Annotated in this window: 56 protein-coding genes (2 of these 56 cut by a window edge); 27 read left to right on the forward strand and 29 right to left on the reverse strand. The window is 65.9% G+C overall.

All coding sequences use genetic code 11. From position 1 onward, the window contains the following. On the forward strand, positions 1-617 hold the 3' portion of the coding sequence (locus tag HL666_RS25645) for a DNA topoisomerase IB (RefSeq protein WP_172112962.1). It extends 571 nt beyond the left edge of the window; only the last 617 of its 1,188 coding nucleotides appear in the window; its start codon lies off the left edge, out of view; it ends in the stop codon at positions 615-617. A 12-nt stretch (positions 618-629) separates the two neighbouring features. Here the strand turns inward: HL666_RS25645 and HL666_RS25650 are convergent, their stop codons facing one another. Further along, positions 630-998 (reverse strand): hypothetical protein, encoded by a 369-nt coding sequence (locus tag HL666_RS25650; RefSeq protein WP_246739274.1) that lies wholly within the window; start codon positions 996-998, stop codon positions 630-632. A 469-nt stretch (positions 999-1,467) separates the two neighbouring features. Here HL666_RS25650 and HL666_RS25655 point away from each other — a divergent pair, with 469 nt between their 5' ends. The 3 genes from HL666_RS25655 (at position 1,468) to HL666_RS25665 (ending at position 3,651) form a co-directional block, all read left to right on the forward strand. Then, entirely contained in the window at positions 1,468-2,022 is a 555-nt protein-coding gene (locus tag HL666_RS25655) for a fasciclin domain-containing protein (RefSeq protein ID WP_172112961.1), read from the forward strand. Positions 2,023-2,224: 202 nt separating this feature from the next. After that, positions 2,225-2,854 carry a cytochrome b/b6 domain-containing protein gene (locus tag HL666_RS25660; protein ID WP_172112960.1) on the forward strand — a complete coding sequence of 210 codons (630 nt, stop codon included), beginning with the start codon at positions 2,225-2,227 and terminating at the stop codon, positions 2,852-2,854. Positions 2,855-2,868: 14 nt separating this feature from the next. Further along, on the forward strand, positions 2,869-3,651 hold the full coding sequence (locus HL666_RS25665; protein ID WP_172184259.1) for a molybdopterin-binding protein: 783 nt from the start codon (positions 2,869-2,871) through the stop codon (positions 3,649-3,651). 511 nt (positions 3,652-4,162) lie between these two features. On the opposite strand, the gene HL666_RS25670 is transcribed toward HL666_RS25665, so the two are convergent. Continuing rightward, the gene (locus tag HL666_RS25670) at positions 4,163-5,356 is read right to left on the reverse strand and encodes a YbfB/YjiJ family MFS transporter (RefSeq protein WP_172112958.1); all 1,194 of its coding nucleotides are present in this window, start codon (positions 5,354-5,356) and stop codon (positions 4,163-4,165) included. Between the two features lie 277 nt (positions 5,357-5,633). On the opposite strand from HL666_RS25670, the gene leuB reads away from it, so the two are divergent. After that, positions 5,634-6,746 (forward strand): 3-isopropylmalate dehydrogenase, encoded by a 1,113-nt coding sequence (gene leuB / locus HL666_RS25675; RefSeq protein WP_172133665.1) that lies wholly within the window; start codon positions 5,634-5,636, stop codon positions 6,744-6,746. Positions 6,747-7,911: 1,165 nt separating this feature from the next. Here the strand turns inward: leuB and HL666_RS25680 are convergent. Then, positions 7,912-8,292, reverse strand: coding sequence for a hypothetical protein (locus HL666_RS25680; protein WP_172112956.1), 381 nt, complete (start codon positions 8,290-8,292; stop codon positions 7,912-7,914). 228 nt (positions 8,293-8,520) lie between these two features. Next, positions 8,521-9,324 (reverse strand): hypothetical protein, encoded by an 804-nt coding sequence (locus tag HL666_RS25685; protein WP_172113074.1) that lies wholly within the window; start codon positions 9,322-9,324, stop codon positions 8,521-8,523. Between the two features lie 114 nt (positions 9,325-9,438). Here HL666_RS25685 and HL666_RS25690 point away from each other — a divergent pair, with 114 nt between their 5' ends. Together HL666_RS25690 and HL666_RS25695 are read left to right on the forward strand one after the other, a co-directional pair. Next, complete coding sequence (locus tag HL666_RS25690; protein ID WP_172112955.1) at positions 9,439-10,473, forward strand: aspartate-semialdehyde dehydrogenase; 1,035 nt, start codon at positions 9,439-9,441, stop codon at positions 10,471-10,473. 43 nt (positions 10,474-10,516) lie between these two features. Then, positions 10,517-11,083 (forward strand): TIGR00645 family protein, encoded by a 567-nt coding sequence (locus HL666_RS25695; protein WP_172112954.1) that lies wholly within the window; start codon positions 10,517-10,519, stop codon positions 11,081-11,083. A gap of 51 nt (positions 11,084-11,134) precedes the next feature. Here HL666_RS25695 and HL666_RS25700 read toward each other — a convergent pair whose 3' ends face one another. Then, complete coding sequence (locus HL666_RS25700) at positions 11,135-11,779, reverse strand: carbonic anhydrase (protein ID WP_172112953.1); 645 nt, start codon at positions 11,777-11,779, stop codon at positions 11,135-11,137. 101 nt (positions 11,780-11,880) lie between these two features. Here HL666_RS25700 and HL666_RS25705 point away from each other — a divergent pair, with 101 nt between their 5' ends. Beyond that, positions 11,881-12,759 (forward strand): HpcH/HpaI aldolase/citrate lyase family protein, encoded by an 879-nt coding sequence (locus HL666_RS25705; RefSeq protein ID WP_172184262.1) that lies wholly within the window; start codon positions 11,881-11,883, stop codon positions 12,757-12,759. Positions 12,760-12,767: 8 nt separating this feature from the next. Here HL666_RS25705 and HL666_RS25710 read toward each other — a convergent pair whose 3' ends face one another. The 5 genes from HL666_RS25710 to HL666_RS25730 all read right to left on the reverse strand — a co-directional run bounded on the left by HL666_RS25710 (position 12,768) and on the right by HL666_RS25730 (position 15,669). Then, positions 12,768-13,139, reverse strand: a complete 372-nt coding sequence (locus HL666_RS25710; protein ID WP_172184264.1) for a c-type cytochrome — start codon at positions 13,137-13,139, stop codon at positions 12,768-12,770. Positions 13,140-13,176: 37 nt separating this feature from the next. After that, a complete protein-coding gene (locus tag HL666_RS25715) occupies positions 13,177-13,593 on the reverse strand; it encodes a hypothetical protein (RefSeq protein WP_172184267.1) in 417 nt (138 codons plus the stop codon). Positions 13,594-13,692: 99 nt separating this feature from the next. Next, complete coding sequence (locus tag HL666_RS25720) at positions 13,693-14,490, reverse strand: glycosyltransferase family 32 protein (RefSeq protein ID WP_172184270.1); 798 nt, start codon at positions 14,488-14,490, stop codon at positions 13,693-13,695. 83 nt (positions 14,491-14,573) lie between these two features. Next, a complete protein-coding gene (gene leuD, locus HL666_RS25725; protein ID WP_172112948.1) occupies positions 14,574-15,176 on the reverse strand; it encodes a 3-isopropylmalate dehydratase small subunit in 603 nt (200 codons plus the stop codon). A 94-nt stretch (positions 15,177-15,270) separates the two neighbouring features. Beyond that, positions 15,271-15,669, reverse strand: a complete 399-nt coding sequence (locus HL666_RS25730) for a metallopeptidase family protein (protein WP_172184273.1) — start codon at positions 15,667-15,669, stop codon at positions 15,271-15,273. 142 nt (positions 15,670-15,811) lie between these two features. On the opposite strand from HL666_RS25730, the gene HL666_RS25735 reads away from it, so the two are divergent. The 4 genes from HL666_RS25735 (at position 15,812) to HL666_RS25750 (ending at position 18,178) form a co-directional block, all read left to right on the forward strand. Continuing rightward, the gene (locus HL666_RS25735) at positions 15,812-16,123 is read left to right on the forward strand and encodes a hypothetical protein (RefSeq protein WP_172184416.1); all 312 of its coding nucleotides are present in this window, start codon (positions 15,812-15,814) and stop codon (positions 16,121-16,123) included. Positions 16,124-16,375: 252 nt separating this feature from the next. Continuing rightward, complete coding sequence (locus HL666_RS25740) at positions 16,376-16,648, forward strand: hypothetical protein (RefSeq protein WP_172184276.1); 273 nt, start codon at positions 16,376-16,378, stop codon at positions 16,646-16,648. Between the two features lie 103 nt (positions 16,649-16,751). Then, on the forward strand, positions 16,752-17,111 hold the full coding sequence (locus HL666_RS25745; RefSeq protein ID WP_172184279.1) for a hypothetical protein: 360 nt from the start codon (positions 16,752-16,754) through the stop codon (positions 17,109-17,111). 326 nt (positions 17,112-17,437) lie between these two features. After that, positions 17,438-18,178, forward strand: a complete 741-nt coding sequence (locus HL666_RS25750; protein ID WP_172184282.1) for a hypothetical protein — start codon at positions 17,438-17,440, stop codon at positions 18,176-18,178. Positions 18,179-18,259: 81 nt separating this feature from the next. Here HL666_RS25750 and HL666_RS25755 read toward each other — a convergent pair whose 3' ends face one another. From HL666_RS25755 to ffh, 7 genes are all read right to left on the reverse strand, one after another. Continuing rightward, entirely contained in the window at positions 18,260-18,475 is a 216-nt protein-coding gene (locus HL666_RS25755) for a hypothetical protein (RefSeq protein WP_172112943.1), read from the reverse strand. 198 nt (positions 18,476-18,673) lie between these two features. Continuing rightward, positions 18,674-20,080, reverse strand: a complete 1,407-nt coding sequence (leuC, locus tag HL666_RS25760) for a 3-isopropylmalate dehydratase large subunit (protein WP_172184284.1) — start codon at positions 20,078-20,080, stop codon at positions 18,674-18,676. Positions 20,081-20,533: 453 nt separating this feature from the next. Next, complete coding sequence (gene rplS / locus HL666_RS25765; RefSeq protein WP_015663536.1) at positions 20,534-20,917, reverse strand: 50S ribosomal protein L19; 384 nt, start codon at positions 20,915-20,917, stop codon at positions 20,534-20,536. Positions 20,918-21,024: 107 nt separating this feature from the next. Continuing rightward, complete coding sequence (gene trmD, locus HL666_RS25770; RefSeq protein ID WP_172184287.1) at positions 21,025-21,798, reverse strand: tRNA (guanosine(37)-N1)-methyltransferase TrmD; 774 nt, start codon at positions 21,796-21,798, stop codon at positions 21,025-21,027. Positions 21,799-22,000: 202 nt separating this feature from the next. Further along, positions 22,001-22,582 carry a ribosome maturation factor RimM gene (rimM, locus tag HL666_RS25775; RefSeq protein WP_172133660.1) on the reverse strand — a complete coding sequence of 194 codons (582 nt, stop codon included), beginning with the start codon at positions 22,580-22,582 and terminating at the stop codon, positions 22,001-22,003. 127 nt (positions 22,583-22,709) lie between these two features. After that, positions 22,710-23,042, reverse strand: a complete 333-nt coding sequence (rpsP, locus tag HL666_RS25780) for a 30S ribosomal protein S16 (protein ID WP_006611500.1) — start codon at positions 23,040-23,042, stop codon at positions 22,710-22,712. 170 nt (positions 23,043-23,212) lie between these two features. Further along, the gene (ffh, locus tag HL666_RS25785; protein WP_172133659.1) at positions 23,213-24,760 is read right to left on the reverse strand and encodes a signal recognition particle protein; all 1,548 of its coding nucleotides are present in this window, start codon (positions 24,758-24,760) and stop codon (positions 23,213-23,215) included. A 424-nt stretch (positions 24,761-25,184) separates the two neighbouring features. Here ffh and HL666_RS25790 point away from each other — a divergent pair, with 424 nt between their 5' ends. Next, positions 25,185-26,177, forward strand: coding sequence for an MBL fold metallo-hydrolase (locus HL666_RS25790; RefSeq protein WP_172184289.1), 993 nt, complete (start codon positions 25,185-25,187; stop codon positions 26,175-26,177). A 212-nt stretch (positions 26,178-26,389) separates the two neighbouring features. On the opposite strand, the gene HL666_RS25795 is transcribed toward HL666_RS25790, so the two are convergent. Together HL666_RS25795 and HL666_RS25800 are read right to left on the reverse strand one after the other, a co-directional pair. Further along, positions 26,390-27,097 (reverse strand): SIMPL domain-containing protein, encoded by a 708-nt coding sequence (locus HL666_RS25795; RefSeq protein WP_210262146.1) that lies wholly within the window; start codon positions 27,095-27,097, stop codon positions 26,390-26,392. A gap of 8 nt (positions 27,098-27,105) precedes the next feature. Beyond that, positions 27,106-27,873, reverse strand: coding sequence for a GyrI-like domain-containing protein (locus HL666_RS25800; protein ID WP_172184292.1), 768 nt, complete (start codon positions 27,871-27,873; stop codon positions 27,106-27,108). 169 nt (positions 27,874-28,042) lie between these two features. On the opposite strand from HL666_RS25800, the gene dapF reads away from it, so the two are divergent. Together dapF and mtaB are read left to right on the forward strand one after the other, a co-directional pair. Next, positions 28,043-28,912 (forward strand): diaminopimelate epimerase, encoded by an 870-nt coding sequence (gene dapF / locus HL666_RS25805; RefSeq protein ID WP_172184295.1) that lies wholly within the window; start codon positions 28,043-28,045, stop codon positions 28,910-28,912. Then, positions 28,909-30,237 carry a tRNA (N(6)-L-threonylcarbamoyladenosine(37)-C(2))-methylthiotransferase MtaB gene (mtaB, locus tag HL666_RS25810; RefSeq protein WP_172184298.1) on the forward strand — a complete coding sequence of 443 codons (1,329 nt, stop codon included), beginning with the start codon at positions 28,909-28,911 and terminating at the stop codon, positions 30,235-30,237. Before dapF ends, mtaB begins: the two co-directional genes overlap by 4 nt. Positions 30,238-30,357: 120 nt before the next feature. Here the strand turns inward: mtaB and HL666_RS25815 are convergent, their stop codons facing one another. Continuing rightward, positions 30,358-31,254, reverse strand: coding sequence for an RluA family pseudouridine synthase (locus HL666_RS25815; RefSeq protein WP_172184300.1), 897 nt, complete (start codon positions 31,252-31,254; stop codon positions 30,358-30,360). A 59-nt stretch (positions 31,255-31,313) separates the two neighbouring features. Between HL666_RS25815 and ftsY the strand changes: the two genes are divergently transcribed. Together ftsY and HL666_RS25825 are read left to right on the forward strand one after the other, a co-directional pair. Further along, a complete protein-coding gene (ftsY, locus tag HL666_RS25820; protein WP_172112932.1) occupies positions 31,314-32,261 on the forward strand; it encodes a signal recognition particle-docking protein FtsY in 948 nt (315 codons plus the stop codon). Positions 32,262-32,345: 84 nt separating this feature from the next. After that, positions 32,346-32,948 (forward strand): septation protein A, encoded by a 603-nt coding sequence (locus tag HL666_RS25825; RefSeq protein ID WP_172184302.1) that lies wholly within the window; start codon positions 32,346-32,348, stop codon positions 32,946-32,948. Between the two features lie 241 nt (positions 32,949-33,189). Here the strand turns inward: HL666_RS25825 and HL666_RS25830 are convergent, their stop codons facing one another. From HL666_RS25830 to ccmA, 5 genes are all read right to left on the reverse strand, one after another. Continuing rightward, on the reverse strand, positions 33,190-33,786 hold the full coding sequence (locus HL666_RS25830; protein WP_172112930.1) for a DsbE family thiol:disulfide interchange protein: 597 nt from the start codon (positions 33,784-33,786) through the stop codon (positions 33,190-33,192). Beyond that, complete coding sequence (gene ccmD, locus HL666_RS25835) at positions 33,783-33,962, reverse strand: heme exporter protein CcmD (protein ID WP_172112929.1); 180 nt, start codon at positions 33,960-33,962, stop codon at positions 33,783-33,785. Before ccmD ends, HL666_RS25830 begins: the two co-directional genes overlap by 4 nt. Position 33,963: 1 nt before the next feature. After that, positions 33,964-34,740 carry a heme ABC transporter permease gene (locus HL666_RS25840; RefSeq protein ID WP_172184304.1) on the reverse strand — a complete coding sequence of 259 codons (777 nt, stop codon included), beginning with the start codon at positions 34,738-34,740 and terminating at the stop codon, positions 33,964-33,966. Between the two features lie 92 nt (positions 34,741-34,832). Continuing rightward, positions 34,833-35,501: a heme exporter protein CcmB gene (ccmB, locus tag HL666_RS25845; RefSeq protein WP_172184307.1), complete on the reverse strand. Its 669-nt coding sequence runs from the start codon at positions 35,499-35,501 to the stop codon at positions 34,833-34,835. Between the two features lie 325 nt (positions 35,502-35,826). Then, complete coding sequence (ccmA, locus tag HL666_RS25850) at positions 35,827-36,456, reverse strand: heme ABC exporter ATP-binding protein CcmA (protein ID WP_172112926.1); 630 nt, start codon at positions 36,454-36,456, stop codon at positions 35,827-35,829. A gap of 223 nt (positions 36,457-36,679) precedes the next feature. Between ccmA and acnA the strand changes: the two genes are divergently transcribed. The 3 genes from acnA to HL666_RS25865 all read left to right on the forward strand — a co-directional run bounded on the left by acnA (position 36,680) and on the right by HL666_RS25865 (position 41,155). Then, positions 36,680-39,400 carry an aconitate hydratase AcnA gene (gene acnA / locus HL666_RS25855; protein ID WP_172184310.1) on the forward strand — a complete coding sequence of 907 codons (2,721 nt, stop codon included), beginning with the start codon at positions 36,680-36,682 and terminating at the stop codon, positions 39,398-39,400. Between the two features lie 189 nt (positions 39,401-39,589). Further along, the gene (locus HL666_RS25860) at positions 39,590-40,372 is read left to right on the forward strand and encodes a DUF1223 domain-containing protein (protein WP_172113072.1); all 783 of its coding nucleotides are present in this window, start codon (positions 39,590-39,592) and stop codon (positions 40,370-40,372) included. 417 nt (positions 40,373-40,789) lie between these two features. Continuing rightward, a complete protein-coding gene (locus tag HL666_RS25865; RefSeq protein ID WP_172112924.1) occupies positions 40,790-41,155 on the forward strand; it encodes a DUF2794 domain-containing protein in 366 nt (121 codons plus the stop codon). A 27-nt stretch (positions 41,156-41,182) separates the two neighbouring features. Here HL666_RS25865 and HL666_RS25870 read toward each other — a convergent pair whose 3' ends face one another. From HL666_RS25870 to HL666_RS25885, 4 genes are all read right to left on the reverse strand, one after another. After that, positions 41,183-41,710: a GNAT family N-acetyltransferase gene (locus HL666_RS25870; RefSeq protein WP_172112923.1), complete on the reverse strand. Its 528-nt coding sequence runs from the start codon at positions 41,708-41,710 to the stop codon at positions 41,183-41,185. A gap of 156 nt (positions 41,711-41,866) precedes the next feature. Then, on the reverse strand, positions 41,867-42,658 hold the full coding sequence (locus HL666_RS25875) for a Bax inhibitor-1/YccA family protein (RefSeq protein WP_172133649.1): 792 nt from the start codon (positions 42,656-42,658) through the stop codon (positions 41,867-41,869). 292 nt (positions 42,659-42,950) lie between these two features. Then, entirely contained in the window at positions 42,951-45,521 is a 2,571-nt protein-coding gene (locus HL666_RS25880; protein WP_172184313.1) for an ABC transporter permease, read from the reverse strand. After that, positions 45,518-46,255, reverse strand: a complete 738-nt coding sequence (locus HL666_RS25885; protein WP_172112920.1) for an ABC transporter ATP-binding protein — start codon at positions 46,253-46,255, stop codon at positions 45,518-45,520. The genes HL666_RS25880 and HL666_RS25885 overlap by 4 nt, the downstream gene beginning before the upstream one ends. 55 nt (positions 46,256-46,310) lie before the next feature. Between HL666_RS25885 and HL666_RS25890 the strand changes: the two genes are divergently transcribed. The 7 genes from HL666_RS25890 to HL666_RS25920 form a co-directional block, all read left to right on the forward strand. Beyond that, entirely contained in the window at positions 46,311-46,943 is a 633-nt protein-coding gene (locus HL666_RS25890; RefSeq protein ID WP_172113071.1) for an arylesterase, read from the forward strand. A gap of 205 nt (positions 46,944-47,148) precedes the next feature. Further along, on the forward strand, positions 47,149-47,688 hold the full coding sequence (thpR, locus tag HL666_RS25895) for an RNA 2',3'-cyclic phosphodiesterase (RefSeq protein WP_172112919.1): 540 nt from the start codon (positions 47,149-47,151) through the stop codon (positions 47,686-47,688). 164 nt (positions 47,689-47,852) lie between these two features. Further along, positions 47,853-49,034: a cell division protein ZapE gene (gene zapE, locus HL666_RS25900; protein WP_172184316.1), complete on the forward strand. Its 1,182-nt coding sequence runs from the start codon at positions 47,853-47,855 to the stop codon at positions 49,032-49,034. A gap of 228 nt (positions 49,035-49,262) precedes the next feature. Further along, complete coding sequence (mdh, locus tag HL666_RS25905; RefSeq protein ID WP_172112917.1) at positions 49,263-50,231, forward strand: malate dehydrogenase; 969 nt, start codon at positions 49,263-49,265, stop codon at positions 50,229-50,231. 126 nt (positions 50,232-50,357) lie between these two features. Then, complete coding sequence (gene sucC, locus HL666_RS25910; RefSeq protein WP_172112916.1) at positions 50,358-51,554, forward strand: ADP-forming succinate--CoA ligase subunit beta; 1,197 nt, start codon at positions 50,358-50,360, stop codon at positions 51,552-51,554. 55 nt (positions 51,555-51,609) lie between these two features. After that, a complete protein-coding gene (sucD, locus tag HL666_RS25915) occupies positions 51,610-52,494 on the forward strand; it encodes a succinate--CoA ligase subunit alpha (protein WP_172184319.1) in 885 nt (294 codons plus the stop codon). Positions 52,495-52,633: 139 nt separating this feature from the next. Further along, a protein-coding gene (locus HL666_RS25920; protein WP_172184321.1) for a 2-oxoglutarate dehydrogenase E1 component crosses the window boundary here: on the forward strand, positions 52,634-55,567 show its 5' portion. It continues 24 nt past the right edge of the window; only the first 2,934 of its 2,958 coding nucleotides appear in the window; it begins with the start codon at positions 52,634-52,636; its stop codon lies off the right edge, out of view.

Here is a 55,567-nt window from a genome sequence, read left to right on the forward strand (position 1 = left end):
TCGAGCTGATCGCCCGCACCGCGATCCGCCCCGGCAGCGAGTCCTATGCGCGCCTCAACGGCACCCGTGGCGCCGCGACGCTGTTGAAGTCGAACGTTCTCCTCGAGGACGACTGCCTGGTGCTGACCTTCAAGGCCAAGGGCGGCAAGGCGGTGCGCAAGGAATGCGACGCCGCCAAGCTGGTGCGCGCCGCCGGCATTCTGCGCGGCCTGCCCGGCCGGCGCATGTTCCAGTATCGCGACGCGCAGGGCGTGGTGCGCGCGGTCTCGACCACCCAGGTCAACGCCTTCCTGCGCGAGATCGCCGGCATCAAGATCTCGCTGAAGGATTTTCGCACGCTGATGGCGTCGGCCGTCGCGCTGGAAACCTTGTCGCGGATCACGCCGGCGGCGAGCGCGCGCGGCCGCAAGAAGCAGATTCTTGAAGCGATCCGCGCCGCCGCCGACGAGCTCACCAACACGCCGGCGATCTGCCGCAAGAGCTACGTGCACGACACCATCGTGACCGCGTTCGAGGACGGCATCCTCGAACGCTTCGCGGCCACCATGAAGGGCCAGCGCTCGCAGACCAAGCGCGAGCAGCTGCTGGCCCAGGTGGTGACGGCCGTCTCGGCCTGAGGCTCCGGTCCGTCAAGCCTGACAGCGCGGTCCGATCTTGGCCGAGGCCAGGAAACGTGCGATCGGATCGAGCTGCTTGCACGGCGCCGCCGCGCTCTTCAGCGGCTCGGCGTTGCGCTTGGCCGGACGCATCACGGTCTTCTTGCCGGTCACCTTGGCACGGCGGGCGACTGATGCGCCACGGCTCTCCGCGCGCACGGCCTTCGAGATCAGCGGCAGGCGCGCGCCCTCGGTGAGGTCCACCGGCGGCGTCTCGAAGCTGCGATCGCTCTCGCTCAACGTATCAACGCCGGGGATCGGCTCGCGGATCAGCGACGACGTCGTCTCGCCGGCGGTATCGGCCGGCGTCACCGCCGCCAGCACCATCTTCGTTGCAAACAAGCAGCAGATTATCACGAGGCAGAACCCCGCAATCCAGATCGTTCTGTTCACTGTTGGAAACCCCCGCCGATCGCGCCGGAGCGTGCAGGACATCCCCTTCCCACAGCCGGCGCCGTGCCCACCAATCAACCTTAAGAAAGTCTTACTCGCAATGTCTTCGGCAGGTTCGGCCGGTCTCGGCTGGCATTGTAGTTAATGCGAAGCCGCGTCGGCCAATGACCGACCTGCACCGATGAGTTCGCAGCAGCTGCGACATTGCGGCGCGCGACCTCTGGGCCAATGAGTCGGCGAGACGATCTCAGCCGCAGTTGGTTTCATGGATCACGTTAAATTATGACCCGAAACTCCCTTCGCGAAGCCCGCGTAACTTGGCCCGACACGACGCAAGAGCAAGCCGCTCATTCCAGCATCGGTGTCGCAGTCGAACTCATCACGCGGCTCTGCCGCCGTCGTTCATAGGGAGCTATCCATGTCCAAGCGCATTGCCTATCTCGCTGCCGCCGCCTTCAGCGCGCTGTCGCTGACCTCGACCTTCGTCGCGCCCGCCAGCGCCGAGGAGAAGACCGTGATGGTCGGAGGTGCGGCGATGTATCCGTCGAAGAACATCATCCAGAACGCGGTCAATTCGAAGGATCATACGACGCTGGTCGCAGCCGTGAAGGCCGCCGGTCTCGTGCAGACGCTGGAAGGCAAGGGCCCGTTCACGGTGTTCGCGCCCACCAACACCGCCTTCGGCAAGCTGCCGGCCGGCACCGTCGACACGCTCGTCAAGCCGGAGAACAAGGCGACGCTGACCAAGATCCTCACCTATCACGTCGTGCCCGGCAAGCTCGAGGCCGCCGACCTGAAGGACGGCCAGATGCTGAAGACCGTCGAGGGCGAGCAGCTGACCGTCAAGCGCGAGGGCAAGAACGTGATGATCGTCGACGCCAAGGGCGGCACCTCGATGGTCACGGTGCCGAACGTCAATCAGTCGAACGGCGTGATCCACGTGGTCGACACCGTGCTGATGCCGGCGTCGTAAGACCCGGCGAAGCAAGGACGCATCCGTTTCCTCCTCCTCGCGGATGCGATCCCGAGCGAGCCGGGCCCACCCCGGCTCGCTTTTTTGTGAGAGCTATCGCTCCGAAAGCATCGATTTGCCGGTTTGAGCCCGTAACGACGGGCCGCCGTTTCGCGTATATCTGTCGGAACCTCGAAGACCACCCGGAACCACCGAGCCCGTCATGTCCAGCATCGCTGCCACCGAGACGACGATCGCGACCCCGCAGACCAAGGTGATCCAGCCCGCCTGGGTCCGCGTCATGCACTGGATCAACGCCGTGGCGATGATCCTGATGATCATGTCCGGCTGGCAGATCTACAACGCCTCGCCGCTGTTCGACTTCCGCTTCGACCGCAGCATCACGCTCGGCGGCTGGCTCGGCGGCGCGCTGCTGTGGCACTTCGCCGCGATGTGGCTCCTGATGCTGAACGGCCTCGCTTATCTCGTCACGGGTCTCGCCACCGGCCGCTTCCGCCGCAAGCTGTTGCCGGTCTCGCCGGCTGCTGTCATCGCCGACGTCAAGGCCGCGCTGACCTTCAAGCTCTCGCATGGCGATCTCACCGTCTACAACGCGGTGCAGAAGCTGCTCTATCTCGGCATCATCCTGGTCGGCATCGTCGTGGTGCTCTCGGGCCTGTCGATCTGGAAGCCGGTGCAACTGCACTGGCTGGTCATGCTGTTCGGCGACTACCCGGCCGCGCGCTACGTCCATTTCGTCTGCATGGCGCTGATCTGCGCCTTCCTGGTCATCCACATCCTGCTCGCGCTGCTGGTGCCGAAGAGCCTGCGCGCGATGATCATTGGCCGCTGAGGGGAGACTGCATCATGGCCAAGCGTCCGTTCCTCATTCCCGGCGTCGACAAGCGGCTCCTGATCAAGGACTCGATCAAGGCGATGCCGGATCTCACCCGCCGCCGCTTCATCACCGGCGGCGCCAGCCTGGGCGCGCTGACCCTTCTCACCGGCTGCGACGTCGTCGACGGCGACACTGCCGAGGAGCTGCTCAAGAAGGTGTCGAAGTTCAACGACGCCGTGCAGTCCTGGATGTTCAATCCGGACGCGCTGGCGCCGACCTTCCCGGAGAGCGCAATCACAAAACCGTTCCCGTTCAACGCCTACTACACGCTCGACGAGGCGCCGGAGATCGACGCCGCCGACTGGAAGCTCGAGGTCCGCGGCCTCGTCGACAACAAGAAGTCGTGGACGCTCGACGAACTGCACGCGCTGCCGCAAGTCAAGCAGATCACGCGCCACATCTGCGTCGAAGGCTGGAGTGCGATCGGCTCCTGGACCGGCACGCCGCTGCGCGACTTCCTCAAGCTGATCGGCGCCGACACCCGTGCCAAATACGTCTGGTTCAACTGCGCCGACTCTCAGGGCTACAATTCGCCGCTGGACATGCGCACCGCGCTGCATCCGCAGACCCAGATGACCTTCAAGTTCGCCGACCAGATCCTGCCGCGCGCCTACGGCTACCCGATGAAGATCCGCGTCCCCACCAAGCTCGGCTTCAAGAACCCGAAATACGTCGTCGCGATGGAAGTCACCAACGACTACAAGGGCGGCTATTGGGAGGACCAGGGGTACAATTCGTTCAGCGGGAGCTGAGCGCGGGAGCTAATGAAGCCCCGGATCGCCACCACACCCTCCGCCGTCGTCCCGGCCTTGAGCCGGGACCCATACCCACAGGAAGTGGTTCGAGGCAGGGAGGTCATTGGCATTTGGCCCATCACATCCGCCGCGGCGTATGGATCCCGGCGTTCACCGGGATGACACCGGTTGTGAAGCGAGAGATCGCCACGCACTCCGCTGTCGTCCCGGCCTTGAGCCGGGACCCATACCCACAGGGAGTGGTTCGAGGCAGGCAGGTCATTGGCATTTGGCCCATCACATCCGCCGCGGCGTATGGATCCCGGCGTTCGCCGGGATGACACTGGTTGTGAAGCGAGAGATCGCCACGCACTCCGCCGTCGTCCCGGCCTTGAGCCGGGACCCATCCCTACAGGGAGTGGTTTGAGGCAGGCGGGTCATTTGCATTTGGCCCATCACATCCGCCGCGGCGTATGGATCCCGGGTCAAGCCCGGGACGACACCGTGGGTTTGGCGCGGTCTGTGGCTTTCAGCGCTCCGTGGCCTTCAGCTTGTGTTGGAAGGCCGCCATCACGGCTCCCAGCAGCAGCAGCGCGGCCGAGACGTTCAGCGCATAGGTCAGACTGCCCATCGCATCCGTGATCGCGCCGACGGCGAACGGGCCCAAGGTCTGGCCGACGCCGAATGAAATGGTCAGCGCGGCGATCGCGCGCGGCCAGGCGGCTTGCGGCAGGTTGAAGCGGACGAACGCGGTCGTCGCCGTCGTGACCGTCGAGAACGCGATGCCGAACACCGCAGCAGACAGCGTCAGCATGACCGGCGTATGGCTGAGCGCGGGCAGGCCGGCGCCAATGGCGTTGATCGTAAGGATCAGCGCGGTCGGCCAGCCGCCGCGGTCGAGCGCCAGCACGCGGCGCCACACCCACGGCGTGGTGAAACCGGCGAGGCCAATCAGGCACCAGAACCCGGATTGCGCCGCGGCGCCGCCGCCGAGATCGCGGACATAGGCGATCATGAAGGTGAGATAGGCGATATAGCCGGCACCGTAGAGGAAGTATCCGAACAGATAGATCGCCATCGGCCGCAGCGAGACGCGGTCCGCGCGCGTCTCCGGCATGGCGGCGTTCGATGGAAGCTGCATCAGCAGCAACGGCACGATCAGCACCACGCTGACGCCGGCAAGCACCGCCCACACGATCCACCATGAGCCGGGGCCGAATGCCTGCAGGACGAACGGCGCGATCAGGCCGGAGACGACGATGCCGAGCGGCGGTCCGGCATAGAACAGGCTCAGCACGAAGCTCGCCTGCGCCGGCCGAGCCAGAGCGATCCGCGCCGCCAGCGCGCCGCCGGCGACGAGCGCCACGCCGGCGCCGATCCCGGTCACCAGTCGCGCCAGGCTGAGCGTGACGAAGTCGCCCGTCATGGCGCAGACGATGAGAGACGCCAACGCCGCCACCGTGCCGCCGCGCACGGCGGCCAGTCCGCCGAACCGCCGCGCCGTGTGCGAGGCGATCAGCGCGCCGACCAGATAGCCGGCGGCATTGACCGTGTTCATGAAGCCTGCCGCCGAATACGACCAGTGCAGGCTGTCCCGCATGTCCGGCAGCACCAGCGCATAGGCGAAGCGGCCGATGCCGAGACCGATGATGGGCCCGAGCGACAGTGTGAGATTGGTCAGCGCCGGACGGGCCGGAAGCGGGGCGGATGGGGGGATCGGCAAGAAATGCTCCGGCGCCACGAAGGTCGGGCCATTCATGCTGTCCGGCCGCGGATTTCGAGCACATTACAGCCCGGTCTGCCGGTACAGAAGACGTGCTGCGGCAATGGTGGCTTGCCAAGGGCGCAGGAGCGCTTTAGCACTCCGCGCGGATTTTAAAGCCGCTCTTCGTCAGCCCGGACTTGCACCGGGCATCCTCGTCCTGTCCGCTCGCCAGAGCACAGGCGCGGATGGCCGGACGAGACCGGTCATGACAACGACCCACGCGAGGACAACGACCATGGCGACCCAGAAGCTCCTGCTGCTGCCCGGCGACGGCATCGGCCCCGAAGTGATGGCCGAGGTGAAGCGGCTGATCGGCTGGCTGAACGGCAAGGGGCTCGCCTCGTTCGAAACCGAAGAGGGCCTGGTCGGCGGCTCCGCCTACGACGCCCATGGCGCCTCGATCTCGGAAGCCGACATGGACAAGGCCAAGGCGGCCGACGCCATCATCTTCGGCGCCGTCGGTGGCCCGAAGTGGGACGGCGTTCCCTACGAGGTGCGCCCCGAGGCAGGCCTGTTGCGCCTGCGCAAGGATCTCGGCCTGTTCGCCAATCTGCGTCCCGCCGTGTGCTATCCGGCGCTTGCCGATGCCTCCAGCCTGAAGCGCGAGATCGTCGAGGGCCTCGACATCATGATCGTGCGCGAGCTCACCGGCGGCGTGTATTTCGGCGAGCCCAAGACCATCACGGATCTCGGCAACGGCCAGAAGCGCGCCGTCGATACCCAGGTCTACGACACCTATGAGATCGAGCGCATCGCCCGCGTCGCCTTCGACCTCGCGCGCAAGCGCAGGAACAAGGTGACGTCGATGGAGAAGCGCAACGTCATGAAGTCGGGCGTGCTCTGGAACGAGGTCGTCACCGCGGTCCACGCGCGCGAGTACAAAGACGTCACGCTCGAGCACCAGCTTGCCGATTCCGGCGGCATGAACCTCGTGAAATATCCGAAGATGTTCGACGTCATCGTCACCGACAACCTGTTCGGCGACATGCTGTCGGACATCGCGGCCATGCTGACCGGCTCGCTCGGCATGCTGCCCTCGGCCTCGCTCGGCGAGGTCGACGCCAAGACTCACAAACGCCGCGCGCTGTATGAGCCGGTGCACGGCTCGGCGCCCGACATCGCCGGCAAGGGTCTTGCCAACCCGATCGCGATGCTGACGTCGTTCGGCATGGCGCTGCGCTACTCCTTCGACATGGGCGCGCTCGCCGACAAGCTCGACGCCGCGATCGCCGCCGTGCTCGCGAGCGGCCTGCGCACCGCCGACATCAAGGCCGAGGGCTCGACCCCGGCGTCGACCACGCAGATGGGCGAGGCGATCATCAAGGAGCTGGAGAAGCTCACGGCGTAAGAAGCTCACGGTGTGATTGGAGCGATGCTCATTTGAGCCGAGCTGTTACCGCACGGGCGCGCTCGGCTCCCCTCCCCCTTGCGGGGAGGGGTCGGGGGTGGGGGTCCCCACCCAGTGAGCGAGCTTGGGGCAATGGCGTCTTTCCAGATTAGCCATGGTTTATCGCCACCATCGATGCGCTCCTCCTGAAGCGCATCGGCCATTCGTTTGTACGTGGACTCATCGACGGCATCGCCCGGAGACCCCCACCCCCAACCCCTCCCCGCAAGGGGGAGGGGAGCGCACCGTCGCTGGGGATGCAGCTCGATCAACTCATTAGCACGGGCTCGAACGCGCCTTCTTGCGAGACGCAATGTGGGCCGCCCGCCGGGCAAATCAGGTCGTTGTTTTGCGCGATTGGCGTCGGCAAGCGCGCCCGATCGCCCATCTTCCAGCTGAAAATCCGCTGCGCCGAAAAACTCATTTCGCCCGTGCGATCAACCCGATCAGTTGATCCAGCCCGCTGACGCCAAAAATTGCACTTTCGCCTTTCCAGAATCCATGCTTCCCTCCCCTCATCCCGCTTCGCCGGCAAGGGGCGTTTCGCGATCGTCACGAGGCGTGAGGCGGGGATGCGGTGGCCGCGAGGGCTCGCAGCACGTCCTTCAACGGCGTGCGGACGAACGAGGCTCTTGCGGACGTGAAGCTGCGTGGTCCTGGCGCCCCGATGCTGGCGCCAAGTCGGAAGGGCGATGATCCCGAAGACGACGGTGGCTACAAGCCGGACACCGGGGAGAGCGCAGAGTAAGCGTGAAAACCATCGCGCAGGGAAGGCCGGGTCGTGCCGGCTGTACCTGTGGTTCCTGCCCCGTGCATTCTTTCCGCACGGGGGCCACGGGCCTCAGCCGAGGCTCGGCCTTCCCTGCGCCCTTGCTTCCGATGAGGGCGAATGTACCGGATCACTCGGACGCCAGAGCGCCGCGAGAACGAGATTGCATGTCGGCGTCATTACGAGCGAAGCGACGCAATCCAGACCTCCCACAGCGGAGGCCGTCTGGATTGCGTCGCTGCGTTCCTCGCAATGCCGCGAGGCAAGAGCGATGTCGATGGCCTGCTCACAAACGAAAAGCCGGGCGGAGCCCGGCCTTAAATCATCGGATTGGGTGTTCGAATGCTGTCCCAGCCCTCAGTAGGGGATCGGAATCCGGGTCGGGTAGCCGCCGAGGTCGGACGGCGCCATCAGCGGCTGGCGGTCGATCGGGCGGTTCAGGTTCTCGCGGGCAAAGGACGGATAGCCGACGGCCGGCGGGAAGGCATAGTCGCTGAACTTGCGGTCGCCCGGCAGCACCTCGGTGCCGCCGTCCAGCCAGGAGCGCTTGCTCACATAGATGCGGGTGCGCGGGCCGGACTGGTAGGAATAGTTCGGTCCGTTGGAGTAGACCACCGTCGAGCGACGCTTGGCGGGGGCGGCATCGGCGGAGGTGACGGCAAGAGTCGTGATGGCAAGACCGGTCGCGGCGATCACCGCCAAGGTCATGACCCGCGTCGCAGCAGAAAATTCAATCATCACGTCCTCTTCCTGGCGCCAAACGGGGCGGGCGCTCGCCATGCGCATGATTTGGCCCGCACAATATCTGGGTCGGCTGTGGCATCACAAGGTCATTCCCGCGACGCTGCCGAAGATAAATTCCGGCTGTGGCGGGAAAGTTGCATCAAAATCCGTCACTTGCCGGGGACGGACGATGTCCGATCGTGGCCTCGCAGCCTTCGGCAACATGCGGACGCAAATCGTCGCTCAGAAGGTGCCGCGCAGCCGGGGATTGTCGAGGGCCGTGATCCAGTCGTTGAGCGTCTTGGCGACCCCCGTTGCGTCGCAATCGGCGCGCCGCGGCTCGGCCTGGGCGAACAGCTCGGTCAGGGCGGCCTCATGGCCGGACGGCGACAGCAGGGTCAGGCGGTTGAGCATGCAGCCGACGGCGGCGCGCCGGGTCTGCAGGGCGGCGCCCTGGCAGGACCAGCCGGAGATCCGCAGCGCCGGTACGGCGATGGTCTTCAGAAAACCCAGGCAGGCGCCCGGGCCGTCCGGAGCGCCGGCCTGACGCAACAGGCTGATCGGGCCAAACCGGCTGTCAATGATGCCGGCCGCTTCGAGCTCGGGCGCAGGACGCCCCATGCGCGCCGCGAGATCGCCGATCGGGTTGCGCATGCCGTCGCGCTCCGGTCCGATCCGGTAAATCTCGATCTCGGCCGCCGACCGGTCCGCCGGCTCGCCCCAGCGCAGCACGTCCTTGCGGCCGCCGGCGGGGTGGGTCAGCATGGTGTAGGTCGCGGTTCTGTCGGGCTGGTCGGTGAGGCGCAGCGAAAACGCCGGCACCGCGCCGTCGGCAAGCATCCAGCCTGTCCTGGACGACGGCGTGTCGTCGCCGGCGTCGAGCCGGTTCCAGGCGGCCACGCCGAGCATGGCGATCAACGCCAGCGCTCCCACATAGGCAAACAGGCGCGCAAAGGTGCCGCAGACCTCGTCCGCCACGGCCTTGAGGCCGGGCGAGATACGGGGCTTGCGGATCGTCGCGGCTGTCCTGGCCGAATCGGGATGCATCGAATGCGAGACGTCGTGGTAACGTTGTGTCAGGGACGTTTCTCGCATAGAAGCGCTGCCGCTTCCGTTTCCGCTCAGATGCGCGGTCGGCCAAATTTCTTCGGAGAGTGAACGATGGGTTACAAAGTCGCAGTGGTCGGCGCGACCGGCAATGTCGGACGGGAAATGCTCAATATTCTCGACGAGCGCCAATTTCCGGCAGACGAGGTCGTGGCGCTGGCGTCACGCCGCAGCGTGGGCGTCGAGGTGTCCTATGGCGACCGCACCCTGAAGTGCAAGGCGCTCGAGCACTACGATTTTGCCGACGTCGACATCTGCCTGATGTCCGCGGGCGGAACGGTCTCGAAGGAATGGTCGCCGAAGATCGGCGCCGCCGGGTGTGTCGTGATCGACAATTCCTCGGCCTGGCGCATGGATCCGGACGTGCCGCTGATCGTGCCGGAGGTCAATGCCGATGCGGCCGCCGGCTTCAACAAGAAGAACATCATCGCCAACCCGAACTGCTCGACCGCCCAGCTCGTCGTCGCGCTGAAGCCGCTGCACGACAAGGCGAAGATCACGCGCGTCGTGGTGTCGACCTATCAGTCGGTGTCAGGCGCCGGTAAGGACGCGATGGACGAACTGTTCTCGCAGACCAAGGCCGTCTACACCAACGACGAGCTGATCAATAACAAGTTTCCCAAGCGCATCGCCTTCAACGTCATTCCGCAGATCGACGTCTTCATGGAAGACGGCTTTACCAAGGAAGAGTGGAAGATGATGGCGGAGACCAAGAAGATCCTCGATCCGAAGATCAAGCTGACCGCAACCTGCGTACGCGTGCCGGTGTTCGTCGGCCACTCCGAGGCGGTCAATGTCGAGTTCGAGAATCCGATCACCGCTGACGAGGCGCGCAACATCCTGCGCAACGCGCCGGGCTGTCTCGTGATCGACAAGCATGAGCCGGGCGGCTACGTGACGCCCTATGAGGCCGCCGGCGAGGACGCGACCTATATCAGCCGCATCCGCGAGGACGGCACGGTCGAGAACGGCCTCGCCTTCTGGTGCGTGTCGGACAATTTGCGCAAGGGCGCGGCGCTGAACGCCATCCAGATTGCCGAAGTGCTGATCAACCGCAAGCTCATCACCGCCAAGAAGAAGGCGGCCTGAGTCGTAACTATCAGCACGCGGCGCATTCGGGGTGGGATCGAACGTGGCTGAGAGCAGCAAGACCGAGCCGGCAGAGGCGACAGTGCCCGTGCCGGCGAAGCACGCGCCGGGTCCGCTCGAACGCGGGCTCGAGGGCTTCCTGTTCAAGAGCCGCTGGCTGATGGCGCCGTTCTATGTGGGCCTCGTCGTCAGCCTCGTGGTGCTGCTGTTCAAATTCGCGCTGCTGCTGTGGGAGAACGTCGTCCATCTGCCGACCGCCAAGGAGAGCGACATCATCCTCGGCGTGCTCAGCCTGATCGACGTCTGCCTCACCGGCAATCTGGTGCTGATCGTGGTGTTCTCGGGCTATGAGAACTTCGTCTCGCGCATCGATCCCGGCGGCCATCCGGACTGGCCGGAATGGATGACCAAGGTCGACTTCGCCGGGCTGAAGCAGAAGCTGCTGGCCTCGATCGTCGCGATCTCGGCGATCCAGCTGCTCAAGGCGTTCATGAATCTCGACGCCGGCTACGACTCGGTCAAACTCGGCTGGCTGGTCGGCGTGCACATGACCTTCGTGGTCTCGACCGTGATGCTGGCGCTGTCGGACCGCTGGTCGGGCGATCATTGACGGCGAATGGCGAGTAGCGAATTGGGATCTCTGCTCGCACCTCCCGATTCGCTACTCGCCAGTGCGCGCGCTGCGAAATTCCTTGCTCGCCTTGTCGAGCACGAACAGCGAGCCCTCGGACACACCGAAATAGGCGCCGTGCAGCTGCAGATCGCCCGCCTCGACCCGGCTTCGCACGAACGGGAACGTCATCAGGTTCTCCAGGCTGCGGAACACAGCGGCCTTCTCGATTCGGGTGACGAAATCCTGAAAGCTCTCATGGTCGCGTTGCTCGACGACCTCGCCGGGCTTGATGAACATCGACATCCAGCGGCCGATGAAATCGCCCGGCGACAGCGGCGCCGCCTTGTCGACGAAGGCGCGGATGCCGCCGCACTGGGCGTGGCCGAGGATCACGATGTGCTTCACCTTCAGCACCGTGACGGCATATTCCAGCGCCGCCGACACGCCGTGGGCGTTGGCATCGGGTTGATAGATCGGCACGAGATTGGCGATGTTCCGGAGCACGAACAATTCGCCCGGCCCGACATCGAAAATCACCTCGGGCGAGACGCGGGAATCGCAGCAGCCGATCACCATGACTTCGGGCGACTGGCCGCGCTCGGACAGCTCCAGATAGCGGCTCTGTTCGGTCGGAAGGCGCTGGGTGGTGAAGGCGCGATAGCCTTCGAGCAGACGTTGCGGAAACGAGATCATGGGCCTTGCCTAAACACATGCGGCCTGCGGGAACAAGCCTTTCGGCTCGGCGGGCGAAATGGTATCGCGGGCCGCCGCCATAAACCAAGGGAAACGCCGAAATGATCCGCCCGCGCCGCAGTCTTCTGTTCATGCCCGGCTCCAATGCCCGCGCGCTGGAGAAGGGGCGGAACCTGCCGGCCGACGGCCTGATCCTCGATCTCGAGGATTCGGTGGCGCCGGACGCCAAAGCCGCGGCGCGCGAGCAGATCGCCAAGGCGGTGGCCGCCGATGGCTACGGCAAGCGCGAGCTCCTGATCCGCATCAACAGCCTGGACACGTCCTGGTGGAGCGACGACGTCGCGATGGCGGGACGGACGGCGACCGACGGCATCCTGGTTCCCAAGGTCTCGACGGTCGAGGATCTGCGCATGGTGACCAGCCGCCTCGCCGAGGTCGGCGCCGATCCGTCGCTGAAAGTGTGGGCCATGATCGAGACCGCGCGCGCCGTGCTCGATGCGGACCGTCTCGCGGCCACTGTGCATGAGGAAGGCTCCCGGCTTGCCGGCTTCGTGTTCGGGCCGAACGACATTTCGCGCGAGACGCGCATCCGCATGCTGCCGGGCCGCGCGACGATGCTGCCGATGATCAGCCATTGCATCCTGGCGACGCGCGCGCACGGGCTGGAAATTCTCGATGGTCCCTACAGCGATTTCGCCAATGCCGATGGCTTCTCGCAGGAATGCATCCAGGCCCGCGATCTCGGCTTTGACGGCAAGACACTGATCCACCCGGGACAGATCGACGCCTGCAACGCGATCTTCACGCCGCCGGCGGCCGAGGTCGCCGACGCCCGCAAGATCATCGCGGCGTTCGAGTTGCCCGAGAATGCCTCGCGCGGCGCGATCCAGATCGACGGCCGCATGGTCGAGCGGCTGCATGCCGAGATGGCCCGGCGGACGATCGCGATTGCGGACGCCATCGCGGCGGCGGGGAAGTGAAGTGATCGTCAGCTGCGCTTGAGGCTGAGGATGTAGTTGACGAGGTCGCCGCGCTGCTCGACCGTCAGAATGACGTTGGGCATCGTCGGGTGGCTGCTCTGCAGGAAGACCTTGAGCGCCAGCTCGGTGGTCGAGGGCATGTTGGCGACGGCGACGAAATCCGGCGCCGTGGTGGTCTGGCTGCGCGCGCCGTTCGCGTCGATGGCGTGGCAGGGGCTGCACCAGGCCTCGGCCAGCCTGCGACCCGCCTGCACGCTGTCCGCGGCCGGCGTGGCGCCGTTGGCATAGTGCAGCCGGATCAGCAGCATCGCGGCGAGCGCGAGCAGCAGCGCGGCGCCGATGTGGAGCCAAGTGTTGCGGTGCAGATTCGGCAGGCTCATCGCGTCGCTCCGCTGACGTAGGATGGGGAGGAGGCGATCAGTGCTTGACCGCGCCGGCACCCAGGCGGTCGATGGTCGGCGCGTTGAGGCAGTACTCCTCGTAATGCGCGCCGCTGGTGCCCGCCGAGAGATCGCGGTGGCAGCGCGGCTTGTCCTTGCACATGGCGCAGACCCGCTCCATGTCGCGCAACACCAGCGGCTCGGCGCGCCCCAGCGCGGCCTCGTCGATGCCGAGCGCCTTGAGCATCAAGGGCAGCTCATCGGCCGCGTGCTCGCCGTGACGGACCAGCTCGTCGAGATCCGAAGGCGTGACCTGCAGGTCCATTGCGATGCGTTCGAAATCGTCACGGTCGAGCTGCCGCAGCTCCGTCAGCTCGCGCCGGTGCCGCAGCCATTGCGCGAACGTATCGATCAGGAATTGAACGCGGGGATAGGGCTTGGCTTGGGCAGGCATGGCTCGTCTCCGATGATTGACGCCAATCAATCACCGGGTGACGGTGCGGACGTTGCGTTAGATCAAGCAGCGCAACAGCCCTGCCGCGGGCGCGGACCTTCAGGCACCGAACCGTTCCGTCGCCCAGGCATAAAGACTGCCCGGAACGGGCGCCTCGCCGCCGCGGCCCTTGGGCGAGATGTGCAGGCCGATGATGCCGGGATCGCCGATCAAACCGGAGAAATCCGACGGGTCGAAGAACGCCTTGGGCTCAGCATGCACGGCATAGAAGCTGCGCTTCGGCAGCGCATGGCGCAGCGAGCCGTGACGGCGGGCCAGCGCCGTCAGCGCGGCCGGGCCGAAGATGGCGACGCGGATGTCGGACAGGCGGTCGGAGTGGCCGCGCAGACGGCGGAGCGCGAAGGTGATCCGGTGTCGGAGCGAAAGCCAGTTCGGCGTCAGCGCCTGCTGCGCCATCAGCGCGGTGAATTCGCCGACGATCGGGTCATCCGGCGGCAAATACAGCACGGAATTGCCGAGCTGCCGCGGTCGCTCCCAGGCGAAATAGGGCCGTGCGGGATCGATCTCGACCGGCCGCAGCAGCAGAACGTCGGCGTCGAGCCACAGGCCGGCGCGCTGCGCCATCAACCGCATGCGGAAGAAGTCGCTGAACTGCAAGGTGGTCCAGTCGCGCCAGCTGCCATCCGGCTGCGGCGGCCTGAGGCGTTCGGAGAACGCATAAGGCAGGATCGCTTCGGCCTCGGCATTGCCGACACCGTCGGGCAATCCGGGCAGCGGATCGAAGCTGTAGACGGTGACCTTGTGGCCGGCCGCGAGTTGCGAACGCAGGCAGGTCTGCCGCAGCCGGTCGAGCGGTCCGCGCCAGAACGTCACGACCTCGGGCAAGACGCGCGTCAATGGCAGACCTGTGCTGGGGGGACTCGAAACAAGGCCCCGGACGCCTGGTCCGGGGCCCGCGAACTCTGGCGTTGAGCGCGGGATCAGGCCCAGGCGCGCTCGGCGAGCTTGGCCTCGTAGCTGTCGATCGAGGCCTTCTTCTCCAGCGTCAGGCCGATGTCGTCGAGCCCGTTGAGCAGGCAGTGCTTGCGGAACGGGTCGATCTCGAACTTGACCGTACCGCCGTCGGGACCGCGGATTTCCTGGGCGGCGAGGTCGACCGTCAAGGTCGCGTTAGCGCCGCGCTCGGCGTCGTCGAACAGCTTGTCGAGATCGGCTTGGGACACGCGGATCGGCAGAATGCCGTTCTTGAAGCAGTTATTGTAGAAAATGTCGCCGAACGAGGTCGAGATCACGCAGCGGATGCCGAAATCGAGCAGCGCCCAGGGGGCGTGCTCGCGGCTCGAGCCGCAGCCGAAATTGTCGCCGGCGACCAGGATCTTGGAATTGCGGTAGGCCGGCTGGTTGAGCACGAAATCCGGATTCTCGCTGCCGTCGTCCTTGTAGCGCTGCTCCGAGAACAGGCCCTTGCCGAGGCCGGTCCGCTTGATGGTCTTCAGGTACTGCTTGGGGATGATCATGTCGGTGTCGACATTGATGATCTTCAGCGGCGCGGCGACGCCTTCCAGCGTGGTGAACTTGTCCATCGGGGAGCACCTTCGAGAATTCAAGCAGGCCGCTGTTTAGCCCGATTGGCCGGGCGGATAAAGTCAAAATCCCCGGGACGCCCAGCCCGGCAGCTCAGTCGGCGGCCGCCTCGATTGCTTCCATGTCGTCGTCGGACATTCCGAAATGGTGGCCGATCTCGTGAATCAGCACGTGGCGGACGATGTGGCCGAGGCTCTCGTCGTGTTCGGCCCAGTAGTCCAGGATCGGCCGGCGGTAGAGCCAGATCATGTTGGGCAGGCGCGGCAGGTCGTCATTGCTGCGGAACGGCAGCCCGGTGCCCTGGAACAGGCCGAGCAGGTCGAACTCGCTCTCGGCCTCCATCTCGTCGAGCACCTCCTCGGTGGGGAAGTCGTCGATCCGGATGATGACGCCGTCGCACATCCTGCGGAAATGCGCGGGCAGGCGCTCGAACACCTCATGCGCCATGGCTTCCATGTCGGCGAGCGAGGGGGCTTTCAGATCTGTCCACATTGCCGCCTTCTAGCCCGGCTTTGATCATCTTGCACCTTGGTTCTATGACATGTGTGGCGGCAGCCGTTGACGCGAGGGGTGAAAACGGCGCACCGTCGCGGCGCGATTTGGGTTTGGGGGACGTATGAGACAGATGTCGATGATGCTGGCCGGAACGGCGCTGGCCGCGGCGGTCGTGATCTCGATTTCGACCGGAGCGCAAGCCGGGCAGGTAGCCGGCACGCAGTTCCAGGCGGTTCGGAGCGATCAGGTGACGGATCTCTCTGCGCAGCGACGTTCGCGCCGCATCCCCATCTATCCGCGCGACGAGGGGCATTGGCAGCCCGACGTGCTGCCGCGGTACAATCCGGGGCCGAACGCGGTGCGGGTTTGTGACGCGACCTATGTGCAGGAGCGCCGGCCCAGCGGCACGGTGATCGTCCCGCACATGAGCTGCGTCTGGCGGCGTGGGTGAGAGCCGTCGCTTGGTGCATCGGCTCGCACAAGTGGCCTCGCCAGTTCCAGCGTGACGATGCCGACACGGTGCCGATATGTCGCGAGGTGCGGCGGAACCGCGCGCGGCGTTTCGGCATTCTGCTCCGGCGCAGGTCTTCATGTCCCATTCACGTCGCTCGTTCGAGACTGATCTGCGTCGTGCCGCGGCGACCGTCATGAGTAGGCGGAGCTCGGTGCCCGACGTGATGTCAGGCGATCGAAGGAGAAGTTCATGACTGTGATGAAGCTGTTGGGCATCGCGGCGGTTGGCGCCGTGCTGGCGTTCGCCGCGCCCGCGCACCGCGCAGAGGCGCTGTCGCTGATCAATCCGGGCGCCGCGACGGCAGTGCAGCAGGGCACGGCGCAGGAGACGACCCAGGCACACTGGCATGGCCGGCGCCATTGGCATCCCCGACGCCATTACTATCCCCGCTATCACTACTATCCGCGCCACCATTGGCGTGGCCACCACTACGGTCGCCGCCACCACCACCGCCGCTGGTGAACTGCGGTTCCCCGCGGGATCGATGGAATGATCGAAATCAGCAGGCCCGCGATGCGGGCCTGTCTGCTGACAGGGGGCAGGCAAGAGGGTGCCAGGGGGTGCCATGACAGCGTCAGTCAGCAACGCGTCGATCGGGACACGGTCGTCGACCAAGAACGTGTCGACCAAAAAGGTCCCGATCAACAAGGCTTCGGTCAACAAGGCTTGGTTCAGGATCGGCATGGTCAACGCGGCGATATTGCTCGCAAGCTCAGCGGCGACGTCTCCCGTCGCAGCGGCCAGCGACGGACGGGCATCGGTCCGCCGGACGATCGCTGCGCATGTCCTCGCGGAACGGCAATTCGGTGCGCGGAGATCTGCCAAGGCAGCAACGGTCACGCCTCGATATCACGGCCGCCCGACGGACTACGCACCGGCCTATCGGCCGGGGGCGTTCATTCTGGTCACTCCATTCTTCGACTAGAAGCACAAGCTGCGACACACATGTCGTTCGCGGCGCGGCAAGGTCGCGTGACGGAACGCTTCCGAAAGGCGTCGAAGCGAGCCTGATCAGCCAACGTCGCCGGCGCGATCGATCATCCTCGTCGGCGTGATCACGTCGACGCTCATCCGTCATCTCCTTTGCCGCGACGCCACGCCGCAGATGCGCGCGCTGCGTGCATCATTCATGCCGCATTCACGTCGCTATCTCTACGTTCATGTCGGGGGTGCGCCAATCCACCGATCGGACGACCAGCATCGGCGCTGCATGGGTCCATCGTTGCACACAGCATTCAGGGAGAAGGGACCATGATGAGGATGAAGGACCAGCGCGCTGGTCTTGCTCGTCGCCTCAGTCTTGCGGCGGCAGCGTTGTTTGTCTTGGCGGGTGCGTCCGGTCGTCCCGCGTCAGCCATGTCTCCAATAGCGCCAGGCGCCGGACCTGCGACACAGGCGCCGTCTGACGCTCTGACCGTTCAGGTGCGTGGCCCCGGCCCCGGTGGTCATGGCGGCGGTGGCGGACATCATGGCGGTGGCGGCTTCCATGGAGGTGGCGGCTTCCATGGTGGCGGCTTCCATGGTGGCGGCGGTGGCGGCTTCCGCGCAGGCCCGGCCTTTCACGGCGGCGGCGGTGGACCGGCCTTCCACGGTGGCGGCGCCATGTTCAGAGGCGGCGGCGCTCCGGCGTTCCATGGCGGAGGTGGTCACGCGTTCGGAGGCGGTCCACGTCCCGTGTTCCACGGCGGCGGCCCGGCGTTTCACGGCGGAGGCCCGCGACCGGTGTTCCACGGCGGCGGCTATCATCATCGCCCGCATTACGGCTATCGGCCGTACTTCCATCACCACCGCCGGCACTTCTACGGCTATCGCAGCTATTACACTCCGACCTACACGACGGCCTATTACTATCCCTATCGCCGCTGCCGTATCGTCTACACCTATTACGGCCCGCGCCGCATCTGCCACCACAGGCACTGGAACCGTCATCACTGGCGCCCGCATCACCGGTGGCATCATCGTCACCACCGGCATCACTGGCGCTACTACTGACGAACCGAGCGCCTGACGGAGACATCGAAGGACGCCCACCGGCGTCCTTCTCTCGTTTGGGCAACGGCTTCTACGTTGCGGTTAGAGCCAGTCCTTGAGCTGCCAGTTCTTCACCGACAATTTCCACGGCACCAACGTTTCCAGGCGCCATCTGGCGAAGCGGCCCGGAGGCCAGTTCGACAGCCGTCGCTCGTCCTTTGGTGCTTCGGGCTTGGCGATGATCTTGGCGGGCGGAGTCTTGCGGCGCTGGCGCGTTGCGTCGCGGATGAGGTCGACGTATTCCGGCTTATTGGCCATGTCAGGCTCCCTCGGCACGTCCCTGCAGACGCGGTGCGTCCGACGGTAGGATTGTGCGTGAGGACATTTAAGAAGCCCTTGCGGAGCCATTTCGACGTTGAGTCAAAATGAAAAACGCGGCGGCTTCTTTCGAAACCGTCGCGCTTGTTCGGAGATTGGTTGGTGCAGGATGGCTGCATCCACCAACGAGGGGACGGATCAGCGCCAGTCGCGCACGTCGACGAAGTGGCCGGCGATCGCGGCCGCCGCGGCCATCGCGGGCGACACCAGGTGGGTGCGGCCCTTGAAGCCCTGGCGGCCCTCGAAGTTGCGGTTCGAGGTCGAGGCGCAGCGCTCTTCCGGCGCCAGCTTGTCCGGGTTCATGGCGAGGCACATCGAGCAACCCGGCTCGCGCCATTCGAAGCCGGCCTTGATGAAGATCTTGTCCAGACCTTCTGCCTCGGCCTGCTCCTTGACGATGCCCGAGCCCGGCACGACCATCGCGTTGACGTGACCCGACACGGTCTTGCCTTCGGCGATCTTGGCGGCGGCGCGCAGATCCTCGATACGGCCATTGGTGCAGGAGCCGATGAAGACGCGGTCGAGCTTGATGTCGGTGATCTTGGTGCCCGCGGTCAGGCCCATGTACTTCAGCGCGCGATGCTTGGAGATGCGCTTGGCCTCATCCGCGATCTTGTCCGGATCCGGCACCACGCCGGTGATCGAGATCACGTCCTCGGGCGAGGTGCCCCAGGTCACGATCGGCGGCAGCTTGGCGGCGTCGAGCCGCAGCTCGTGGTCGAAATGCGCGCCCTCGTCGGAGCGCAAGGTCTCCCAGTAGCGCATCGCGGCATCCCAGGCCGCGCCCTGCGGCGCCTTGGGACGGCCGCGCAGGAAGTCGTAGGCCTTCTCGTCCGGCGCGACCAGGCCGGCGCGGGCGCCGCCCTCGATCGACATGTTGCAGACGGTCATGCGGCCTTCCATCGACAGCGCGCGGATCGCCTCGCCGGCGTACTCGAGCACGTAGCCGGTTCCGCCCGCGGTGCCGATCTCGCCGATGATGGCGAGGATGATGTCCTTGCCCGTCACGCCGTCCGGCAGCTTGCCGTCGACGGTGACGCGCATGTTCTTCGCCTTCTTCTGGATCAGCGTCTGCGTCGCCAGCACGTGCTCGACCTCGGAGGTGCCGATGCCGTGCGCCAGCGCGCCGAACGCGCCGTGAGTCGAGGTGTGGCTGTCACCGCAGACGATCGTGGTGCCGGGTAGCGTAAAACCCTGCTCCGGGCCGATGACGTGGACGATGCCCTGGCGGCGGTCGAACTCGTTGTAATATTCGATGCCGAAGTCCTTGGCGTTCTCGGCCAGCGTCTTGATCTGCTCGATGCTCTCCGGATCCGGGTTCGGCTTGGTGCGGTCGGTGGTTGGGACGTTGTGGTCGACGACCGCCAGCGTCTTCTCCGGCGCATGCACCTTGCGGCCGGTCATGCGCAGACCCTCGAACGCCTGAGGCGAGGTCACCTCGTGCACCAGGTGACGGTCGATGTAGAGCAGGCAGGTGCCGTCCTCGGCTTCGTGCACCAGATGGTCGTTCCAGATCTTGTCGTACAGGGTGGTCGGCTTCGACATGAGCGAATGCTCCAGGGAATGAAGGTTTGAAACACGGCGCGTGACCGGCACGCGCGAACAATCAGGACGAAGGCGCTGCGGCTTACAGCGCGCGCCTAAGCTCGGAGGTCGCTGACGTCGCGAACCGTCCGAAGAACCGCCCGGGCAGCCGGCTATGATCGTCGATGACGACGCGGCGGCAGGCCATGCTGGTGCGATCTAGAACCATTTCAGGGAGATATATAGCACGCAGGCGTGGGAGTGCGAGATGCGTTTGTCGCGGTGAGGCGTGCGCGAATCTCACCGCCGTCATTCCGGGGCGATGCGCAGCATCGAACCCGGAATCTCGAGCTGATCGTCCCATCTCGAGATTCCGGGTTCAGCCCCTTTGGGGCTGCCCCGGAATGACGGTGGGGCGAAACAAAAAAGCGCGGGCCCGGCCCGCGCTTTTCGTCAATCCCAGTGCTGCAACGATTACTCGTTGACCGCGGTCTGCTGGCGGTCCTGCTTCTCGACGATGCGGGCCGACTTGCCGCGCAGCTGGCGCAGGTAATACAGCTTGGCGCGACGCACCTTGCCGCGGCGCACGACCTTGATCGAGTCGATCATCGGGGACAGGATCGGGAACACGCGCTCCACGCCTTCGCCGTAGGAGATCTTGCGGACGGTGAAGCTCTCGTTGATGCCGCCGCCGGAACGGCCGATGCAGACGCCTTCATAGGCCTGCACGCGGGTGCGCTCGCCTTCGACCACCTTCACGTTGACGATCACGGTGTCGCCCGGGCCGAACTCCGGAATGGTCTTGTTGGCGGACAGCTTGTCGAACTGCTCTTTTTCGAGCTGCTGAATCAGGTTCACGGGTAAATCTCCATCGGCGGCGCGCCCAGCCGGGTCACGCGGGCTGCGCTTGTTCCTGCCGTCACTTGCGGAATTGGGCGCTCCTATAAGGCAAAGCGCGAGGCTTGTCACCCGTCTGTCGTGCTTTTTGGCGCTTTTTGGCTGGTCCTGCTTTGTTCCCGCGGCTGACGCGCCTGCCATTCGGCCCACAAATCCGGCCTGCGCGCCTCAGTGAGAGCCTGGGATTGCGCATGGCGCCATGCGGCGACCTTGGCGTGATCCCCTGACGTCAGCACATCCGGAATGGCGCGGCCCTCGAACAATTGGGGGCGGGTATATTGCGGGTATTCAAGTAGGCCGTCGGAGAAGCTCTCGTCGGTCCCCGATTCGAGCTTGCCCATCACGCCCGGCAGCAGCCGCACACAGGCATCGATCAGCACCAGCGCCGCAATCTCGCCGCCTGACAGCACGTAGTCGCCGATCGAGACCTCGATCAGCTCGCGGGCGTCGATGACGCGCTGGTCGATGCCCTCGAAGCGGCCGCAGACGATCAGCGGCCCCGGACCGTCGGCGAGCTCGCGGACGAAGGCCTGGGTCAATGGCCGACCGCGCGGACTCATCAGCAGTTTCGGCCGCTCCGGCGCGACAGCCGCCGCGTCGATCGCGGCGGCGAGGACGTCGGCGCGCAGCACCATGCCGGGCCCGCCGCCGGCCGGCGTGTCGTCGACGCTGCGGTGCTTGTCGGTGGCCGACGCGCGGATGTCGCGTGCTTCGAGCGACCAAATTCCGCCAGCCAGCGCCCGGCCAGCGAGGCTCACGCCCAGCGGTCCGGGAAACATCTCCGGAAACAGCGTCAAGACAGTCGCGCGCCATGGCGCGGTGGGAGAGGGCGAAGCGGTCATGATGCTCTGTTACGGCACCGGAGCGATGAGATCGAGCCCTGGATCAATGCTGCGTCCACGGCTCGTGCGGCCATACCACCACTGTCGTCCCGGACAAGCCGTGACGCGCAAAGCGCGTCGCGGCGCCGATCCGGGATCCATACCGCGTGATCGTGGAAAGGGGCACGCGGTCAGTCCCGCGCAAGCCAATCAGCTGCGGTGGCTATGGATCGCCGCTTTCGCGGGGATGACGAGCTGAGTTTGGGGCGGCCACCTCGTCCTCATCGGACGCCGCTTCGTCCTCACCGTCGATCTCACTCGGCAGCTCGATGATCACCCGGCCGCCGGCCAGATCCACCGTCGGCACCACGGCATTGGTGAACGGCAGCATCAATGTGCTTCCGGACGGCGGGGCGATCTCGATGATGTCGCCGGCGCCGAAATTATGGATGGCGAGCACACGGCCGAGCGGTGCGCCGGCGGTGGTTTCGGCGGCAAGCCCGATCAGGTCGGCGTGGTAGTATTCGTCGTCATCGGTCTCGGGAAGGCGGTCGCGCGGGACGTAGAGCTCCAGTCCGTTGAGGCGCTCGGCGGCGTTGCGGTCGGTGACGCCCTTGATGCTGGCGACGAGATGATCCTTGGCCTCGCGCGCCTTCGCGACTTCGAAAGATCGACTGCCGTCCTTGGTCGTGAGCGGGCCGTAATGCAGCACGGCCAGCGGATCCTCGGTGAAGGTCCACAGCCGAACCTCGCCGCGAACCCCGTGCGCGGCGCCGATCCTGGCGACGCAGATCAGCTTGGACATCAGGAGGCCTCGTCCTTCGAGACGCGCGCAAGGGCGCGCTCCTCAGGACGAGGAGCCATTTCCTCATGCTGAGGAGCACGGCGACAGCCGTGCGTCTCGAAGCATGAGGCCAGCATCGTCAAGGATCTCAGCCCTTGGCGGCGGCTTCGGCCTGCGCCTTGCGCTCCTTGCGCGGCACGGCCTTGATCGGGTTCTGGCGGGCTTCGCGCTTCTTGACGCCGGCGGTGTCGAGGAAGCGGGCGACGCGGTCGGACGGCTGCGCGCCCTTGGCGAGCCAGGCTTTCACCTTCTCCATGTCGAGCTTGAGGCGCGCCTCGTTGTCCTTCGGCATCAGCGGATTGAAATGACCGAGACGCTCGATGAAGCGGCCGTCGCGGGGAAAGCGCGAGTCGGCGACGACGACGTGATAGACCGGGCGCTTCTTGGTGCCGGCACGGGCGAGACGAATGACGACGGACATGAAAGTTCTCCTGAGTGTCTTCTGATGAGTTGATGTGAGCTAAGCCGTCATTCCGGGGCACCGCGCAGCGGTGAGCCCGGAATCCATAACCACGATCGTGCGTATGGATTCCGGGCTCGCGCTGCGCGCGCCCCGGAATGACGAATGGAGAGAGGAGCGGATGATCCTCATTATTTCTTCTTCCCCGGAGGCAGGCCGAGGCCCGGCAGCGTCGGCTTGCCGCTGAGGCCGGTGAGGCCCGGCAGATTGGGCAAGCCACCACGCAGGCCGGCGGGCAGATCCTTCGGCAGATTCGGCAGACCGCCGGGCATGCCGCCCGGCATCTTCTCGGCCAGCGCCTTGAGCTGATCGGGCGAGGGCATGCCGCCGCCACCGCCGAAACCCATCGCCTGGGCGATGCCGGCGAGCGGCCCGCGCTTGCCGGAGCCCATGGCCTTCATGACGTCGGCCATGTTCCGGTGCATCTTGAGCAGCTTGTTGACGTGCTCGACGCTCTGGCCGGAGCCGGCGGCGATGCGCTTCTTGCGGCTGGCCTTGAGCAGGTCGGGATGCTTGCGCTCCTCGCGGGTCATCGAATCGATGATCGCGACCTGGCGCTTGAGGATCCTGTCGTCGATCCCGGCGGCCGCGATCTGGTTCTTCATCTTGGAGATGCCGGGCATCATGCCCATCAGCCCGCTGATGCCGCCCATCTGCGACATCTGCAACAGCTGCTCGCGCATGTCGTTGAGGTCGAACTGACCCTTGCGCATCTTCTCGGCGGCGCGCGCGGCCTTCTCGGCGTCGATGTTCGCCGCGGCCTTCTCGACCAGCGAGACGATGTCGCCCATGCCGAGGATGCGGCCGGCGATCCGCGACGGATAGAAGTCTTCCAGCGCGTCGGTCTTCTCGCCGGTGCCGAGCAGCTTGATCGGCTTGCCGGTGACCGCGCGCATCGACAGCGCCGCGCCGCCGCGGCCGTCGCCGTCGATCCGGGTCAGCGCGATGCCGGTGAGGCCGACGCGCTGGTCGAACGAGCGGGCGAGATTGACGGCGTCCTGGCCGGTCAGCGAGTCCGCGACCAGCAGCACCTCGTGCGGGTTGGCCACCGCCTTGATCTCGGCGGCCTCCTTCATCATGTCCTCGTCGAGCGTGGTGCGGCCGGCGGTGTCGAGCAGCACCACGTCGTAGCCGCCGAGCTTGGCGGCCTCGATGGCGCGGCGCGCGATCTGCGGCGGCATCTGGCCGGCGACGATCGGCAGGGTCGGGATGTCCAGGTCGCGGCCGAGCACCGCGAGCTGCTCCATGGCGGCCGGACGGTAGACGTCGAGCGAGGCCATCAGCACCTTGCGCTTGTCGCGCTGGACCATGCGGCGCGCGAGCTTGGCGGTCGTGGTCGTCTTGCCGGAGCCCTGCAGGCCGACCATCATGATCGGCACCGGCGGCACGGCGTTGAGATCGATGGTCTGGCCGTCATCGCCGAGCGTCTTGACCAGCTCGTCATGGACGATCTTGACGACCATCTGGCCGGGGGTGACCGATTTGACGACGGTGGCGCCGATTGCCTGCTCGCGCACGCGCTCGGTGAAGCTGCGGACAACCTCCAGCGCGACGTCGGCCTCGAGCAGCGCCCGGCGGACCTCGCGCATCGCGGCGTCGACATCGGCTTCCGAGAGCGAACCGCGCCCCGTCAGCCGATCGAGAATGCCGCCAAGCCTTTCCGACAGATTGTCGAACACTTGCTTCGTCCTTTGTCCTGCGCGCGGCAGGCAGTTGAATTCTTCGCCGTCATCACCCGCGAAGGCGGGTGATCCAGTACTCCGTGGCAGCGCGGCTCGATCCGAGGCGCCGCGGCGTACTGGATGCCCTGCCTGCGCGGGGCATGACGATCATGTATGTTTCGGCCGTCTTGCCGAAACCCGATCGTCCAAACACCTTTGCGCCCGAGGGCGCACAGCGCTGTCGGGCGGTGACCTCCGGCCTCCAGGGCCGGGCGGTGGCTCGAAAAGACGAAACTTTCCGAAATTCGGCCGGGTTAAACCCTCCGCGGGCGGAAAAGTCAAGGAAACTTGCTTCCGGGCGTCCCGTTGCCGGACTCGGCGAGGCCGCTTACCTGTTGTGCCAGTTCAGCTTTCCTTTGTCAGCTTCCCTTGCGAGGCCCCTTTGCTGCGCCGTTCCAGGACCTATTCCGGCCCCGTCACCGACCATTTCGACGGCAAGCGCTTCTACGATCCCGACGGCGTTCCGCCCAAATCCCTCACCGATGTGCTGCGCTGGCAGTTCGACCGCCGCGAGAAACGCGCCCGCTGGCCGGCCTGGGTGCCGAACCCGCATGCCGACACCCCGCCGCACCGGATCGACGGCGAGACGGTGCGGCTGTCGTTCATCGGCCATGCCAGCTGGTTGATCCAGACCGGCGGGCTCAACATCCTCGTCGACCCAGTCTGGTCGGAGCGGGTGTCGCCAGTGTCGTTCGCCGGACCCAAGCGCTGCAACGATCCCGGCATCGCCTTCGAGGCGCTGCCGCATATCGACGTCGTGCTGGTGACGCATGGACACTACGACCATCTGGACATCCGGACGCTCTCGAAACTCACGGCGCGCTTTTCGCCGCGCGTGGTGACGCCGCTCGGCAACGACCTCACCATGACCGATGCGGATTCGAAGATCCGCGCCGAGGCCTATGACTGGCACGATCGGGTGCCGCTGAACGACGAGGTCGCGGTCACCCTGGTGCCGACCCGGCATTGGACGGCGCGCGGGATCCTGGACCGCAACAAGGCGCTGTGGGCGAGCTTCGTGCTGGAGACGCCACGCGGCCGTCTCTACATCGTCGGCGATTCCGGCTATGGCACAGGCTCGCATTTCCGCCGCGTCGCCGAAGCGCACGCGCCGATCAGGCTGGCGATCCTGCCGATCGGCGCCTACGAGCCGCGCTGGTTCATGCGCGACCAGCACATGAATCCCGAGGATGCCGTGCAGGCGCTGCAGGACTGCGGCGCCGAGACTGCGCTGGCGCATCACCACGGCACGTTTCAGCTGACGGACGAGGCGATCGACGCGCCGGTCCATGCCCTGCACGCCGCGCTCGATTCCGCCGGCATCCCGCGCGAGCGGTTTGGTGTGCTGAAGCCGGGGCAGGTGGTGGAGATCTAATCCGGCTGCCGCACCAACAATGGTGTCGTCCCGGCCTTGAGCCGAAACCCATAACCACCGAACGCTGTGTTGCGAAGGCTGGCAGCTCCATCTCGCGCGACAACATCCGCCGCGGAGTATGGGTCCCGGCTCAAGGCCGGGACGACACCGAGTTTGTTGCTGCGGCGTCGGCTCCCACGACGCACAATGCGCCGCGCGGGCGTGAGGCCATACTACTGCGCCGCCTTGATCGCCCAGGTGACGCTGACCGTCACCGACAGCGTCTCCTCGCCCTGCGCGACCGGGGTCGGCGTGGCAGCCATCGGTGCGGCGAATGTCTTGGCGCGGAAAACCGGGGCGGGCGCGCCGTCCTCGGCGATGTTGAGCGGCTGGCCGAGCGTGACGCCGGCGGCCTTGGCGTAGATCTCGGCCTTGCGGCGGGCGTCGGCGACAGCCTTCTCGCGCGCCTGGTCGAGCAGCTTCGATGGCTCGGCCACGGTGAAGTAGATGTTGCCGACATCATTGGCGCCGGCGCCGACCAGCGTGTCGATCACGCCGGCGACCTTGCTGACATCATGCACCTTGATCGTGACGCGGTTGCTGGCGCGATAGCCGGTCACGGCCGGCTGGCCGGGCCGGTTCTGCTGATATTGCGGCTGCAGCGACAGCCGCGAGGTCTGATAGTCCTTGTCGGCGATCCCTGCCGCCTTGAGCGCCTGCAGCACCTTCGCCATGGCGGCATTGTTGGCCTCGGCAGCTTCGCGCGCTGTCTTGGCGTCCGACGCCACACCGGCATCGATCTGCGCCAGATCCGGCGGCGCCGACACGCTGGCCTCGCCGCTGACGGTGATCGCCGGCGTGTCCTGCCGGGCAATGTCTTCCGCCAAGACCGGCATTGCAGTACTGGCCGCGATCGCGGCCGCGAGGATCGGTCTGATCATGATGGCGCTCACTTCAGCGGCACGTAGACGTTGATGACGAGCTTGTCCTCGGCGGTCTTCAGCGGATCGGTCATGTACTCCTCGATGAACGTGTCCTTGGCCTCCAGCCGGCGCTCGTCAAGATGGTTGGTGATCGCCTCGTAGGTGTTGTCCATGTTGTCGTAGGAGCCGCGATGCACGAACTTCAGCGCCTTGCCCTCGGGCGACTGGCCGATGCTCATGCCCTTGCCGAGCGTCTTCGGCTCCTGCTCGACCGGGATCTCGGCGAAGAAGGTGAAGCCGGTGTCGTCGGTCGAGGTGTAGACGATCATGCCGTTGCCGGCCGGCTTGACGCCCTGCTTGTCCAGGGTGGTCGACAGTGCCTTGAACGAGTCGATCAGCGTGTCGAAGGCGTTGTCCCAATTGGCGGTGCCCTTCACGAGCACCACCTTCTTGGCCTCGAGCTTGATCTCGTCGCCGAAGGCGTCGGCCGACTGGGCGGGCGCCGCCGTGGGTGGTGCGGTGGTGGCTGGCGCCTGCGCGGCAGCCGGCGACGATGAGGGCGAAGGGCTGGCGCTGGCAGCCGGCGTCGGGCTGGGCGCGGGCGCCGGACTGGCCGAGGCGGCCGGTGCAGGGGAAGCCGTGGGTGCGGGGGGCGCGCTTGGGGCCGGCGCGGGCGAGGCTGAGGCCGCCGGAGCCGGGGAGGCCGACGGCGCCTGCGCCCGGGCGATCGGACCGCCCAGCGCCAGCGCGACCGAGCTCACGGCCAGAACGAGGCGGAAAGTGCTGAGGTTCATTCGACTATTCTCCAGTGGCCGTGCTGGTTTGCCCGGTTCGTGCCGGCGAATGGCTGGTCCTAACATGCCCGGCGGCGTGGCGTCCCATGACAGATGCGTCATGTCCCCCTGCGGACTGGTCAAGGCCACGCCTGTGGCCATATAAGACGGACACAATTTGGATATTTTGATGAGCGCGCTCGCCAACCACAGCTTCGTCAAGATGAACGGGATCGGCAACGAGATCGTCGTGCTCGATCTGCGCGATGTGAAGCATGCCGTCACGCCGGACGAGGCGCGCGCGGTTGCGTCCCGCGTGCCCTACGACCAGCTGATGGTGCTGCAGCCGCCGCGGCTCGGCGGGACCGAAGCCTTCATCCGCATCTACAACAATGACGGCTCGGAATCCGGCGCCTGCGGCAACGGCATGCGCTGCGTGGTGCGGCAGGTGTTCGGGAAGACGGGACAGACGAGCGCGACGTTCGAAACGCGGGCCGGGCTTCTGAACTGCTGGCAGGGGCCGGCGCCCGATCTCTACACGGTCGACATGGGCGTGCCGAAGTTCGGTTGGCAGGACATTCCGCTGGCCGAGGAATTCCGCGACACCCGCTATATCGAGCTGCAGATCGGGCCGATCGACGCGCCGATCCTGCATTCGCCGTCGGTCGTCAACATGGGCAATCCGCACGCGGTGTTCTGGGTGGACGGCGACGTCAACGGTTATGACCTCGAGCGCTTCGGGCCGCTGTTGGAAAACCACCCGATCTTCCCCGAGCGCGCCAACATCACGATCGCCCGCATCGTCGACCGCGACCACATCACGATGCGCACCTGGGAGCGGGGCGCGGGGCTGACCAGGGCGTGCGGCTCGGCGGCCTGCGCAACGGCCGTTGCGGCCGCCCGGCTGAAGCGCGCCAACCGCATCGTGCAGATGACCTTGCCCGGCGGCGAACTGACGATTGAGTGGCGCGAGCGCGACGATCACGTGCTGATGACGGGCACGGCGACGTTCGAGTTCGAGGGGCGGTTCGAGCCAGAGCTGTTCGCCAGCGTCGCATGAGCGTCGAGGTCGTCACCTTCGGCTGCCGGCTGAACGCGTTCGAATCCGAGCTGATTGCGCGGCATGCCGAGGCGGCGGGCGCGGACGACACCATTATCATCAACAGCTGCGCCGTCACCAACGAGGCCGTCGCGCAGGCACGCCAGTCGATCCGCAAGCTCAAACGCGAGCGCCCCGATGCGCGCATCGTCGTGACCGGCTGTGCGGCGCAGACGCAGGCTGCCATGTTCGCCGCCATGCCCGAGGTCGACCGCGTCATCGGCAATGACGACAAGCTGCAGCCTGCTGCGTGGCGCACCACCGCACAGGCCTTGGCGGCACCCCGGTTCGGCATCGATGCGTCCGAGAAGGTTGCCGTCTCCGACATCATGGCCGTCAAGGAGATGGCGCCGCATCTGGTCGACGGCTTCCAGCACGGCCTGCCGCGCGCGTTCGTCCAGGTGCAGAACGGCTGCGACCATCGCTGCACCTTCTGCATCATTCCCTATGGCCGCGGCAATTCGCGCTCGGTGCCGATGGGCGCCGTTCTCGATCAGGTGCGGACATTGACGGAGCGCGGCCATGCCGAGATCGTGCTGACCGGCGTCGATCTGACAAGCTATGGCGCCGACCTGCCGGGAGCGCCGAAGCTCGGCCGGTTGTTGAAACAGATCCTGCGTCACGTGCCGGAGCTGCAGCGCCTGCGCATCTCCTCGATCGATTCGATCGAGGCCGATGCCGATCTGATCGACGCGCTCGCAGAGGATGCCAGGCTGATGCCGCATCTGCATCTGTCATTGCAGGCCGGCGACGACCTGATCCTGAAGCGGATGAAGCGGCGGCATGCGCGCGCCGATGCCATCGCGTTCTGCGACCAAGTGCGGCGATTGCGGCCCGACATCGCGCTGGGCGCCGATCTGATCGCGGGCTTCCCGACCGAGACCGAAGAGATGTTCGCGCGCTCGCTCGACCTGGTCGAGGAATGCGGCCTGACCTTCCTCCACGTGTTTCCCTATTCGCCGCGTCCCGGCACGCCGGCCGCGCGCATGCCGCAGGTCGATGGCGCCGTGATCCGCGACCGTGCGCGGCGGCTGCGGGCGGCGGGCGAGGCGGCGTTGCGGCGGCGGTTGGATGCTGAGATCGGCTGTGAGCGCGAGGTGTTGATCGAGAGCGCGACGCAGGGCCGGACAGAGCATTATCTGCCGGTGGGAGCCAGCGGCGCGGTGCCTGGCACGGTGCAGCGGCTCGCGATCATCGGACATGATGATACGAAGCTGTTAGTCCCACCCTCGGTGTCATCGCCCGGCTTGACCGGGCGATCCAGTACGCCGCGGCCTCTCGGTTGAAAACGACTGCCTCTGGAATACTGGATCGCCCGGTCAAGCCGGGCGATGACGGCTAAGGGTGTGGCACGAGCGCTAGCTCTCACTTGCGTTGATTGCGTCTCTCTTGGGTCGATGCGGGACTTACTCCCCATTCCACCCACACAACCGCAGCCGCTCATGCATGTGCGCCGGCGCGGGCGCGACGACCTGCACCGGCGGCTTGTTCTTCGACAGCGGGATCGAAATCTCGCGCGCATGCAGATGCAGCCGCGGCTCGCCGAAGCGTGGCCCGTTGCCATAGATGTTGTCGCCGACGATCGGCCAGCCCTGGGACGCTGAATGCACGCGCAGTTGATGCGTGCGGCCGGTAACCGGTTCCATGGCGAGCCAGGTGAGCTTTGTCAGGTTGACTGATGAAGCCCCGCTCTCGCCAGCCGCGCGGTCTGCTCCCTCCCCCCTTGTGGGGGAGGGCTGGGGAGGGGGGTGGCTCCGGGCGAGACTGCCCGTGGGGACCCCCACCCCCGACCCCTCCCCGCAAGGGGGAGGGGAGTCGGGGCCGCAAGCGGGGGAGGAGTGAGTGGCGTGGCTAGCAAGGGCATACGACCGTCCCAGCACGCGCCACTTCGTCACCGCCGGCTGGCCCTGCGGATCCGGCTTCTGCCACCAGCCCCTCTCCGCGTTCAGCTTGCCCAGCGGCAGCTCGATCACACCTTCGTCAGCCTCGGGGCCGCCCTCGACCACCGCCCAATAGGTCTTCGAAATCTTGCCGTGCTTGAACAAAAGCCCGAGCGAGGCCGTTGCCTTGCGATGGCGGCCGAGCACCAGACAGCCCGAGGTTTCCTTGTCCAGCCGATGCGCCAGCACCGGGGGGCGCGGCAGGCCGAAGCGCAGCGCGTCGAACGAGGCTTCGAGGTTCGGTCCGCCCTTCGGCCCCTTGTGCACGGGAATGCCGGCCGGCTTGTCGATCACGAGCATCAGCCCGTCGCGGTGGAGCACGCGGGCCAGCATCTCCTCGTCGGTGGGTTGGTTAATGTCCATGGAAACCGTAACGCGGCTGTGAGCTTTCGTTTGGAGTTGGAAAGGGCTAACACCACGCCATGAACGATACCACCTCCGAAACACCCAAGCGGTCGTGGTGGCGGCGGCTGTCGGACGGCCTGAAGCGCACCTCCGGCGCGCTCGGTACCGCCGTGGCCGATCTCGTCACCAAGCGCAAGCTCGACCGCGCGATGCTTGACGACATCGAGGACGTGCTGCTGCGGGCCGATCTCGGCACCAGCGTGGCGGCGCGGATTGCGGAGGCCGTCGGGACCGGCCGTTACGACAAGGCGATCAGCGCCGACGAGGTCAAGGCTGTCGTCGCGACCGAGGTCGAGAAGGTGCTGTCGCCGGTGGCAAAGCCGCTGGTGGTCGAGGCCGGCCACAAGCCGTTCGTCATCCTCGTGGTCGGCGTCAACGGCTCCGGCAAGACCACGACCATCGGCAAGCTCGCCCAGAAATTCGCTTCCGAAGGCAAGCAGGTGATGCTGGCTGCGGGCGACACCTTCCGTGCCGCCGCAATCGAGCAGCTCAAGGTCTGGGGCGAGCGCACCCGGGCGCCGGTGATCGCCGGCGCGCAGGGCTCTGATTCCGCAAGCCTCGCCTTCAATGCCATCACTGCCGCGAAGGAGCAGGGCCGCGACATCCTGCTGATCGATACCGCCGGCCGGCTGCAGAACAAGGCCGAGCTGATGAATGAGCTTGAGAAGGTGGTGCGTGTCATTCGCAAGGTGGACGAAACGGCGCCGCATGCGGTGCTGCTGGTGCTCGATGCCACCGTGGGACAAAATGCGCTGTCGCAGGTCGAGGCGTTTCATCGTACGGCAGGCGTGACGGGGCTGGTGATGACCAAGCTCGACGGTACGGCGCGCGGCGGCATCCTCGTGGCGCTGTCGGAGAAGTTCAAGCTGCCGGTGCACTTCATCGGCGTCGGCGAGGGTGTCGAGGATCTGCAGCCGTTCGCCGCGAAGGATTTCGCGCGGGCGATTGCCGGCATCGAGGACTGATGCGGCCACGCCGCTTCGGCGCGGCGTGATCGAAGACGACGGGATCAGCTGCGTCGCCGCTGACGACAGCCAACAGGACATGGAATGGACAAGACCCAGCCGCATCCGCTGTTCAAGCTGGCCACCGAGCTCGGCCCGCTCATCGTCTTCTTCGTCGTCAACGCCAAGTTCAATTTGTTCGCGGCCACCGGCGCCTTCATGGTGGCGATCATCGTAGCGCTGATCGCCTCCTATGTCGTGACGCGGCACGTGCCGCTGATGGCGCTGGTCACCGCCGTCGTCGTGATCGTGTTCGGCACGCTGACCCTGGTGCTGCACGACGAGACCTTCATCAAGGTCAAGCCGACAATCATCTATGCCCTGTTCGCAGCGGTGCTCGGCGGCGGACTGCTGTTCAATCGCTCCTTCATCGCGATCATGTTCGATCAGATGTTTAATCTGACATCAGCGGGCTGGCGCATTCTCACCTTCCGCTGGGCGCTGTTCTTCGCCGCCATGGCGGTGCTGAACGAGATCGTCTGGCGGACCCAGACGACCGATTTCTGGGTTGGCTTCAAGGCGTTCGGCGTCGTGCCGTTGACTATGATCTTCGCCATCGCCCAGATGCCGCTGATCAAGCGCTATCACCAGGACCCGGCGTCGCTGGAAGCCAGCGACGCTGCGGAGGGGGATGTGAGCAAGGGGTAGCTTTCTCACAGCCGTCATTCCGGGGCGCGCCGCGTAGTGGCGCGAGCCCGGAATCCATAGCCACGAAATCGCATGTGACGCGAGATGGTCGTGGCGCTGGTCTTCGCCACGTGACCGCTCGTGGTTATGGATTCCGTGCTCGTCGCTTCGCGCCGCCCCGGAATGACGGGAGGCGAGAGCGGGGCCGACATTCCGGTTCGGAGTCCGCTTTCATCGCAGCATCGCTTGCAACGACGGCCGACTAACCGCCCGCCTTCAGCGCCTTCTCGATCTCCGGCTTCAGCACCGCATCGATGTTCTGGGCCGTGATTGGGCCGACCAGCTTGTAGACGATGGTGCCCTCGCGGCCGACGACGAAGGTCTCGGGCACGCCGTAGACGCCCCATTCGATGCCGGCGCGGCCATTGCCGTCGACGCCGACGACGTCATAGGGATTGCCGTAGCGGCCGAGGAAGCGCCGCGCATTGTCGGCGCCGTCCTTGTAGTTGATGCCGATGATCTGGAAGCGCTTGTCGCGGCCGAGATCGACCAGCAGCGGCGCCTCGTCATGGCACGGCACGCACCAGGACGCCCAGACATTGACGATGCTGACCTTGCCCTTCAGCACGGCCGGGTCGAGCCCCGGCACGGCGGCACCATCCTTGGCGAGCTCGGGCAGTGGCGGCAGCGGCGTCGCGGGCGCGGGGCGGCCGATCAGCGCTGATGGAATGCGCGAGGGGTCGCCATTGCCGAGGCGGGACCAGAACAAGGCAGCCAGTCCGAGAAACACCACGAGCGGCAGCAACATCAATAGCGAGCGCCGACGCGGCGCCCCGTCAGGATCTTTCTGGTCGGTCATTGCAAGTCCGTGGCGGCGCGGCCGGAGCGGCGGCTGATTCCGCTCTCCTCGAGCGCGCGCAGCCGCGCCTTCTGGATGCGGTAGTCGATGGCGATCCAGCCGATCAGCAGCACGACGACGAGCGCGGCTGCGAGATAGGAGGTGGCGATAAAGGAGGTGTAGGGGCCGAGGTCCATCTCAGGCGGCTCCGGCGATCTGGCCGGTCGCGCTGCCGGCCGGGGCGCTTCCGCTGTAGGCCCGCGCCTGCAGCATCTGCAGGCTGCGCACGCGGCGGCGCAGGATCTCGTTGCGCATCGCGGCGACATGCAGGGTGATGAACAGGAACGAGAAGCCGACCGCCATCACCAGCAGCGGGATCAGGAATGATTTGTCGAGTGCCGTTCCGCCCATCCGCATCACCGAGGCCGGTTGGTGCAGCGTGTTCCACCAGTCGACGGAGAACTTGATGATCGGCAGATTGATCGCGCCGACCAGCGTCAGCACGGCCGCGGCACGCGCGGCGCGGGTCGGATCGTCGACCGCGCGCCACAGCGCCATCAGGCCGAGATACATCAGGAACAGGATCAGCACTGAAGTCAGCCGCGCATCCCACTCCCAATAGGTGCCCCACATCGGCCGGCCCCATAGCGAGCCGGTCAGCAGCGCCAGAAAGGTGAAGCTGGCGCCGATCGGCGCGGCGGCCTTGGCCGCGACGTCGGCAAGCGGATGCCGCCAGACCAGGGTGCCGAGCGAGGCGATGCTCATCACGCCCCAGACGAACATCGACAACCATGCGTTGGGCACATGGATGAACATGATCTTGACGGTCGCGCCCTGCTGGTAATCGTCGGGCGCCTGAGCCGACAGGTACAGGCCGGCGGCCAGCAGCACGACGGTGACCAGGGCCAGCCACGGCAATAGCCGCGCGGCGAGCGCAAGGAACCGGGTGGGATTGGCGAGGTCGATCAGCGACATGAAAACCTTGTTAAAGGCGGAAGCGGTTGCAGTCCATCAGCACGGCGCGGCTCGGCAAGAGTTGATCATGGTCAAACCCCGCCGGTGTTCCGTTAGTCCAGGCCGTTGCGCAGGCTGGTTGCAGCCGCGAACGGGCCGATCACGAAGCTGACCAGCGAGAGCGCGCAGAGGATCGAGAACGGCGCGCCGAATGGCAGCGGCCCGACGATGGCTGCTTGCGACGCCGCGACGCCGAAGATCAGCACCGGGATCGACAGCGGCAGCACCAGGACGGCGAGAAGCAGGCCGCCGCGGTGCATGGTCACCGCCAGCGCCGCCCCGATCATGCCGATGAAGGTCAGCGCCGGTGTGCCAGCCAATAGTGTCAGCGCAACGGCGCCAGTCGCTGTCGCGTCGAGGTTCAGCAGCAGGCCGAGCACGGGGGTCGCGATCACCAGCGGCAGGCCGGCGGCGAGCCAGTGCGCCAGCGCCTTGGCGGCGCAGGCGAGTTCCAGCGGTGTCCGGCTCATGACGATCAGGTCGAGCGAGCCGTCGTCGTGGTCGGCGGTGAAGAGACGGTCCAGCGTGAGCAGGCTGGAGAGCAGGGCGCCGAGCCACAGGATCGCGGGACCGAGCCGGGTCAGCAGAGCCAAGTCCGGCCCGACCGCGAATGGCATCAGCACGACGACGGTGAGAAAGAACAGCACACCGATCAGCGCGCCGCCGCCGATGCGCAGCGCGATCCGGATGTCGCGGCGGATGAGAGCGCCGAGGGCGGTCATGCGGGGTGGGCCTCGGATGTCGACGTTGCCCTGCCAAGGTGTGAGCCGCGCTCTTTCCCCGCGCACACCGCGTTCCCTCCCCCCTTGTGGGGGAGGGCTAGGGAGGGGGGTGGCTCCGGGTGAGACCGCCCGTGTGGACCCCCGCCCCCGCCCCCGCCCCCTCCCAGCAAGGGGGAGGGGAGCCGAGGGGCCGGTGTTTGTCGCAGTTGGTTCTTTGCGAACAAATCAGAGCGCGTCGTGGGGCACCCCCCTCCCTGACCCTCCCCCACAAGGGGGGAGGGAACGGAGAGGGCGGTGGGTGGGATGGTGACGCAGCGAGGGCGGGTCATTGAGCGCCTCCAATCCGCAGCTCAAGCGTATCGATGCCCAGCGGCCCGTGCGTGGCGGCGACGATCAGCCCGCCCCCTGCGAGATGCTCGCGCATCAGCCCCGCGAACATGGTCTGGCCCGCGACGTCGAGTGCCGCGGTCGGCTCGTCGAGCAGCCACAGCAGGCGGGGCACGGCGAGCAGGCGGGCCAGGGATAGCCGGCGGCGCTGGCCGGCGGAGAGGTAGCCGGCCGGCAGGTCGATCGCGTGCGCGATGCCGACCGCGGCGAGGCAATCCGGGATCGGACGCGTCATTCCGCCGCCGAGGAAGTCGGCCCAGAAGGTCAGGTTCTCAGCCACGCTGAGCGCCGGCTTCAGCGCGTCGCGGTGGCCGAGGTAATGCGCCTGCTCAGGCACGGTCAGCTCAGCCTCGCCGCCCTCGATCGCGATGGTGCCGCCGGCCGGCAGCAGCAGCCCCGCGATCAGCCGCAGCAGCGAGGTCTTGCCCGCGCCATTGTGTCCCGTCACCGCCAGCGCCTCACCCGCGCGCGCCTCGAAGGCCAACCCCGCGAACACCTCGCGGCCGCCGCGCACGCATCTGACGTCGTGTCCGAACAGCCTCGGTGACAGTGGTGGAGTCTGCTGCATGGCCCGTCGTATCAGCCCTTACGAAATTGATGGCTAGCGTGTGAGAATTTGTGGGTGATGCCACGTCGCGGCTTGCTTGTGGCTGTGGCGGCGCAGTTAGAAAGCTTCTATAAGCCCGACCTTGATGCAGCACACAATCGCCCGCTGCAAGCCATCCGGCGCCTCGCGCTGACGGTTCTTAAATACCCCCTCGGGGTATCCAGATCAATTGGGATTTCCACGCATGACCTCGCTCGACAGCTTCAAGTGTCGCAAGACCCTCAAGGTCGGAACGAAGAGCTACATCTATTACAGCTTGCCCACAGCCGAGAAGAACGGTCTCAAGGACATCTCCAAGCTGCCCTACTCGATGAAGGTGCTGCTCGAGAACCTGCTGCGCAACGAGGACGGCCGCACCGTCACCAAGGACGACATCGTCGCAGTGTCGAAATGGCTGCGCAAGAAGTCGCTGGAGCACGAGATCGCCTTCCGTCCGGCGCGCGTGCTGATGCAGGATTTCACCGGCGTCCCCGCCGTGGTCGACCTCGCCGCCATGCGCAACGCGATGCAGGCGCTCGGCGGCGACGCCGAGAAGATCAACCCGCTGGTGCCGGTCGATCTCGTCATCGACCACTCGGTAATCGTGAACTACTTCGGTGACAACAAGGCGTTCGGCAAGAACGTCGCCGAGGAGTACAAGCAGAATCAGGAGCGCTACGAATTCCTGAAGTGGGGCCAGAAGGCGTTCTCCAACTTCTCCGTCGTGCCGCCCGGCACCGGCATCTGCCACCAGGTCAACCTCGAATACCTGGCGCAGACGGTCTGGACCAAGAAGGAGAAGATGACGATCGGCCGCACCAAGGGCACCTTCGAGGTCGCCTATCCGGATTCGCTGGTCGGCACCGATTCGCACACCACCATGGTCAATGGTCTGGCCGTGCTCGGCTGGGGCGTCGGCGGCATCGAGGCCGAGGCCTGCATGCTCGGCCAGCCGCTGTCGATGCTGCTGCCCGACGTCGTCGGCTTCAAGCTGACCGGCGCGCTGAAGGAAGGCGTCACCGCGACCGACCTCGTGCTGACCGTCACCCAGATGCTGCGCAAGCTCGGCGTCGTCGGCAAGTTCGTCGAGTTCTTCGGCCCCGGCCTCGACCATCTCTCGGTCGCCGACAAGTCGACCATCGCCAACATGGCCCCGGAATACGGCGCGACCTGCGGCTTCTTCCCGGTCGACACCGCCACCATCGACTATCTCAAGACGTCCGGGCGCAAGGGCCCGCGCGTCGCCCTGGTCGAAGCCTACGCCAAGGCGCAGGGGCTGTTCCGTACCGCCAAGTCGGCTGACCCGGTGTTCACGCAGACGCTGAATTTGGATCTCGGCGACGTCGTGCCGTCGATGGCCGGTCCGAAGCGTCCCGAGGGTCGCATCGCGCTCCCCGCAGTGGCCGAGGGCTTCGCGACCGCGCTGGCCGGTGAGTACAAGAAGCCGGATGCCGCCGAGCAGCGCTTCCCGGTGGAGGGCAAGGACTTCGACATCGGCCATGGCGACGTCGTCATCGCCGCCATCACCTCCTGCACCAACACCTCGAATCCGAGCGTGCTGATCGGCGCCGGCCTGCTGGCCCGCAACGCCGCCGCCAAGGGCCTCAAGGCCAAGCCGTGGGTGAAGACCTCGCTCGCCCCGGGCAGTCAGGTGGTTGCCGAATACCTCGCGAACTCCGGTCTGCAGAAGGACCTCGACAAGGTCGGCTTCAATTTGGTCGGCTTCGGCTGCACCACCTGCATCGGCAATTCGGGTCCGCTGCCGGAGGAGATCTCGAAGTCGATCAACGACAATGGCGTCGTCGCGGCGGCGGTGCTGTCGGGCAACCGCAACTTCGAAGGCCGCGTCTCGCCGGACGTGCAGGCCAACTACCTGGCCTCGCCGCCGCTGGTCGTCGCCTACGCGCTGGCCGGCACCGTGACCAAGGACCTGGCGGTCGAGCCGATCGGCATCGGCAAGGACAAGAAGCCGGTCTACCTGAAGGACATCTGGCCGACGACCAAGGAGGTCAATGACTACGTCAAGAAGTTCGTCAAGGCGTCGATCTTCAAGAAGCGCTACGCCGACGTGTTCAAGGGCGACACCAACTGGCGCAAGATCAAGACCGTCGAGAGCGAGACCTATCGCTGGAACATGTCGTCGACCTACGTGCAGAACCCGCCGTATTTCGAGGGCATGAAGAAGGAGCCGGAGCCGATCAAGGATATCGTCGAGGCCCGCGTGCTGGCGCTGTTCGGCGACAAGATCACCACCGACCACATCTCCCCGGCCGGTTCGATCAAGCTGACCTCGCCCGCCGGAAAATTCCTCAGCGAGCACCAGGTCCGCCCGGCCGACTTCAACCAGTACGGCACCCGCCGCGGCAATCACGAGATCATGATGCGCGGCACCTTCGCCAACATCCGCATCAAGAACTTCATGCTCAAGGGCGCCGACGGCAACATCCCCGAGGGCGGCCTGACCAAGCACTGGCCCGACGGCGAGCAGATGTCGATCTACGACGCCGCCATGAAGTACCAGGAAGAGGGCGTGCCGCTGGTGGTGTTCGCCGGCGCCGAATACGGCAACGGCTCGTCGCGTGACTGGGCCGCCAAGGGCACCCGTCTGCTCGGCGTCCGCGCCGTGATCTGCCAGAGCTTCGAGCGCATCCACCGCTCGAACCTGGTCGGCATGGGCGTGCTGCCGCTCACCTTCCAGGAGGGCACCTCGTGGTCGTCGCTGGGTCTGAAGGGCGACGAGAAGGTCACCATCAAGGGCCTCCAGGGTGACCTGAAGCCGCGCCAGACCCTGACCGCCGAGATCATCTCGGCCGACGGTGCGGCGCAGCAGGTGCCACTGCTCTGCCGGATCGATACGCTGGACGAGCTGGACTACTACCGGAACGGCGGCATCCTGCACTACGTGCTGCGCAAGCTGGCCGCTTAACCAAAGCGCGATGCGACAGTTTGGCTCACTCTGAAGTGAGTAGCGGGTGATGAAGGAGGCGGCCTATGACAAAGGCCGCCTCCTTTGCATTTTCGGTTTGTTAACTACGAGGACGGCATCGCGGATAGGGTGATGCGCTAGGGCGCAGCGGACGGTGGTCCAGACGGGACAGTGGCGATGAGTGGACAGATGTCGTGGTGGTCGCGCGCGGCGCTGGGTGTCTGTGCGGTCATCGCTTTCGTCCGGCCGGCGGCCGCTGATCCCCGTGCGGTGATCGAACTGTTCACGTCGCAGGGCTGCTCATCCTGCCCGCCGGCCGACAAGTTGCTCGGCGACCTCGCCCGCGACCCCTCCGTCATCGCCCTGTCTCTGCCGATCGATTATTGGGATTATCTGGGCTGGAAGGATACCCTGGCAGACTCGCGGTTTACGGCGCGGCAGCGGGCCTATTCGCGAGCCCGCGGGGATCGTGAGGTCTACACCCCGCAGGCCGTGGTGAATGGCTCCCTGCATGTGATCGGCAGCGATCGCGACGCGATCGAGGGCGCCATCGAGGAGACTGCTCGGGGCGGTGCCGTGATGTCGGTGCCGGTCAGTCTGTCGATCGAAGGCCAGGAGCTGACGGTGTCGGTGGCCGCGGCGGACGAGCATGCGGCGCGCAAGCACGGCGAGGTCTGGGTGTGCTCGATCGCGCGCGTCGTTCCGATCCAGGTCGCGCGCGGCGAGAATGGCGGCCGGGAGCTGACCTATTACAACGTCGTTCGCGGTGTGATGAAGCTGGGCGACTGGAATGGCTCGTCGGCGAGCTGGAGCGTGCCGCTGGAAAAGATCGTCCGTGAGGGCGTCGATGGTGCCGTCGTCTATGTACAGGACGGCAGCCGCGACCGGCCAGGCCTGATGCTCGGCGCGGCCCATTCAGACCTGCCATTGGTCAGCCGAGCCTCGGCAACGGTGCGCGCTCCCGAGCGCTGAGCCCACTCGCCGCTCACCTTTCTCCCGCTGGCCCGCGGCTCGTTGAGGCGTCCCCCTGGGGGCGCGTTGCAAGATCCTTGCGCAAGCTCACGCCCAAAAAGCAAAAGGACCAACTTGCGTTGGCCCTTTGCCTTACTTGTGAATAGACCCGATCCTGACGACCCCGGGGGGCTGGGGGCTGAGGAATCCGGAACCGAAAGGACCGGGCCAACGCACACGAATCTTATGCCTAACGTCGGGGGCAGTCCCTGGGCGGAAACGCGGCGCGATTATGATTCCGCTAACGATCCCGTGACGCTTGCGTGTTCGCGGAACTCGCGTGCGAGCCGGAAGCTGTCAAGTTCGATAATGAAAACCGCCCCTTGCGGCTTCCGCCGGTTGGCGCGATCATGTCACACAGATGACAGGAGGACGCTCATGAACCTCACCCCGGAGGATGCCGATCCCAGCGAGAACCGCGCGGCGGCGCGCAATGTGGCCGCAGCGCCCAACCGGGTGACGTTCGATCGTCTTGAGCTGAACCGCATTCTCAATCTCTACGGCCGGATGGTCGCCGACGGCGAGTGGCGCGACTACTCGATCGACTTCCTGCGCGACCGCGCCGTGTTCTCGGTCTTCCGCCGCGCCTCCGAGGTGCCACTCTACCGAATCGAGAAGGATCCGCGGCTGGCGCGCAAGCAGGGCATGTACAGCGTGATCTCGGCGACCGGTCTGATCCTGCGCCGCGGCCATGAGCTGGAGCGCGTGCTGCTCGCGATCGCGCCGAAGCCGGCGCTGGTCTGAGCCAGCGCCCCATACTATCCGCGCCGTCTAAGCCGGGATGTCGCTGCTGCCCGGTCCAAGTGCTCGTTGCATCATGACGGTATCCAGCCAGCGGCCGAATTTCAGGCCGACGCTCGGATGGGTGCCGATCATCTCGAAGCCGCAGGCGGTATGCAGCCCGACCGAACCGGCATTGGCGGAGTCGCCGATGACGGCGATCATCTGGCGGAAGCCGCGGATCTCGCACGCCTCGATCAGCGCGCGCATCAGCCGCATCCCGATGCCGCGGCGCTGGCTGGCCGGCGCGAGATACACAGAGTTCTCGACCGTGAAGCGATAGGCGGGCCGCGGTCGGTAAGGGCCAGCATAGGCATAACCGACGACCTGCCCATTCAGCAGGGCAGCGAAGTAAGGGAAGCCGCCGTCGCTGAGGGCCCGGAAGCGGCGGGTCATCTCCGCAAGGTCGGGCGGGTCGAGCTCGAAGGTGGCCGTGCCCTCGCGGACGGCCTGGCCATAGATGGCGGTGATGGCGGGAAGGTCGGCCTCCTGGGTGGGCCGGATCTCGATGTCGGACATGGGTGGAACAATACCAGGGCGAAGCGGCCGATCAACATCGTCCCCGCATGGCTGCCGTTCCCGACGCGAGGCATGTTCTCAGCCGATTGCACAAACGAAAAGCCCCGGCGCTGAGGCCGGGGCTCTGATTGGTCGCTCGTCTTGCGAGCGGATGGATCAATCGCGCTGTCCGAGCAGCTGCAGCAGCAGCGTGAACAGGTTGATGAAGTTCAAGTACAGCGACAGGGCGCCGGTGATCGCTGCGCGCTCGGCAACGTCGCCGCCCGCGGAGGCGTAGCCGTAGATGTACTCGTTCTTCAGGCGCTGCGTGTCCCAGGCGGTCAGGCCGGCGAACACGAACACGCCGATCACCGACACGATGAACTGCAGCATCGAGCTCGCCAGGAACAGGTTCACGAGGCTCGCCAGCACGATGCCGATCAGGCCCATGAACAGGAACGAACCCATGCCCGTCATGTCACGCTTGGTCGTGTAGCCGTACAGGCTCAGCGCACCGAACGTCGCCGCGGTGATGAAGAACACCCGCACGATCGAGGTGTGGGTGTACACCAGGAAGATCGACGACAGCGAGATGCCCATCAAGGCCGAGAACACCCAGAACAGGATCTGTGCGGTCGACGGCGCCAGGCGGTTGATGCCAGCCGAGATCGCGAACACCATGACCAAGGGGGCCAGGATGAACAGCCACTTCAGCGGGCTCACGAACATCGCGTAGCCGAACTGCGTCAGATAGGCGTTGCCGATCTTGGATACGCCGGCCGCCGGATCGCCGGTCACCGACGCCATGTAGACGCCGAGCGCAGCGAGGCCGGTGATGGCCAGACCGATGCTCATGTAATTGTAGATGCGCAGCATGTAGGCGCGCAGACCGGCGTCGACGGTCGCGGCATCGGCGCGCCCGGCCACCCGGCCAAAGGGTGAAGCATAGTTGCGGTCTAGGTCCGACATGGTCGAATTCCCGTTGGTTGCCCGGCAGTCCGGTCCTGGCAGGACCTTTAGCCGGTTCTCGAAAAACCCTATCTCATACCCGCTGCCACAGATATTAAATTTGCGTCATCGGCAAATTCGCCATCTTTAGGCGGGTCTCTTTGGCAGCTCTCTGAGCCCAATCCTTAAATGGGAAACTAGCATAATCGCTGCAAGCTTCCACGCGCGGCTGAATGTCGCTCCGCGCGCGTTTGCGCCGTGAAAAACCCGTTAACCGTGCGGCATGAGCGCGCAATTCCCCGCGCGCAATTCCTCAAAGGTTCCTCAGAACCGTTGCCGGCTTCTGGTTGAGCGCCAACAGCGTCCCGGCGAGGCCGAGGCCGACGGTCACCACCAGCGCGGCCAGCACGACCAGCGCGGCGCTGCCGGCCTGCCAGGCGAAGCTCAAGGTCATCAGCCGGGTCACGATCAGCCACGCCGAAACGGAGCCGGCGATCACGCCGAACGCGGCGGTCGCGAAGCCGATCATCAGATATTCGAGCGCGTAGGCGCCGAGCAGCCGCAGCCGGGTGGCGCCCAGCGTCTTCAGGATGACCGCATCGTAGACCCGGTGGCGGTGGCCGGCAGCCAGCGCCCCGCCCAGCACCAGGATGGCCGAGATCAGCGTCACCGCGCTGGCGCCGCGGATCGCGAGCGCCAGGTTGGAGACGACCGAGCCGACGGTCTCCATGACCTCGCGGACGCGCACGCTGGTCACCATCGGGAAGGCGTCGGCGACCTTGCGGATGACGCGGGCGTCCTCCGCGGCATCGGAGTGCGCCTCGGTCAGGGTGGCGACGTGGGTGTGGGGCGCGCCCTTGAAGGCGTTCGGGGAGAACACCAGCACGAAATTGATGCCGAGACCCTGCCAGTCGATCGTGCGCATGTTGCCGATCCGAGCCGCGATGTCGCGCCCAAGCACGTTGACGACGATGTCGTCGCCGAGCTTGAGGCCCAGACCATCGGCGATCCGCTTCTCGATCGAGACCAGCGGCGGGCCGCTGTAATTCTCGCCCCACCATTCGCCCTCGACCACCTTGGAGCCCTTTGGGATCTCGCCGGTGTAGGTCAGGCCGCGGTCGCTCTGCAGCACCCATTCGGTGTCCGCCGTCGCCTTGAGATCCTCGGCGCGGACGCCGCCGGCCGAGACGATCCGTCCGCGCAGCATCGGCACGTTGTCGACCGTGGATTGCGGCGCCAGCTCCTTGAGGAAGCCGCGGAAGCGGTCGGCCTCGCCTGAGGGCACGTCGATGAAGAAGAATGACGGCGCCTGCTCCGGCAGCTGCGCCAGGAATTGCCGCCGCAGATTGCCGTCGATCTGGGTGATCGTGACCAGCACCGCCAGTCCCAATCCCAGCGACAGCACCACTGACGGCGTCAGCGCGCCCGGGCGATAGATGTTGCTGACCGCGAGCCTGAGCATCGGGAAACGGCTGCGCGGCAGCCCGCGCGCCATCGCCATCACCCCGGCGGCAATGCCCCGCAGCAGCACGAACACCAGTGCGGCGGCGACGACGAACACGGCGGCGATGCGCTTGTCGTAGGACAGGCCGATCACGACGGCGATCAGCAGCGCAACCGTGCCGGTGATCAGGGCCAGATAGCTCCAGCGCGGCCGGTGCCATTCGGCAATCACCGCCTCGCGGAACAGCGCGGCCACAGGCACGTCACGCACCCGCCCGAGCGGCCACAGACCGAACGCCAGGGCGGTCAGCAGGCCGTACAGGAAGGATAGGGCCAGTTCGTCCGGATGGACCGCGGGGATCACCGGCAGCGGCAGGATGTTGCCGAACAGGCCGACGATGGCGAAGGGCAAGGCGGCGCCGGCGCAGAGTCCGATGATCGAACCGATCGTGGCGAGCACCATCACCTGCACCAGATAGATGCCGAACACATCGCGGCTGGTGGCGCCGAGCGCCTTGAACGCTGCGATCACCTCGGTGCGGCGGTCGACATGGCTCTTGACCGCGTTGGCGACGCCGACGCCGCCGACCAGGAGAGCGGCGAGGCCGACCAGGGTCAGGAACTGGGAGAAGCGGCCGATCGTCCGCTCCAGCTGCGGCGATGCATTGCTGCGGCTGCGGATCTCCCAGCCGGCCGAGGGCAGCGTCAGGCGCGTATCGGCGATGAAGGAGGCCGCGGCGCGATCGTCGGTGGCATTGTCGGGCAGCCGGACCCGGTAGGTCCAGCGCACCAGGCTGCCGGGCTGCAGCAGCGGCGTGGCTCGCAGGCCCGCTTCGCTGACCAGGAAGCGCGGCCCGAGGCCGATGCCGCCGGACAGCTTGTCCGGCTCGGCAGCAAGCGCGCTGCGGATCTGGAAACGCACGGTGTCGATGCTGACGATGTCGCCGATCTTCAGGTCCAGCCGTGCCAGCAGCGCCGGGTCGGCGGCCGCGCCGAACGCGCCGTCGCGCTCGGCCAGGATGTCGCCGAGCGGCAGGTCGGGCTGGAGCTCGGCCTTGCCGAGCAGCGGATAGGCGTTGTCGACGGCCTTGAGCTCGACCAGCGCCAGCTTGGCGTCGCCGGAGCGCACCATGGCGCGTAAGGTTGCCGCCAGAGAGACTTGGCCGCGCGAGCGGAGGAATGCGACCTCCTCGGGCTTGGCCTCGCGCTGAAACAGCGAGAAGGCGACGTCGCCGCCGAGCAGCGTGCGGCCCTCGCGCACCAATCCATCATTGAGGCTCGCCGCCACCGAGCCGACGCCGGCGATGGCCAGCACGCCGAGCGCGATGCAGGCGATGAAGACGTAGAAGCCGCGCAGTCCGCCGCGCAGCTCGCGCAAGGCGTAGCGCACCGGCAGAGCCGCCATGCGGCGGCCGGAGATCGGTTCCGCGATCGTGCTCATGCGTCGGCAGGCTCGTGCGTGCCGCCGTCGGCTTCGATCCGCCCCGAGCGCAGCCGCACGACGCGGTCGCAACGATGCGCAAGGCCGCTGTCGTGGGTCACCAGCACCAGGGTCATGCCGCGTTCGGCATGCTTGGTGAACAGCAGGTCGACGATCTGCCGCCCGGTGGTCTCGTCGAGATTGCCTGTCGGCTCGTCCGCGACCAGGATCGCCGGATCCGGCGCGAGGGCGCGGGCCAGCGCCACCCGCTGCTGCTCGCCGCCGGACAGCTGGGTCGGATAATGGTGCAGCCGGTGGCCGAGGCCGACCTGCTCGAGCTCGCGGGCGGCGCGCTCGGCGGCGCCGGCATGTCCGGCCAGTTCGAGCGGCACGGCGACGTTCTCCAGCGCGGTCATGGTCGGGATCAGGTGAAAGGACTGGAAGACGATGCCGACCTGACGGCCGCGGAACCGGGCCAGGGCGTCCTCGTCCAGGGCATTGAAAGCGGTGCCGCCGACCACCACCTCACCGCTGTCAGGACGTTCCAACCCCGCCATCACCATCAGCAGCGTGGACTTCCCCGATCCCGAGGGGCCGATCAGGCCGATCGTCTCGCCCTGTCCCACCCGCAGGCTGATGTCCTTGAGGATGTGAACCCGCGCCGCGCCGGTGCCGAGCGAGAGGTTGACGTTGGAGATGGTAATGGTGTCCGGCGCTGTGCCGGCCAAACGCGAGGTTTCGATGAGACTGTCCATGGCTCGGTCATATGGCAACTCCGCAAGCCGGGTCGAGGGGCGCGGACGCATCTTCGTGCACATACTCGTGTTGATGCTCGCCTTGATGACAGTCGGACCCGCCTTCGCCGGCGCTGACCCCGGCAAGCCGATCAAGCTCGTCGTGCTCGGCGACTCCTTGAGCGCCGGGCTCGGCCTGTCCGCCTCGGATGCGTTTCCGGCCAAGTTGCAAAAGGCGTTGAACGACAAGGGGCTGAAGGTCGACATGACCAATGCCGGGGTGTCCGGCGACACCTCCTCAGGCGGCCGCGACCGGCTCGACTGGTCGGTGGCCGACGGCACCGAGGCCGTCATCGTCGAACTCGGCGCCAACGATGCGCTGCGCGGCATCGACCCCGCCGTCACCCGCAAGGCGCTGACCGAGATCGTGACCAAGCTCAAGGCGCGCGGCATCGCCGTGATGTTGTGCGGCATGCTGGCGCCGCCGAATTACGGCAGCGACTACGCCGCGAAGTTCAACACGATCTACCCTGATCTCGCCAAGCAGTTCGACGTGCCGCTGTACCCGTTCTTTCTCGACGGCGTCGCCGCCGACGCCAAGCTGAACCAGGCGGACGGCATCCATCCCACCGCTGCGGGCGTCGACATCATCGTTTCCCGGATGCTGCCTATGGTCGAAGCATTCCTGCGTCCGCTTCGTGGGCAATGAAGGAGCGAAGCCGTCAGCCGGGCATTTGCGATAACCTTAAAGACCGGGTTTTCCGCAGGTTTTCACGGCGTTAACGCTGCTTCCGTCGCGGAGTCATATAAGTTCGGTAGGAATGTTGCATTGGCGATTCGTCGTCGATCATCTCGTCAAGGCATGATCTCGTCACCTTTCGAGATCAGCCTCCAGCATCGGGAGTCCTGAAACGATGCCGCGTCTGTTTACCGGACTGGAGATCCCGGCCGAGGTCGGCCAAACCCTCTCCAATTTGCGGGGTGGCCTTCCCGGCGCCCGCTGGATCGATCCTGAAAATTATCATGTGACGTTGCGCTTCATCGGTGACATCGACGGCGCCTCCGCGAACGAGATCGCCTCGATGCTGTGGCGGGTGAACCGCAAGCCGTTCGAGGTCACGGTACAGGGTCTCTCCAGCTTCGGCGGCCGCAAGCCGCGTGCGGTCGTCGCCAACATCGCGCCAAGCCGGCCGTTGATCGAATTGCAGGCCGAGCTCGAGCGATTGATGCAGCGGATCGGCCTCGATCCGGAGGGGCGCAAGTTCGTGCCCCACGTCACGCTGGCGCGGCTGCACGATGCGTCGAGTCAGGACGTCGCCGATTATCTCTCCGTCCGCGGCTACTTCCCCAGCCGGGTCTTCGTCGCCGAGCGCTTCGTGCTGTTCTCGTCACGCGCGTCGACCGGAGGTGGCCCCTATATCGTCGAGGACGCGTACGACCTCTGCCCGGCGTGAGGGCCGGGATGGCGGCTGGACCCAGGCCAACGTCGTTAGCTCCGGACTAACGATCGTAGCGCCGTTTGCGTGCCATATACCAAGACCTCACGGCTCCGGCGCATGGCGGCTTCCACCATTTGCGGATTGCATTTTCCGTAAGTCTCATGACCTAGAGTGGGCTCATGCTGTCCACTCCCTCAGACGCGTTCCGCGCGCAATATCAGTCCCTCGTCGACACCGGTGCCATCGAGGCCGACCCCGCCCAGGCCGAGGTCGCCGATGCCTTGGCGGCGATGGAGCGTCGGCTTTCGACCTACAAGCCCGCGCGCAAGCAGGGCCTGTTTGGCCGCCTCTTTTCCGACAAGAGCGAGCCGCCTCGCGGCCTCTATGTTCACGGCGAGGTCGGGCGCGGCAAGACCATGCTGATGGATCTTTTCTTCCAGAACTGTCCCGTGGAGCACAAGCGCCGCGCGCATTTCCACGAGTTCATGGCCGAGGTGCATGAGCGCATCTACGGCTATCGCCAGAACATCGCGCGCGGCGAGCTCGCCGACACCGATGTCATCGGGCTGACGGCGCAGGCGATCTTCGATCAAACATGGCTGCTCTGTTTCGACGAATTCCACGTCACCGACATTGCCGACGCGATGATCCTGGGCCGCTTGTTCGCCAAGCTGTTCGAGCTCGGCACGGTGGTGGTGGCGACGTCCAACGTCGCGCCGGAGGACCTCTACAAAGGCGGCCTCAACCGCGCGCTGTTCCTGCCTTTCATCAAGCAGATCGCCGACCACATGGATGTGGTGCGGCTGGATGCGCGCACTGATTTCCGGCTCGAGAAGCTGGCGGGCGTGAAGATGTGGCTGGTACCGGCGGACATCGATGCGCGCACCGCGCTCGACAAGGCCTGGGCGCGACTCACCGGCCATGCCAAGTGCAAGCCGCGGGACATGACGATCAAGGGCCGCATCCTGCACGTTCCGTGCTCGGCCAACGGCGTCGCCCGCTTCGGCTTTGCCGATCTTTGCGAGAGGCCGCTCGCCGCTTCCGATTATCTGCGGCTGGCGCACGACTATCATACGATCCTGATCGACCACGTCCCGGTGATGGATCTCGCCGAGCGCAATGCCGCCAAGCGCTTCATTACCCTGATCGACACGCTGTACGACAATGCCGTGAAGCTGATGGCCTCGGCCGAGGCCGATCCGATCTCGCTCTACGTCGCCAGCGACGGCATCGAGGCGATGGAGTTCAAGCGCACGTCGTCGCGCCTGATCGAGATGGGCTCGGAGTCCTACCTCGCGCTGCCGCACGGCCGGAAGGACTCGGCTGCATCCGGGACTTCTACGGGCCTGGTCGAAACCTGACAAACACCGGATCTTTCGGGCAGCGCCCGCCGCCGGGCACACAGCCGCGAAAAGGCCACGTCAATCATGCTGAAAGGATCATCAGCAGCCGCCGCCCGGTCCTGATCGAAATCAAGGCACGCCCGTCAATTGGCCATAGCGTGACTTGAACGGCCCGGGCGAAAGGGATAACCACCCACTCGACTTTTCAACCTCCCTCACCCCTTCGGGTTCAAAGGAAAATTTGCCATGGCGCGCGACAAGATTGCTTTGATTGGCTCCGGTCAGATCGGCGGAACGCTGGCTCACCTCGTCGGCCTCAAGGAGCTCGGCGACGTCGTGATGTTCGACATTGCCGAAGGCGTTCCGCAGGGCAAGGCTCTCGACATCGCGCAGTCGTCGCCGGTCGACGGCTTCGACGCCCACTACACCGGCGCCAACTCCTACGAGGCGCTCGACAACGCCAAGGTGTGCATCGTCACCGCCGGCGTGCCGCGCAAGCCGGGCATGAGCCGCGACGATCTGCTGTCGATCAACCTCAAGGTCATGGAGCAGGTCGGCGCCGGCATCAAGAAGTACGCCCCCGACGCCTTCGTCATCTGCATCACCAACCCGCTCGACGCGATGGTCTGGGCGCTGCAGAAGGCCTCCGGCCTCCCGGCGAAGAAGGTCGTCGGCATGGCCGGCGTGCTCGACTCCGCCCGCTTCCGCTACTTCCTGGCTGATGAGTTCAACGTCTCGGTCGAGGACGTCACCGCCTTCGTGCTGGGCGGCCACGGCGACACCATGGTGCCGCTGACCAAGTACTCGACCGTCGCCGGCATTCCGCTGCCCGACCTCGTCAAGATGGGCTGGACCTCGCAGGCCCGGATCGACGAGATCGTCGACCGCACCCGCAATGGCGGCGCCGAGATCGTCAACCTGCTCAAGACCGGCTCGGCCTACTACGCCCCGGCCGCCTCGGCGATCGCGATGGCCGAGAGCTATCTGCGCGACAAGAAGCGCGTGCTGCCCTGCGCGGCCTATCTCAACGGCGAGTTCGGCGTGAAGGACATGTATGTCGGCGTTCCCGTCGTCATCGGCTCGAAGGGTGTCGAGCGTATCGTCGAGATCGAGCTGGCGGGCAAGGATCGCGAGGCCTTCGACAAGTCGGTCGGCGCTGTCCAGGGCCTGGTCGACGCCTGCAAGAAGATCGCGCCCGACCTGCTCGGCCGCTGAAGGTAGCAAGGCGGGCGATTAGCCCGTTCCGATGAGTTGCAGGATGCTTGGTATATGGTATACCAAGCATCCGCAAAACACTTATAGACGTCACCACCCCAGCGGGGGTTCGGGGAGCAAGCGCTTATGAACATTCACGAATATCAGGCCAAGGCACTGCTGCACGAGTTCGGCGTGCCGATTTCCAAGGGCGTGCCGGTTCTCCGTCCGGAGGATGCGGATGCGGCGGCGAAGACGCTCGGCGGTCCGGTCTGGGTCGTGAAGAGCCAGATCCACGCCGGTGGCCGTGGCAAGGGCAAGTTCAAGGAGGCCTCGGCCGGCGACAAGGGCGGCGTCCGCCTTGCCAAGTCGATCGACGAGGTCAACACCTTCGCCAAGCAGATGCTCGGCGCGACGCTGGTGACGGTCCAGACCGGTCCGGACGGCAAGCAGGTCAACCGCCTCTACATCGAGGACGGCTCCGACATCGACAAGGAATTCTATCTGTCGCTGCTGGTCGATCGCGAGACCTCGAAGGTCGCGTTCGTGGTGTCGACCGAAGGCGGCGTCAACATCGAGGACGTCGCGCACAGCACGCCTGAGAAGATCATCACCTTCTCGGTCGATCCGGCCACCGGCGTCATGGGCCATCACGGCCGTGCCGTCGCCAAGGCGCTGAAGCTCTCCGGCGATCTCGCCAAGCAGGCCGAGAAGCTGACCACGCAGCTCTACAATGCGTTTGTCGCCAAGGACATGGCGATGCTCGAGATCAACCCGCTGGTCGTGACCAAGCAGGGCCAGCTGCGCGTGCTCGACGCCAAGGTGTCGTTCGACTCCAACGCGCTGTTCAAGCATCCGGAAGTCGTCGCGCTGCGCGACGAGACCGAGGAGGACGCCAAGGAGATCGAGGCGTCGAAGTACGACCTCAACTACGTCGCGCTCGACGGCACCATCGGCTGCATGGTCAACGGCGCCGGCCTCGCCATGGCGACGATGGACATCATCAAGCTCTACGGCATGGAGCCCGCCAACTTCCTCGACGTCGGCGGCGGCGCCAGCAAGGAGAAGGTCGCGGCGGCGTTCAAGATCATCACCGCCGACCCGAACGTGAAGGGCATCCTGGTCAACATCTTCGGCGGCATCATGAAGTGCGATGTCATCGCCGAGGGCGTGGTGGCCGCGGTCAAGGAAGTGGGCCTGAAGGTGCCGCTGGTGGTGCGCCTCGAAGGCACCAATGTCGATCTCGGCAAGAAGATCATCAGCGAGTCCGGTCTGAACGTGCTGCCCGCCGACAATCTCGACGACGCCGCGCAGAAGATCGTCAAGGCCGTCAAGGGAGGCTGAGCGCCGGTTCTGGCGCTCGCTTCGTCCTCACCGCAACGCTTTTAGAGAAAGCACGATGTCCATCCTCATCGACAAGAACACCAAGGTCATCTGCCAGGGCTTCACTGGCAAGAACGGCACCTTCCACTCCGAGGCGGCGATCGCCTACGGCACCAAGATGGTCGGCGGCACCTCGCCGGGCAAAGGCGGCTCGACCCATCTCGGTCTGCCGGTGTTCGACACCGTCAAGGAGGCCCGCGAAGCCACCGGCGCCGACGCGTCGGTGATCTACGTGCCGCCGCCGGGCGCAGCTGACGCGATCTGCGAAGCGATCGACGCCGAGGTCCCGCTGATCGTCTGCATTACCGAGGGTATCCCGGTGCTGGACATGGTCCGCGTCAAGCGCTCGCTACAGGGCTCCAAGTCGCGCCTGATCGGGCCGAACTGCCCGGGCGTGATGACCGCCGGCGAGTGCAAGATCGGCATCATGCCGGCCAACATCTTCAAGCCCGGCTCGGTCGGTATCGTGTCGCGCTCCGGCACGCTGACCTATGAGGCGGTGTTCCAGACCACCTCGGAAGGCCTCGGTCAGACCACCGCGGTCGGCATCGGCGGCGACCCGGTCAAGGGCACCGAGTTCATCGACATGCTCGAGATGTTCCTGGCCGACCCCAAGACGACCTCGATCATCATGATCGGCGAGATCGGCGGCTCGGCCGAGGAGGACGCGGCGCAGTTCATCAAGGACGAAGCCAAGCGCGGCCGCAAGAAACCGATGGTCGGATTCATTGCCGGCGTCACGGCCCCTCCCGGTCGACGCATGGGCCATGCCGGTGCCATCATCTCGGGCGGCAAGGGCGATGCCGGCTCGAAGACGGCTGCGATGGAAGCTGCAGGTATTACAGTCTCTCCATCGCCGGCGCGCCTCGGCAAGACGCTTGTCGAAAAGTTGAAATCCTGATTCAGGACTTAGTGCTTTTCGGCGCGAATATTTACAAAGAATAAGGTAAACCGTCCTAACCCGAGCCTGACCCGCGTCTCACGTGGGTCAGGCATTGCGCCGTTTTCATTGGGCGCATCGAAATTACCAGGACGCTACCATGTCTCGCCAAGATGCGAACGCTGCCTTCGCCCTGTCGTCTTTTCTGCAGGGCACCAATGCCACCTACATCGATGAGATCTACGCCCGCTACGAGAAGGACCCCGCTTCGGTCGACCCGGAGTGGCAGGAGTTCTTCAAGAGCCTGAAGGATGCGCCGGCCGACGTGCAAAAGAATGCGTCAGGCCCCTCCTGGGCGCGCAGCAACTGGCCGGTCTCCCCCCGCGACGAATTGACCTCCGCGCTCGACGGCAACTGGGCCGTGGTCGAGAAGAAAGTCGGCGAGAAGATCGCCGCCAAGGCCCAGACCAAGGGCGTCGAGCTTTCGGTTGCCGACGTCAACCAGGCCACCCGTGACTCTGTCCGCGCGTTGATGCTGATCCGCGCCTACCGCATGCGCGGCCATTTCCACGCCAAGCTCGATCCCCTGGGCATCGAGGCGCCGAAGAACCGCGAAGAGCTCGACCCGCGCTCCTATGGCTTCACCGAAGCCGATTACGACCGCAAGATCTTCCTCGACCACGTCCTCGGCCTCGAATACGGCTCGCTGCGCGAGATCGTCGCCATTTGCGAGCGCACCTACTGCCAGACGCTCGGCGTCGAGTTCATGCACATCAGCAATGCCGCGCAGAAGGCCTGGATTCAGGAGCGCATCGAGGGTCCGGACAAGGAAATCTCTTTCACCCGCGAGGGACGCCGCGCCATCCTGCAGAAGCTCGTCGAGTCCGAGGGCTTCGAGAAGTTCTGCGACGTCAAGTTCACCGGCACCAAGCGCTTTGGTCTCGACGGCGGCGAGTCGCTGATCCCGGCGCTGGAGCAGATCATCAAGCGCGGCGGCAATCTCGGCGTGAAGGAGATCGTGCTGGGCATGCCGCATCGCGGCCGCCTCAACGTGCTGACCCAGGTGATGGGCAAGCCGCACCGCGCGCTGTTCCACGAGTTCAAGGGCGGCTCGGCCAACCCTGACGCGGTCGAAGGCTCGGGCGACGTCAAGTATCACCTCGGCGCCTCCTCGGACCGCGAGTTCGACGGCAACCGCATCCATCTGTCGCTGACCGCCAACCCGTCGCATCTCGAGATCGTCGACCCCGTGGTGCTCGGCAAGGTTCGCGCCAAGCAGGACCAGCACGGCGATCCGCCGGACATGCGCATCTCGGTGCTGCCGCTGCTGATGCATGGCGACGCGGCGTTTGCAGGCCAGGGCGTCGTGGCGGAGTGCTTCGCGCTGTCGGACCTGAAGGGTTACCGCACTGGTGGCTCGATTCATTTCATCGTCAACAACCAGATCGGCTTCACGACTTATCCGCGCTATTCGCGCTCGTCGCCGTATCCGTCCGACGTCGCCAAGATGATCGACGCGCCGATCTTCCACGTGAACGGCGACGACCCGGAGGCCGTGGTGTTCGCGGCCAAGGTTGCGATCGAATTCCGGCAGAAATTCCACAAGCCGGTCGTCATCGACATGTTCTGCTACCGCCGGCATGGCCACAACGAAGGCGACGAGCCCGCGTTCACCCAGCCGGTGATGTACAAGAAGATCGCCGGCCATTCGTCGACCCTGGAGATCTACTCCAAGCGTCTGGTCGCCGAGGGCGTGATGACCGAGGGTGAGGTCGACAAGGCCAAGGCCGATTGGCGCGCCCGTCTCGACGCCGAGTTCGAGGCCGGCACCTCCTATCGTCCGAACAAGGCCGACTGGCTGGACGGCAAGTGGGCGGGCCTCAAGTCCGCCGACCAGGAAGAGGAAGCGCGCCGCGGCGTCACCGGGGTCGAGATCGATCGCCTCAAGGAGATCGGCCGCAAGATCACCAAGGTGCCGGACGGCTTCCGCGTGCACCGCACGATCCAGCGCTTCCTCGAGAACCGCGCCAAGGCGATCGACAGCGGCATCGGGTTGGACTGGGCGACCGGCGAGGCGCTGGCGTATTGCTCGCTGCTGCTCGAAGGCCACAAGGTTCGTCTCTCCGGCCAGGACAGCGAGCGCGGTACCTTCTCGCAGCGCCACTCCGTCCTGATCGATCAGGAGGATGAGAGCCGCTATACGCCGTTCAACCATCTGGCGCCGGAGCAGGGCCACTTCGAGGTCATCAACTCGCTGCTGTCGGAAGAAGCCGTGCTCGGCTTCGAATACGGCTACTCGCTCGCCGAGCCGACCGCGCTGACCTTGTGGGAAGCGCAGTTCGGCGACTTCGCCAACGGCGCGCAAGTGCTGTTCGACCAGTTCATCTCGTCGGGCGAGCGCAAATGGCTGCGCATGTCCGGCCTCGTCTGCCTGCTGCCGCACGGCTATGAAGGCCAGGGCCCCGAGCATTCGTCAGCCCGCCTCGAGCGCTTCCTGCAGATGTGCGCCGAGGACAACATGCAGGTGGTCTACCCGACCACGCCGGCGAACTACTTCCACGTGCTGCGCCGCCAGCTGCATCGCGAGATCCGCAAGCCGCTGATCGTGATGACGCCGAAATCGCTGCTGCGCCACAAGCGCGCGGTGTCGCGGCTCGAGGAACTGGCCAAGGGCACGACCTTCCACCGCATCCTGTACGACGACGCCCAGATGCAGGCGGACGACAAGACCAGGCTGGTGCCGGATGACCAGATCCGCCGCATCGTGCTGTGCTCGGGCAAGGTCTATTACGACCTCTACGACGAGCGCGAGAAGCGCGGGTTGAACGACGTCTATCTCATGCGCATCGAGCAGCTCTATCCGGTGCCGCTCAAGGCGCTGGTCGCCGAGCTCGGCCGTTTCAAGAACGCCGAGGTCGTGTGGTGCCAGGAAGAGCCGCGCAACATGGGCGCCTGGCACTTCATCGAGCCGTATATCGAGTGGGTGCTGAACCAGACCGGGGCCAAGAGCAAGCGTCCGCGCTATGCCGGCCGCGCCGCGTCGGCGGCGACCGCCACGGGCCTGATGTCGAAGCATCTCGCCCAGCTGAAGGCG

Origin of the sequence: Bradyrhizobium aeschynomenes (assembly GCF_013178945.1) — a bacterium.
GTDB lineage: Bacteria > Pseudomonadota > Alphaproteobacteria > Rhizobiales > Xanthobacteraceae > Bradyrhizobium > Bradyrhizobium aeschynomenes.

Bases quoted from the DNA above. Each gene is read 5' to 3' on its own strand.
- leuD (WP_172112948.1), bottom strand. From the start codon at position 15,176: ATGGACAAGTTCACCACGCTGGAAGGCGTCGCCGCGCCGCTGAAGATC.
- HL666_RS25880 (WP_172184313.1), bottom strand. From the start codon at position 45,521: ATGAGCACGATCGCGGAACCGATCTCCGGCCGCCGCATGGCGGCTCTG.
- HL666_RS25745 (WP_172184279.1), top strand. From the start codon at position 16,752: ATGACAGCGTCAGTCAGCAACGCGTCGATCGGGACACGGTCGTCGACC.
- HL666_RS25830 (WP_172112930.1), bottom strand. From the start codon at position 33,786: ATGACCGACCAGAAAGATCCTGACGGGGCGCCGCGTCGGCGCTCGCTA.
- HL666_RS25655 (WP_172112961.1), top strand. From the start codon at position 1,468: ATGTCCAAGCGCATTGCCTATCTCGCTGCCGCCGCCTTCAGCGCGCTG.
- ccmB (WP_172184307.1), bottom strand. From the start codon at position 35,501: ATGACCGCCCTCGGCGCTCTCATCCGCCGCGACATCCGGATCGCGCTG.
- HL666_RS25825 (WP_172184302.1), top strand. From the start codon at position 32,346: ATGGACAAGACCCAGCCGCATCCGCTGTTCAAGCTGGCCACCGAGCTC.
- acnA (WP_172184310.1), top strand. From the start codon at position 36,680: ATGACCTCGCTCGACAGCTTCAAGTGTCGCAAGACCCTCAAGGTCGGA.
- HL666_RS25710 (WP_172184264.1), bottom strand. From the start codon at position 13,139: ATGAGCCTGCCGAATCTGCACCGCAACACTTGGCTCCACATCGGCGCC.
- HL666_RS25700 (WP_172112953.1), bottom strand. From the start codon at position 11,779: ATGATCTCGTTTCCGCAACGTCTGCTCGAAGGCTATCGCGCCTTCACC.
- leuB (WP_172133665.1), top strand. From the start codon at position 5,634: ATGGCGACCCAGAAGCTCCTGCTGCTGCCCGGCGACGGCATCGGCCCC.
- zapE (WP_172184316.1), top strand. From the start codon at position 47,853: ATGCTGTCCACTCCCTCAGACGCGTTCCGCGCGCAATATCAGTCCCTC.
- sucD (WP_172184319.1), top strand. From the start codon at position 51,610: ATGTCCATCCTCATCGACAAGAACACCAAGGTCATCTGCCAGGGCTTC.
- HL666_RS25885 (WP_172112920.1), bottom strand. From the start codon at position 46,255: ATGGACAGTCTCATCGAAACCTCGCGTTTGGCCGGCACAGCGCCGGAC.
- HL666_RS25690 (WP_172112955.1), top strand. From the start codon at position 9,439: ATGGGTTACAAAGTCGCAGTGGTCGGCGCGACCGGCAATGTCGGACGG.
- ccmD (WP_172112929.1), bottom strand. From the start codon at position 33,962: ATGGACCTCGGCCCCTACACCTCCTTTATCGCCACCTCCTATCTCGCA.
- HL666_RS25815 (WP_172184300.1), bottom strand. From the start codon at position 31,254: ATGGACATTAACCAACCCACCGACGAGGAGATGCTGGCCCGCGTGCTC.
- HL666_RS25730 (WP_172184273.1), bottom strand. From the start codon at position 15,669: ATGTGGACAGATCTGAAAGCCCCCTCGCTCGCCGACATGGAAGCCATG.
- HL666_RS25740 (WP_172184276.1), top strand. From the start codon at position 16,376: ATGACTGTGATGAAGCTGTTGGGCATCGCGGCGGTTGGCGCCGTGCTG.
- rpsP (WP_006611500.1), bottom strand. From the start codon at position 23,042: ATGTCCGTCGTCATTCGTCTCGCCCGTGCCGGCACCAAGAAGCGCCCG.
- HL666_RS25665 (WP_172184259.1), top strand. From the start codon at position 2,869: ATGGCCAAGCGTCCGTTCCTCATTCCCGGCGTCGACAAGCGGCTCCTG.
- ftsY (WP_172112932.1), top strand. From the start codon at position 31,314: ATGAACGATACCACCTCCGAAACACCCAAGCGGTCGTGGTGGCGGCGG.
- HL666_RS25875 (WP_172133649.1), bottom strand. From the start codon at position 42,658: ATGTCGGACCTAGACCGCAACTATGCTTCACCCTTTGGCCGGGTGGCC.
- HL666_RS25735 (WP_172184416.1), top strand. From the start codon at position 15,812: ATGCTGGCCGGAACGGCGCTGGCCGCGGCGGTCGTGATCTCGATTTCG.
- HL666_RS25750 (WP_172184282.1), top strand. From the start codon at position 17,438: ATGATGAGGATGAAGGACCAGCGCGCTGGTCTTGCTCGTCGCCTCAGT.
- HL666_RS25685 (WP_172113074.1), bottom strand. From the start codon at position 9,324: ATGCATCCCGATTCGGCCAGGACAGCCGCGACGATCCGCAAGCCCCGT.
- HL666_RS25865 (WP_172112924.1), top strand. From the start codon at position 40,790: ATGAACCTCACCCCGGAGGATGCCGATCCCAGCGAGAACCGCGCGGCG.
- leuC (WP_172184284.1), bottom strand. From the start codon at position 20,080: ATGTCGAAGCCGACCACCCTGTACGACAAGATCTGGAACGACCATCTG.
- HL666_RS25660 (WP_172112960.1), top strand. From the start codon at position 2,225: ATGTCCAGCATCGCTGCCACCGAGACGACGATCGCGACCCCGCAGACC.
- thpR (WP_172112919.1), top strand. From the start codon at position 47,149: ATGCCGCGTCTGTTTACCGGACTGGAGATCCCGGCCGAGGTCGGCCAA.
- HL666_RS25840 (WP_172184304.1), bottom strand. From the start codon at position 34,740: ATGTCGCTGATCGACCTCGCCAATCCCACCCGGTTCCTTGCGCTCGCC.
- HL666_RS25860 (WP_172113072.1), top strand. From the start codon at position 39,590: ATGTCGTGGTGGTCGCGCGCGGCGCTGGGTGTCTGTGCGGTCATCGCT.
- HL666_RS25705 (WP_172184262.1), top strand. From the start codon at position 11,881: ATGATCCGCCCGCGCCGCAGTCTTCTGTTCATGCCCGGCTCCAATGCC.
- HL666_RS25870 (WP_172112923.1), bottom strand. From the start codon at position 41,710: ATGTCCGACATCGAGATCCGGCCCACCCAGGAGGCCGACCTTCCCGCC.
- rimM (WP_172133660.1), bottom strand. From the start codon at position 22,582: ATGTCCAAGCTGATCTGCGTCGCCAGGATCGGCGCCGCGCACGGGGTT.
- HL666_RS25755 (WP_172112943.1), bottom strand. From the start codon at position 18,475: ATGGCCAATAAGCCGGAATACGTCGACCTCATCCGCGACGCAACGCGC.
- trmD (WP_172184287.1), bottom strand. From the start codon at position 21,798: ATGACCGCTTCGCCCTCTCCCACCGCGCCATGGCGCGCGACTGTCTTG.
- mdh (WP_172112917.1), top strand. From the start codon at position 49,263: ATGGCGCGCGACAAGATTGCTTTGATTGGCTCCGGTCAGATCGGCGGA.
- HL666_RS25715 (WP_172184267.1), bottom strand. From the start codon at position 13,593: ATGCCTGCCCAAGCCAAGCCCTATCCCCGCGTTCAATTCCTGATCGAT.
- HL666_RS25800 (WP_172184292.1), bottom strand. From the start codon at position 27,873: ATGAACCTCAGCACTTTCCGCCTCGTTCTGGCCGTGAGCTCGGTCGCG.
- HL666_RS25795 (WP_210262146.1), bottom strand. From the start codon at position 27,097: ATGATCAGACCGATCCTCGCGGCCGCGATCGCGGCCAGTACTGCAATG.
- sucC (WP_172112916.1), top strand. From the start codon at position 50,358: ATGAACATTCACGAATATCAGGCCAAGGCACTGCTGCACGAGTTCGGC.
- HL666_RS25680 (WP_172112956.1), bottom strand. From the start codon at position 8,292: ATGATTGAATTTTCTGCTGCGACGCGGGTCATGACCTTGGCGGTGATC.
- dapF (WP_172184295.1), top strand. From the start codon at position 28,043: ATGAGCGCGCTCGCCAACCACAGCTTCGTCAAGATGAACGGGATCGGC.
- ccmA (WP_172112926.1), bottom strand. From the start codon at position 36,456: ATGCAGCAGACTCCACCACTGTCACCGAGGCTGTTCGGACACGACGTC.
- mtaB (WP_172184298.1), top strand. From the start codon at position 28,909: ATGAGCGTCGAGGTCGTCACCTTCGGCTGCCGGCTGAACGCGTTCGAA.